Here is a 56531-nt window from a genome sequence, read left to right as displayed (position 1 = left end):
GTGCAGTTCGGCGATGGCCTCCTCGACCCGGGCCCGGGTGTCGGCGCGCACGTGCTGGTAGCCGTTGACGACGTTCGAGACGGTCTTCACCGACACGCCGGCCCGCTCCGCCACGTCCTTGAGCCTGTGCCGCACTGAACTTCCTCCCGCCGAGCACTCCGGGGCGCACTCTACCGCGTCACGACGTCGTAACGACCTCTTTACAGCACGGGTTACAACGTTGTAGAAACCAGGGACACGGTGATCGTGGTCACCGTTGAAGCGGCCCCGAGGGAAAGGTGGCATCCGTGCCGAACGCGCAGCTCACGGTCGACCCGGCGTTCCGGGTCGGCGAGGCCGACCGGCGGATCTTCGGCTCCTTCGTCGAGCACATGGGGCGATGCGTCTACGGCGGGATCTACGAACCCGGGCACCCCAACGCCGACCCGCGTGGCTTCCGCCGCGACGTGCTGGACCTGACCCGCGAGATGGGTGTCTCGGTGGTCCGCTACCCCGGCGGCAACTTCGTCTCCGGCTACCGCTGGGAGGACGGCGTCGGCCCGGTCGGCGACCGGCCCCGTCGGCTCGACCTGGCCTGGAAGACGATCGAGACCAACGCGTTCGGGCTGGACGAGTTCATGACCTGGGCCGCCGAGGCCGGCGTCGAGCCGATGATGGCGGTCAACCTCGGCACGCGCGGCATGCCCGAGGCCTGCGACCTGCTGGAGTACGCCAACCACCCGGGCGGCACCCGCCTCTCCGACCTGCGTCGCGAGCACGGCGCGAAGGAGCCCTACGGCGTGCGGCTGTGGTGCCTCGGCAACGAGATGGACGGGCCGTGGCAGGTCGGGCACAAGACCGCCGACGAGTACGGCCGGCTGGCCGCCGAGACCGCCCGCGCCATGAAGATGATCGACCCCTCGATCAGCCTGGTCGCCTGCGGCAGCTCCAACCGGGGCATGCCCACGTTCGCCGGGTGGGAGGCGACCGTGCTGGAGCACACCTACGAGCACGTCGACTACATCTCCGCCCACACCTACTACGACCCCTCCGACGGCGACCGGGCCAGCATCCTGGCCTCCGCGGTCGACATGGACGCCTTCATCACCGAGGTGACCGCCACCGCCGATCACGTGGGCGCCAAGCTGCGGCAGAAGCGCAAGCTGAAGGTCTCCTTCGACGAGTGGAACGTCTGGTACCAGTCCCGCCTCCAGGCCGACCTGGACCGGCGCGGCTGGGTCGAGGCGCCGGCGCTGATCGAGGACGACTACACCGCCGACGACGCGGTGGTGGTCGGCGACCTGCTGATCACCCTGCTGCGGCACGCCGACCGGGTCGGGGTGGCCTGCCAGGCGCAGCTCGCCAACGTGATCGCCCCGATCCGCACCCGCAACGGCGGTCCCGCCTGGCGGCAGAGCATCTTCCACCCGTTCGCCCTCACCGCCCGCCACGCGCGCGGCACCGTGCTGCGCACCGAGCCGGTCGGCCCGACGTACCCGACCAAGCGGTACGGCGACGTGCCGGTGCTGGATACCGTCGCCGTGCACGACGAGGAGACCGGCGGCCTCGCCGTCTTCGCGGTCAACCGGGGCCCCGACGACCTCCCGCTCGAGGTGGACCTGCGCGGCCTGCCCGGGCTGCGCGGCGAGGCGCACACCACCATCGCGGCCGGCGCCGACCCGGCCGCCATCAACACCGAGGCCGACCCCGAGCGGGTCACGCCCCGGGAGCTCACCACCCCCACCCTCGACGGCGGCCGCTGCACCGTGGCGCTCCCCGCCACCTCCTGGAACCTGCTGCGTTTCGTGCCTCAGCCGTGACCAGGCAATACTCCAATTCCGTCCCCCAAGGAGTTCGCATGATCCAGAACGAGATGAGCCGGCGACGCCTGCTCGGCCTCGGTGTCGGCCTCGGCGCGGCGGCCTCGATGACCCTGGCCGGGTGCGGTGGCGGCAGCAGCAGCCCCGACAAGGCCGGCTCGGCCGGCAACGGCGGCAAGGACTACACCGGCCCGAAGGTCGACCTGAAGCTGTGGAACGGCTTCACCGGCGGCGACGGCGACATCTTCAAGACGCTGGTGCAGCAGTTCAACAGCGAGCACCAGAACATCGCGGTCAGCGTGGTGACCTACCAGTGGGAGGACTACTACAGCAAGCTCCCCGGCGCGGTCTCCAGCGGCAACGGCCCGGACATCGCGGTCATGCACATGGACCAGCTCGCCACGTTCGCCGCCCGCGGCACGATCAGCGAGCTGGACGACGTGGCCAAGAACCTGGAACTCAGCGAGGGCGACTTCGCCCCCACGGTGTGGAAGGGCGGCCTGTACAACGAGAAGCGGTACGGCATCCCGCTGGACATGCACCCGCTGGGCTTCTACTACAACAAGGCCGTCATGCAGAAGGCCGGCCTGGACCCGAACAAGCCGCCGGCGACGAAGGACGAGTACACCGCCGCCCTGACCGAGCTGAAGAAGTCGGGCGTGCAGGGCTTCTGGGTCAGCCCGTTCCAGTTCACCGGCGGCATGACCTACTACAGCCTGCTGCACCAGTGGGGCGGGAAGCTCTTCGACGACGAGGTGGCGAAGGCAACCTTCAACTCCGACCCGGCGGTCGAGGCGTGCACCTGGCTGGTCGACCTGATCAAGCAGGGCCACTCGCCGGCCAACGTCGGCCAGGACGCCGACTACCTGGCGTTCAAGAGCGGCAAGAACGCCTTCAACTGGAACGGCATCTGGCAGATCAACGACCTGAAGAAGAGCGCGAACGTGGAGTGGGGCGTGGCCCCGCTGCCCCAGATCGGTAGCCAGCAGGCCGCCTGGGCGAACTCGCACAACTTCACCATCGTCAAGCAGCGCTCCGCCAACGAGAACAAGGTCTCCGGCGCGAAGGTCTTCATCAACTGGCTGAGCCAGCACTCGCTGGACTGGGCCAAGGGCGGCCAGGTGCCGGCCCGCAAGGCGGTCCGCGAGGGCGCCGACTTCAAGGCGCTCACCGAGGTCAACGCGCTCGCCCCGGAGCTGGAGTACGCGGCGTTCCCGCCGGCCACCCCGGGTCTCGGCGAGGTCATCCTGACGTTCTACAACGCCTTCAACGAGGCCGCGCTGAACAAGAAGTCGCCGAAGCAGGCGCTGGACGACGGCGTGGCCAAGGCGAACAAGCAGCTCGAGGACAACCGCAAGAAGTACGGGAACTGATCCGTCGTGGCGGACGTGATCGAGGCCGGGGCGGCGCGTGACAGCGCGCCGCCCCCGGCGGGGCCCACCCGTCGCCGGCGCGCGACGGAACGCGGCAACCGGGCGACGCCGTACCTCTTCCTCGCGCCGTACCTGATCCTGTTCGGCGTCTTCGGGCTGGCGCCGATCCTGTTCGGGGTCTGGATCAGCCTGCACCAGTGGGACCTGCAACTGCCCAACCGACCGTTCATCGGGTTCGACAACTACCAGGACCTGTTCTCCAGCGACTCGGCCATCTACGGCGACTGGTGGTCCAGCGTCCGGGCGACAGGCATCTTCACGCTGTTCTCGGTGCCGCTGCTGGTGGTCGTCCCGCTGGGGTTGGCGTTGCTGCTCAACCGTTCGTTCCCCGGCCGCACGTTCTTCCGGGCCGCGTTCTTCGCCCCGTACGTGCTGGGCGTGGCGGTGATCGGCCTGCTCTGGCGGTTCCTGCTGGACGCCAACCTGGGTCTGGTCAACCGGCTGCTCGGCGCGGTCGGCCTCCCCTCGGACACGCCGTGGGTCACCGACGTACCGTGGGCCTGGGTCTCCCTGGTCGGCGTGACCGTGTGGTGGACCTGCGGCTTCAACGCGGTGATCTACCTGGCCGGCCTCCAGGACATCCCGGCCGAGCTGTACGAGGCGGCGAAGGTCGACGGGGCCGGCGGGTGGGACCGGTTCCGCCACGTCACGATCCCCGGCCTGCGCCCGGTCATGCTCTTCGTCTTCACCACCACGATCCTCGCCTCGGCGAACGTCTTCGGGCAGGCCTTCCTGATCACCCAGGGCGCGCCGGGCGAGCAGACCCGGACCGTGGTGTGGCGGATCGTCGACGAGGGCCTGCGCGACTACGACGCCGGTCGGGCCGCCGCGATGAGCGTGTTCTTCGCGCTGATGCTGGCCGTGGTGAGCATCGTCAACTTCCGGCTGTTCCGCTACCGGGAAGACTGAGGGGCCGACCATGTCGAAAGTCCGTCCGGTGCTGCGCTACGGCGTACTGCTCCTGATCACCGCGATCTTCGTGACCCCGCTGGTGTGGATGCTGCTGACGTCGGTGAAGACCTACGACGCCGCGCAACAGGTGCCGCCGAGCTGGTTGCCGAACCCGTTCTCCACCTACGGCTACGACCAGATCCTGAACAGCACCGCCAACCCGGTGCTGCGGTGGTTCCTCAACAGCATGCTGGCGGCCACCCTGCACACGCTGCTGGTGCTGGTCACCGCGTCGATGGCCGCGTACGCCCTGGCCCGGATGCGGTTCCGCGGCCGCACGGTGCTGTTCGCGCTGATCGTGGGCACGCTCTTCCTGCCGCCCACCTCGCTGATCATCCCGAACTTCATCATCGCCGAGCGGATCAACTGGATCGACACGCTGACCGTGGTGATCGTGCCGGGCGCGGCGAGCGCGTTCGGGGTGTTCTTCCTGCGCCAGTTCTTCCTCTCCATCCCGGCGGAGCTGGAGGAGGCCGCGGTGTTGGACGGGGCGAACCAGTGGCAGATCTTCCGCCAGGTGCTGCTGCCGCTGTCCAAGCCGGCCCTGGCCACGCTGGCGGTGCTGTCGTTCCTGACCAACTGGAACGACTTCCTCTGGCCGGTGTACGTGCTGTTCAGCCCGGAGCGGCTGACCCTGCCGGCGGGCCTGGGCCTGCTCCAGGGCGCGTACGTCACCGACTATCCGGTGATCATGGCGGGGGCGATGCTGGCCAGCGTGCCGGTGCTGATCCTGTTCGTGTTCGCCCAGCGCCACGTCATCCAGGGCGTCTCCCGCAGCGGCCTGAAGGGATGACCGGCCGACGGTCCCGGCGCGGCGCGGCGGCCCTGGCCGCCGCGCTGCTCACCGCCGGTTGCGGCGGCGGGCCCACCACCGAATCGAGTACGCCGAAGGACGCGAACGTGTTCACCAACCCGGTCGTCCGGACCGACGCCCCCGACCCCCAGGCGATCCGGGTGGGCGACACCTGGTACCTGTTCCACACCAACGCCGGCGGCCGGAACGTCCCGGTGCTCACCTCGCCCGACCTGGTCGAGTGGACGCCGGCCGGTGACGCGCTGCCGGAGCTGCCGGACTGGGCGGACGCCGGCAAGACGTGGGCGCCGGAGGCGATCCAGCTCGCCCCGGACCGGTTCGTCCTCTACTACACGGTGGCCGACCGGGCCTCCGGCCGGCAGTGCCTGGGCCGGGCGGTGGCGAGCACGCCGTTGGGCCCGTACGCGGACGACTCCGACAAGCCGCTGGTCTGCCAGCCCGACCTGGGCGGCTCGATCGACGCCAGCCCGTTCCGGGACACCGACGGCAGCCTGTGGCTGCTCTGGAAGAACGACGGCAACGCGATCGGGGTGGACACCTGGCTCTGGTCGCAGCGCCTCTCGCCGGACGGGCTGACGCTGACCGGCCCGGCGACGAAGCTGCTCAAGCAGACCGAGCCGTGGGAGGGGACCCTGATCGAGGGGCCGTTCTTCCACCGGCACGACGGGAAGCTGTTCCTGTTCTTCGCCGCGAACGCCTACGACAAGGACACCTACGCCGAGGGCTACGCGGTCTGCGAGGGCCCGACCGGGCCGTGCGTGAAGGCGCCGGAGAACCCGATCCTGAAGAGCAACGACGTGGCCACCGGGCCGGGCCACGCCTCGATCGTCGAGCAGGACGGCCGCACCTGGCTGCTCTACCACGCCTGGCCGCCGGGGCAGGAGGGCACCACCGACCCGGGCCGCCAGGTGTGGCTGAACGAGCTGGTCTGGACCGACGGCGCCCCGTCCGTCCGCGGCCCGCTCCGCGAGGTCCAGCGGTAAGGCGGGGGCCCCGCTTAACGTTTCCGGTATAGGAAGGGGCCCCGCTTAACACCTGAGTGTTAAGCGGGGCCCCCGCCTATCATCTGGCCGGGGTCAGGGGGTGGGGGCGGGCTCGGGGGTGTCCTCGGCGTGCTCGCGGCGGGCCAGCCGGTTCTTGCGGTGCCCGTAGCCGAAGTAGATGATCGCGCCGAGCGCCATCCAGATCAGGAACCGCACCCAGGTCTCCACCGACAGGTTGAGGCTGAGGTAGAGGCAGGCCACCGCGGTGACGATCGGCAGCACCGGCGAGAACGGCACCTTGAACGGCCGCTCCAGGTCGGGGCGCCGCTTGCGCAGGATCGGCACCGCGATCGCGACCAGCATGAACGCGCAGAGCGCGCCGATGCTCACCAGGTCGGCCAGCGCGGACAGCGGCAGGAAGCCGGCGAGCAGCGCGACCGCCACCGTCATGATCGCGGCGATCCGGTAGGGCGTGCCCCAGCGCGGGTGCACCTTGGCGATGGACGGGGGGATGAGCCCGTCCCGGGCGATGGCGAAGCCGATCCGGCCCATCGCCACCAGGTCGACCAGGATCACGCTGGTCAGGCCGGCGACGGCCGCGATGGAGACGAGTGTCGCGGCCCAGCCGGCGCCGACCGCACGGAACGCGGACGCGATCGGCGCGCCCTCGTCGATCTCGGTGTACTTGACCATGCCGACCACGACCAGCGAGACGCCGATGTAGAGCACGGTGGAGATGACGAGCGTGCCGAGCAGGCCCAGCGGCAGGTCGCGCTTGGGCTTGCGGGTCTCCTCGCCCAGGTTCGCCACGGCCTCGAACCCGGTGTACGCGAAGAACACCACCGCGGCGGCGGTGAGCACCCCGACGAAGCCGAAGACGGAGGGCTCCAGGCCGAACAGCGCCTGGGTGACCGGCTGCTTGATGCCGTCGTCGCCGGCGCCGGCCGGCTCGCTGGACGGGATGAACGGGGTGAGGTTGGCCGCCTTCACGAAGAACAGCCCGGCGATGACCACGAAGGCACAGATCGCCACCTTCACCAGCACCAGCACGTTGGTGACCCGGGCGGACTCGCGGATGCCGACGATGGCGACCACGCCGAGCAGCAGCACGATGCCGATCGCGCCGAGGTTGACGATGCTGCCCTCCTCGGCGAACCAGGCGCTGGGCAGGCCGAACAGGTCGGCGAGGTAGCCGGACCAACCCCGGGCCACCACCGCCGCGCCGAGCGCGAACTCCAGCAGCAGGTCCCAGCCGATGATCCAGGCGACGATCTCACCCATGGTGGCGTACGCGTAGGTGTAGGCGCTGCCGGCGGTCGGCACGCTGGAGGCCAGCTCGGCGTAGCAGAGCGCGGCGAGCAGGGCGACCACGCCGGCGATGCCGAAGGAGATCACCACGCCGGGGCCGGCGCTGTTCTTGGCCTCGACGCCGGTCAGCGTGAAGATCCCGGTGCCGATCACGATCCCGATGCCGAAGCCCATCAGGTCGACCGGGCCGAGCCGGCGCCGAAGCCCCGGCTTGCCGTCGTCGCCGTCGGCGTCGCCCTGGGCGAGCACGTCCTTGATCGGCTTGGTCCGCAGGACTGACATGGATCACCTCCCCCAACGGTGTGACCACCGCGTTGGCGGTCCGTGGTCGGCCAAGCTACCCAGCCCCACCCCCACCCAACCCTGTACGGCGGGTGTCGGAATGGTCACGATGCGGGGTGTGGTCCGGGGGTCTTGCGCGGGATCGGGATTGATGAAAGTTTTCTACCGGTGCCATAATCATCGCGGCGAATCTTGCCGCGTCGCGCCACCGCCCGTCCCCCCGGACCCGACGAAGGGACCGCACCGCATGAAGGCAACTCCGCTCAGGGCCGCCACGCTGGCCGTGGCGCTGCTCGGCGCGCTGGTGGCCGGCGTTCCGGCGCAGGCCGCACCGAACGAGACGACAACCACCAACTCCACCGACTGCGTGACGAACCCGGCCACCCCCAAGCGGCAGTTCCGGGCCATGTGGATCGCCTCGGTGACGAACATCGACTGGCCCAGCAAGGACTCCTGGACCGCGCCGGACCAGGTCGCCAAGCAGAAGGCGGAGTACCTGGGCTGGCTCGACCTCGCCCAGAAGCTCAACCACAACGCCGTCGTGGTGCAGGTCCGCCCCACCGCCGACGCGTTCTGGCCCTCGCCGTACGAGCCGTGGTCGGAGTACCTGACCGGCGTGCGCGGCAAGAACCCCGGCTGGGACCCGCTGGCCTTCCTGGTCGCCGAGTCGCACCGGCGGAACCTGGAGTTCCACGCCTGGTTCAACCCGTACCGCGTCTCCATGCCGGCCCCCGGCGGCGCCGGCGCCGACCTGTCGCAGCTCGCGCCGGACAGCCCGGCCCGGGCGCACCCGGACTGGGTCTTCGCCTACCCGCCGGCCGGCGTCGCCGGCAGCCGGCTCTACTACAACCCCGGCATCCCGGCGGTCCGCGAGTTCGTCCAGACCGCGATGATGGACGCGGTCAAGCGGTACGACGTCGACGGCGTGCACTTCGACGACTACTTCTACCCGTACCCGAGCGGCACCTACCAGGTGCCCGACGACGCCACCTTCGCCGAGTACAACCGCGGCTTCACGGACAAGGCCGACTGGCGGCGGGACAACATCAACCTGCTGATGCAGGAGATGAACGCCAAGATCAAGGCGGCCAAGCCGTGGGTGAAGTTCGGGGCCAGCCCGTTCGGGATCTGGCGCAACGCCTCGGCCGACCCGAACGGCTCGGACACCACCGGCTCGCAGTCGTACGACATCATCTCCGCCGACACCCGTAAGTGGATCAAGGAGGAGTGGATCGACTACGTGGTGCCGCAGCTCTACTGGTACATCGGCCAGTACCCGGCCGCCGACTACGCGCGGCTCGTGCCGTGGTGGGCGGAGCAGGTGCGCGGCACGAACGTCCAGCTCTACATCGGCCAGGCCGACTACAAGAGCGGCGACCCGGCGTACGGGTCGTTCTGGATGAACCCGCAGGAGCTGTCGAACCACCTGACGTTGAACCGGTCGTACCCGGAGGTGCGCGGCAACGTGCACTTCTCGGCGGTGCAGGTACGGGCGAACCGGCTCGGCGCCACCGACATCTACGCGGCCGAGCACTACTCACGGCCGGCGCTGGTGCCGACCATGACGCACCTGCCGCACAAGCCGCTGCTCTTCCCGGTGGTCACCAAGGCCCAGCGGGAGGCGGACGGGGTGCGGCTGAGCTGGCGGCAGCCCGCCGACGGCAAGGGCCCGCTCGGCACCGCCACCTCGTACGCGATCTACCGGTTCGACGGCCTCGGCCTGGCCGGTCGCTGCGACTTCGCCGACGCGTCCCACCTGGTCGGCACCGTGCGGGCCACCGACGGCGCCACCCGGTCCTGGGTGGACACCACGGCGGTCGCCGGCAACCGTTACACCTACTACGTGACCGCGCTGGACCGCCTGGCGAACGAGAGCCCGGCGAGCCCGCCGCGCTTCGTCCGCTGACCGGTGACGCCCGGGGCTCCCGCCGTGGAGCCCCGGGCGTTCCCCGGCGATCAGCCGACCCGGGTCAGCCGGACCTCCAGGCCGATCCCCCCGTCCCGGTCCACCTCGGCGCCGCCGAACGCGCTCGCCCCGGCGAGCCGGGCGAAGGTGTCGGCGGTGACCGCCCGCCGGCGCAGCATCCGCAACGCCGAGCGGGTCCAGAGGGCGTCCAGCCGGCCCAGCCCCATCCCGGCCACCTCCCGCGCGATGTCCGCCGCCGAGATGTCGGACCGCAGGTCGTGGATCACCGCCCGGCCGCCCGGCCGCAGCACCCGGTGCATCTCGTCGAGCGCCCGCACCGGACGGACGAAATTCTTGAATGCCGCCTGGCAGACCACCAGGTCGAAAGTGTTCGCCGGGAACGGCAGGTCGTGGACGTCGCCCTGGCGGAAGTCCACCGCCACGCCCGCCCGCCGGGCGGCCTCGCCGGCCAGCGCCACGAACGTCCGGCTGACGTCCAACCCGGTGATCCGGTACGCCCCGAGCCGGGCCAGCTCGATCGCTAGGTAACCGGGGCCGGGCGCGACCTCCAGCACCCCCGCCCCGTCGGGCAGCCCCGCGGCCAGCCGCGCGGCCTGCCGGCGGTACTCCGCCAACTGCTCCGCCGAGCCACGGTTGCGGGCGTACCAGCGGGCGGTCGCCCCCTCCATCTCGGGCACCATCTTGCGCCTGGGCGCGCGCAGGTCCTTCGTACCCATCTCTCTCCTCCGTCTCGATTCGTGCGGACACGAACCGACCCGGGGACGGACGCCCGGTTATCGTTGCGGTTGCCACCTTGCGGCCGGGTTGCCGTCCCCGCGGTATCGGTTCGCAGGTCAGGGCCCCGGCGGCGGTGTTACCGCACCCCGCCGGGGTCCGTGGGTCAGTGCTCCTCGGTCCCCCTCTCCGCCGGTTCCGCCCACTCGGGCGGCATGGCGCCGGTCTCGTGCCAGGCCCGCCAGGCGGCCAGCCCGGGCAACGCGCCGGTGGTCAACTCGTCGAGCAGCCCGCGCACCCAGGTCGCCTCGGCCTCCCGGACGGTCAGGTCGTACTCGGCCTCGACGAGGAAGAGCCGGGGCACCTCGCGGGCGTGCCGGGCCAGCGCCGCCCGCTGCGCGTCGAGCTGCTCGGTCAGCCGGTCGAGGCGCCGCCGCAGCAGCTCGGTCGCCTCGGCCGGGTGGAGCGCGCCGAGCACGGACAGGCCGGCCTCGAAGCGGGGGTGTTCCCGCTCCGGCACGGCGACCAGCTCCCGGGTCCAGTCCACGAGCTCGGCCCGGCCGGCGTCGGTGATCCGGTAGACGGTCCGCTCCGGACGTCGCCCCTGCCGCCCGCTCGCCACGGCGGCGAGCAGGCCGTGCCGTTCCAGGTTCGCCACCACCGTGTAGAGCGAGCCCCACTTGATCGGCATGTCCTGGTCCTTGCCGCGCTCGCGGAGCACGGCGGCGATCTCGTACGGGTGACGCGGGCGCTCGACGAGCACGGAGAGCACGGCGAGCGCCAGCAGGTTGCCGACCCGGCGTCGCTTGGCCACGACCGAACTCCTCGCTGCCGATTACTCGTAGACGAGCATAGAAGGTTCGCTCCCCGAGGCCATTCGTCTGTTTGGGCGAATGTCAACAAGTGTCCGCCCGAGGCATCCCCCGACGTCGCCGCATTGATCGACAATCTTCGAAATCCGGAGATCCCGGAGCGCTCGATCCGACGCCGACCACGCGGAGGTCCCCCCGTGTCCCGACGCCTCGCCACCACCCTCGCCACCGGCCTGATCGCCCTGCTCACTGCGCTCGGCCTGGCCGCACCGGCCGCCGCCGCGGTGAGCACCGCCCAGAAACTGTCGGTGCTGTCCAGTTGGACCCAGACCAGCGCCAGCAGCTACAACGCCTGGAACAGCGCCCGGCTGAACAAGACGCCCTGGGCCGAGTACGGCTTCGACTGGTCCACCGACTACTGCTCGTCCAGCCCGGACAACCCGCTCGGCTTCTCGTTCAACCTCTCCTGCTACCGGCACGACTTCGGCTACCGCAACCACAAGGCCATGGGCATCTTCCCGGCCAACAAGTCCCGACTGGACAGCGCGTTCTACGAGGACCTGAAGCGGGTCTGCGCCACCTACAACGCGGTCGTCCGGCCCGCCTGCTACAGCCTCGCCTGGACCTACTACCAGGCGGTGAGCGTGTTCGGATCGGTCGCCGCGGTCAAGCAGGCCGACATCGACCGCGCCGCGCGGATGAAGGCCGACGCCGAGCGTCGCGCCGCGGCCCGGAGCTGACCGGGCCGCCCGGGGAGCCCGACCGCCGGGCTCCCCGGCACCCCGCCCGGGGACGCTCAGCCCGCCGTGCTGCGCGGCTCGGCCGCCGGCCGCGAGCTGGACGGGCCGAACCAGAACGAGTCGGCGGCCAGGTCCGGATGCTCGATGTGCAACGCCAACGCCGCCGCCTCGTCCAGCCGCAACCCGGCCCCCGCGCCGTACGCGGCGTCGAACGCCTCGTCGCCCAGGGCACGGCGCAGCTCCGCCTGGCGGGCCAGCCAGTACGGCTCGTAGATGCCCGGGGTGGCCCGGAGGCTCGCCCGGGTGGCCTGCGCCGCGCCGAAGAGCCGGGTCGCCGCCACCGCGTCCCCGGCCAGCGCGCAGCGCACCGCGATCGCGTTGATCGTGTCGCAGGCCCGACCCAGGTAGCCGTGGCTCATCCGCGACCGCAACGCCACCAGCAGGTGCTCGTGCGCCGCCACCAGGTCACCGCGGGCCAACGCCACCATGCCCAGCAGCATGTCCACCGACCGGCGCCCCCGCTCCACCGGGCGGGCCGCCTCCACCGGGCGGGCCGCACCGAGCACCTCGGCCGCCTCGTCCAGCGCGCCCCGCCGCCAGAGCAGCTCGGCCAGGTTGTAGACGGCGAGCAGCGCGTCGCCGACCACGTCCTGCGCGTACGCCCAGTCGAGCACCTCCCGGCAGACCCGCTCCGCCTCGGTGAACTGGCCCATGTCGACCAGCGGCGCGGCGCGCCCGGCCAGCACCCGGGCCAGCAGCCCCAGGTCACCGGCCTGCCGGGCGGCCGCCTCGGCCCGCTGCGAGTAGCGCAGCTCCTCGGCGAACTCCCCGTCGGCGCCCGCGTGCAGCGAATGCATGTGGTAGGCGGCGGCCAGCTCGGCCTCCGGGATCTCCTCGCCGGTCTCGGCGATCCGGCCGTAGAGCCGGAACAGCCACAACCGCCCCTCCCGGGCCAGCCCACGCTCGCGCCACCACTGGTCCAGCCCGCCGGCCAGGTAGAGCCCCGACCGGGCGCTGCCGCCGGTGGCGCACCACCGCAACGCGGCCCGCAACTCCCCGGCCAGCGGATCCAACGCGTAGAGGGAGAGCGTCACCGGCCGGCCGTCCGGGCCCAGGTGCGCCCGGTCCAACGCGTGCCGGGACCATGCCACGTGCCGGTCCCGGGCGGTCTGCTCCTCACCCGCGGAGACCAGCCGGCGGGCCGCGTACGCCCGGATCGGGTCCAGCATCCGGTAGGTGCTGCCCGAGGCGTGCGGCTCGGCCAGCACCATCGACTTGTCCACCAGCACCGACAGCGGATCCAGCGGATCCTCGTCGAGCAGCCACTGCACGGTCGGCAGGTCCACCGGGCCGGCGAAGACCGCCATCCAGCGCAGCAACCGCGACGAGCGGGCACCCAGCGTCCGATAGGACCAGGTCACCGTGGCCTGGATGGTCAGGTGCCGCTCACTGGCCGAGCGCTGCACCGCCCGGGTCGCCGGCGTCGGCGGCGCGGACCCGGTCGCGGCGGCCACCAGGTCCACCGTGTCCTGCTGGTTGCCGCTCCAGCCGGCCTCCACCGGCGGCGGCTCCGCGGAGTCCCGCCCCGCGTCCAGGGTGCCCAGCATGTCGTCGAGCCGCTCGGCCAACTGCCCGGCGGAGAGCACCCGCAGCCGCGCCGCGGCCAACTCGATGGCGAGCGGCAGGCCGTCCAGCCGGCGCACCACCCGGCGCAGGTCGTCCTGCTCGGTCTCCTCCGGCGGTCGCCCACCCCGGGCCGCGGCGGTGCGGTCCAGCAGCAGGGCCACCGCGTCGCTCCCGCCGACACCCGGGCCCTCGTCCACCGAGAGCGGCGGGATCCGCCACACCACCTCGCCCGGCACCCCGAACGACTCCCGGCTGGTCGCCAGCACCCGCACCCCCCGGCCACCGGCCAGCAGCCGGGAGATGACCTCGGCCGAGGCGGCCGGCTGGGCGTCGCAGGTGTCCAGCACCACCAGCATCCGGCGCGGCGCCGCGTACTCCACCAGGGTGTCGACCATCGGCCGGCCCGGCTCCGGGCGGAGGCCCAGCACGGCGGCGATCTCGAACGCGACCAGCCCCGGGTCGGTCACCGCGGCGATGTCGACGAACCACACCCCGTCCGGATAGTTCTCGACGATCCCGGAGGCCAGCTCCACGGCCAGCCGGGTCTTACCCGCGCCGCCCGCGCCCAGCACGGTCACCAGCCGGTACGCCTCCACCAGCCGACCCAGCTCGGCCCGCTCGAAGTGCCGCCCGACGAACGAGGTCACCTGGGTGGGCAGGTTGTGCGCCGCCGCGTCGGCGGTACGCGGACGGGGGAACCGTCGTTCCAGGCCGGGCGCGACGAGTTGGAACAGCCGCTCCCGGTCGTCGAAGCCGCGCAGCCGGTGCAGCCCGAGGTCGAGCAGGGAGGCGCCGTCGGGCAGCGGATCGGCGTGCCGCGCGGTGGTGGCCGAGCAGAGCACCTGACCACCGTGCGCCGCGGCCGCCACCCGGGCCGCCCGGTGCACCTCCGGGCTGGCGTACTCGCCGTCGCGCGGCTCGGCGTAACCGGTGTGCAGGCCCATCCGGACCCGGGGCGTCGCGTCGGGGTTCGGCCACTCGTGGGCCGCCAGCGCGCGTTGCGCCGTCAGGCAGGCGTGCACCGCGGCGGCCGCGTCCGGGAAGGCGAGGAAGAACGAGTCGCCCTCGGTCAGCAGCTCCGCCCCGTCGGTGCCGGTGAGCGTGTCGCGCAGCAGCCGGCGATGTTCCGTCAGCACCGGCCGGTAGACCGGGCCGAGCATGCGGGCCAGCCGCGTCGAACCCTCGATGTCGGTGAACACGAAGGTCACCCACCCGCTCGGGAGGTGGATCCGTTGCGACATACGTCGAACCTCCGCCCGCTGACGTCGGGTTCATGCTGCCCTATGATCGCGTCGTCACGCATCGTGAGAACGGTCGGGCAGATTCCGACCAAACGTTCCCACGAGCGACGTGGTCCCCGCCGCCCGGGTCAGCAGCCGCAGGCGCCGCCGCAGCAGCCACCACCGGCCGGGGCGGACGCCCCACCGACCGGCCCGGCGCCGCCGCCCCGACCGGTGAACGCCACCGTGGAGAGCAGCTTCACCGTGTCGGCGTGGCCCTGCGGGCAGGTCGCGGGCCGGCCGGCCTCGGCCATCGGACGGTTGACCTCGAAGGTGTCGCCGCAGGCGCGGCAACGGAACTCGTACCGGGGCATGGTGCCAGCGTACGGCCGGGCCTGACGCCGTCGCACGGATGGGTGATACTCGACGGGTGGTGGACGGCGAACGGCGATCGACGGTCCGGCCCCTGCGACCCGCCGCGCCGCCCGACGGCGGCGCCGGGCCGGTCCCCCGCCCCCGAGGCGGCGCGTCCACGCCCAAGTCCACTCCGGAGGCCGCGACCGCACCGAAGAGCGGGCCCGGAACCGGCGCGACCACCCCCGACGCCAGGCCGATCCCGGACGACCCCACCGCCGAGCCGGGGCCGGACGGCACGGACGGCGCCGCCGCCGAGCCGGGCCCCGCGACGGGCGACCGGGCCGGCGCGAAGCCGGACCCCGAGGCGGGCGACCGGGCCGGCGCGAAGCCGGACCCCGAGGCGGGCGACAGCGCCGGCGCGAAGCCGGACCCCGAGGCGGGCGACCGGGCCGGCGCGAAGCCGGACCCCGAGGCGGGCGACCGGGCCGGCGCGAAGCCGGACCCCGAGGCGGGCGACAGCGCCGGCGCGAAGCCGGACCCCGAGGCGGGCGACCGGGCCGGCGCGAAGCCGGACCCCGAGGCGGGCGACAGCGCCGCCACCGGGCCGGGCGACGACGACGCCGAGCCGAAACCGACGCCGCCCGGTCGGCGGCGGCGGGTGCCGTTCGCGCACGCCGGGCGGGTCCGCCCGCGGCAGCTCGCCGTCGGCGCCGCCCGGGCCACCCGCGCCTGGTCGCGCCGGCCGAGCGGACGCACCACGGTCCCCGCGCTGTTCCTGCTCGTCCTGGTCGGCGCCGCCGTCGCGGCCGGCGCGGTGCTGGTGCCGGCCGCCGTCCGCAAGCCGGAGCCGGTCGCGGTCGAGGCCACCAGCGCCGCGCCGATCCTGGGCGTGCCGCAGACCGGAGCCGTGCCGGGGCTGACCGGGGCGCCCGGCCCGACCGGCCAGCCGGGCCTGCCCGGCACGGTGGGCCCGACCGGCACGCCGCCGGCCGGTGGCGCCACCGCCGCCCCGGTGCCGCCGACCGGCCGCCCGGCCGACGCGCTGAGCGGTTGGGCGCAGCGCGTCGGCGCCACCACCGGGATCCCCGCGGTGGCGGTGCAGGCGTACGGCTACGCCGAGCTGGTGCTCGCGCAGACCCACCGCAGCTGCCAACTGAGCTGGACCACGCTCGCCGCGATCGGCTTCGTGGAGTCCCGGCACGGCTCGTTCGGCGGGGCGACCCTGCTGCCCAGCGGCCTCACCTCGAAGGAGATCCTCGGCTCGCCGCTGGACGGGCAGGGCGGCCGCTCCCGGATCCTCGACACCGACCAGGGCCGCCTCGACGGTGACACGACCTACGACCGGGCGCTCGGGCCGATGCAGTTCATCCCGAGCACCTGGCAGGAGATCGGCGCGGACGCCGACAACGACGGCGTGAAGAACCCGCACGACATCGACGACGCGGCGCTGGCCGCGGGCGAATACCTGTGCAAGGGCGGCCGGAACCTGACCATCCCGGGCGACTGGTGGGGCGCGATCCTCTCCTACAACGATGTGCGGCGCTACGCTCAGGAGGTCTTCACGAAGGCCGACGAGTACGGGCGCTCGAGCGGCACGTGATGTGACGACGCGCGCACATTCGCGGACTCAACCCTTCCCCCGAGCTGCGGTTGACGGCAAGCTAGACGGGTGATGGTGCGCGAGTGGGACCCTCGGACCGCGTCGTCCGCCGAGATCGCGTCGCTGTTGGACACGCTGAACGCGGTCCTGGCGGCTGATCTCCCGCAGGATCCGCCGTGGCGGGCGAACTCCCTTCGGGAATACCTGTCCGAGGTGATGCCCGGCGAACGACGGATCTCCTGGGTCGCCCAGGACGACCCGGCGCCCGACGGCACGCCCGGCGCGATCGTCGGGCACGTGCACGTGCTGCTGCTCGGCGGCATCGGCGTGCTCGAGGTGCTGACGCACCCGGCGCGTCGGCGCACCGGCATCGGCCGCGAGCTGGTGCGGGTGGCCGCCCGCCGGGTCTGGGACGAGGGCTTCCAGTCGATCGGCGTCGAGGTGGTCGGCGACACCCCGGCCGTCGGGTTCTACGAGGCGCTGGGCTTCACCCGCGACTACGTCGAGACCCGCAGCGTGCTCGACCTCGGCGCGGTGGACTGGCCGGCGCTGACCGAGATGGCCACCGAGGTCGGGGCGGGTTACCACGTCGAGTTCTGCCCGGGCGGGCCGCCGGACGAGCTCATCGAGGCGTACGCGCGGGCGAAGGCCGAGGTGCGCGAGGTGGACGACGTCGAGCTTCGCCCCAGCTCCTACGATCCCGACCGGCTCCGCGACAGCCTCGCCACCCTGCACCGGCGGGGCATGAAGCCGTACATCGTGCTGGCCCTGCACGAGCAGACCGGCGAGGTGGCCGGGTTGACCGAGGTGGTGGTGCCGGCGCAGCACCCGACCCGGGCCGACCAGTACGACACCATCGTGGTCCGCGAGCACCGCGGCTACGGCATCGACCGGGCCATCAAGGCGCGGATGCTGCTGGAGCTGCGCTCGGCCGAGCCCGAGGTGGCCGAGGTGCAGACCTGGAACGCGCAGGTCAACGAGTCGATGCTCAAGGTCAACGCCGAGCTGGGCTACCGGCCCGACCGCGACTGGTGCGAATACGGCGTGGACGTCGGCGAGTTGGTGCACCGGCTGGACAGCCATCGTTGACCCCTGTTCACCAAACGGCTGGCCGGGGGATGGACGACGGACGGCCGTGACCCTTAACGTGCGTTAGTTCCCGCCCACCCATCGTGGAGGCTCCATGCGCCCGCGCCGCACACTGGCCGCGCTCGCGACCACCGCCGCCGTCACCGTCACGGCGATCGGCGTCGCACCCCCCGCGGCCAGTGCCGCGCCCACCGACCTGCTCATCTCCGAGTACGTCGAGGGGTCGTCCAACAACAAGGCCGTCGAGCTGTTCAACGGCACCGGCGCCCCGGTCGACCTGGCCGCCGGCGGCTACCAGCTCCAGCTCTTCTTCAACGGCGCCACCACCTCGACCAACGTGGCGCTGAGCGGCACCGTCGCCGCCGGGGACGTGTTCGTCTTCGCCGCCGCGTCGGCCGCGCCGGCGATTCTCGCCCAGGCCGACCAGACGTACGGCGGCGCGCTGTTCAACGGCGACGACGCGATCGTGTTGCGCCGGGGCGAGACGGTGGTCGACTCCATCGGGCAGGTCGGCGTGGACCCGGGCACCGAGTGGGGCAGCGGGCTCACCAGCACGGCCGACAACACGCTGCGCCGGCTGCCCTCGGTGAGCGCCGGCGACACCGACCCGGCGGATGCGTTCGACCCGGCGGCCCAGTGGGCCGGCTTCGCCACCGACACGTTCGACGGGCTGGGCAGCCACACCGTCGACGGTGGCGGGCCGGTCGACCAGCCGCCCACGCTCACCTGCGGCGGCGCGCTGACGCTGGAGGCGGGCGCCACCGCGACCCGCGAGGTGACCGCGACCGACGCCGACGACACGATCACCGGCCTCGCGGTCACCTCGGTCGTCCCGACGCCGGCGAGCGGCTCGATCAGCCGTACCGCGTTCAGCCCGGCGACCGCGGCCGGCGGCACCGCCCGGGCGACGCTGACCGCGACCGGCCTGCCGGCCGGCGGTTACACCGTCACCGTGACCTCGACGGACGCCGACGGCGGCACCGCCACCTGCACGCTCGCCGTGCAGGCGACGAGCGTGCTCTCCGTCGGCGAGGTGCAGGGCCGCACCGGCGACGACGAGAGCGGCCGCACCGACCGGTCGCCGCTCGCGCCGGCGACCGGCAACGGCACCAGTTCGACGCTGTACGACGTGCGCGGTGTGATCACGAGCAAGTCGCTGACCCGCAGCTCCGCCGGAGCCGACCAGTGGGGCTTCTACCTGCAGAGCCGGCTCGGCAGCGAGGACGGCGACCCGCTCACCTCGGACGGCATCTTCGTCTTCACCGGCTCGTTCACCACGCTGATCGGCGGCTACGCCCCGACCGTCGGTGACGAGGTCGTGCTCCGCGGCCGGGTCTCGGAATACTTCAACCAGACCCAGCTCTCCAGCGCCTCGCTGGTCCGCAAGCTCGACTCCGGGCTCGACGTGGACACCGCGGTCCGCACCGACGACGCGGTGCCGCCGGCCGAGGCGGACGCCGCCGACCTGTTCTGGGAGCGGCACGAGGGTGAGCGGATGCGGGTCCGGGCCGGCAGCGGCGTCTCCGCGCCCCGGCACATCTACGCCTCGACGGCGGACTCCGAGATCTACGTGCTGGACCGCGAGGACCCGATCATGAAGCGGTCCGACCCGTACGCCCGCCGGGTGTTCCGGGACGCGCACCCGCTCGACGACATCCCCGGCACACTCTTCGACAACGGCAACAACCAGCGGATCCTGCTGGGGGCCGGCGGCGTGAAGGCGACCGCCGGCGACTCGGGCGCGCTGCTGCCCGAGGCGCGCACGTTCGACACGCTGACCGAGGACGCCTTCGGTTCCGTCTCGTATGCGTTCAGCAAGTACAGCGTGCAGCCCGAGCAGCTGACGCTGACCGGCGGCGCGGACCCGGCGGAGAACCACCCGCCGCTGCCGGCCGACCGCAACGGCGAGGTCGCGGTCGCCACCTACAACGTGGAGAACCTGTACGACTACCGGGACGACCCGTTCGACGGCTGCGACTTCGCCGGCAACAGCGGATGTCCCGGTGTCAGCCCGCCGTTCGACTACGTGCCGGCCAGCCCCGAGGCGTACGCGGCCAAGCTGGCCACGCAGGCGCGGCAGATCGTCAACTCGCTGCACAGCCCGGATCTGATCCTGGTGCAGGAGGCCGAGGACCAGGACATCTGCTCGGTGGTCGACGGCAGCCTCGCCTGCGGCGACACCAACGACGCCGACGGCGCGCCGGACACCGTGCAGGAGCTGGCGCTCGCCGTCGCGGCAGCCGGCGGCCCGGCCTACGCCGCCGCGTACGACCGGACCGGCGCGGACGCCCGGGGCATCGCCTCGGCGTTCCTCTACCGCACCGACCGGTTGACGCTGGCCCAGGCGACCGCCACCGACCCGCTGCTGGGCGCCACGCCGACAGTGGAATACCGCTCGGCCGCGTTGCCGTCCAACGGGGACGTGCAGAACCCGAAGGCGTTCAACGCGGTGCTGCCGGCCGACGTGGACCGGTCGACCGGTGTGGACGGCAGCAACGTCTACACCCGGGCGGCGCAGCTGGCCCGGTTCACCGTCAGGGCGGCCCCCGGATCGAGCGAGCAGTTCACGCTCTGGGCGGTGGCCAACCACTTCTCGTCCGGGCCGGACAGCCGGGTCGGGCAGCGCCGCGAGCAGGCCGCGTACGGTGCCGCGCTGGTGCGGGCGGTCGAGGCGACCGACCCGGACGCGCGGGTGGTCTACGGCGGCGACCTGAACGTCTTCCCGCGCCCCGACGACCCGATCGCCACCGGGCAGAACCCGACCCCGTCGGACCAGCTCGCGCCGCTCTACCAGGCCGGCCTGCACAACCTCTGGGACGACCTGGTCGCGGACGCCCCGGCGGCGGCCTACTCGTACACCTTCAGCGGGCAGGCGCAGACGCTGGACAACATGTTCGTCAACGACCCGATGCACGCGGACCTGGTGCAGGTGCGGACGGCGCACATCAACGCCGACTACCCCACCGACGCCCCGGAGCTGGGTGACCGGGGCGCCAGCGATCACGACCCGACGGTGGCCCGGTTCCGCTCCCGCGCCGCGCTGCGGGTGGCCGACACCTCGGTGACCGAGGGCGACAAGGGGACCACCACGATGACCTTCACGGTCACCGTGTCCCGGCCGCTGTCCGAGCCGGCCCTGCTCTGCGCGGCCACCTACGGCACCACGGCACAGGCCGGCTCCGACTACGACCCGTACGTGGGCTGCCGGGTGCTGGCCGCGGGCCGGACGTCGCTGGCCTTCCCGGTCACCGTGCGCGGAGACCGCAAGCGGGAGGCGGACGAGCGACTCACCCTGTACGTGGCCGGCGTGCCGGGGCTCCGCCTGGCCGACCCGTCCGGCGTCGGGACGATCCTGAACGACGACTGACCGGCGCACCGCCCCGCGGCCCGTCGCTCCGCTCACCAGCGGATCGGCGGGCCGCCGCGGTATCCGTCTCGTTGCGGATCGGGCGGCGGTGGCACGTTGCGATACTTGGCCACCCGGACCTCCCACTGGCTGCGCCGCCGCAGCGCGTCCCGCACGGCCCGGTCCCGGTAGAACGTCTCCGGGGGCCGGGCCAGACCGTAGATGTCGGCCCACCACTCCCCCGGCTGTGGATCGACGACGACGTCGAGGTGCGACGGGTATCGCCGCTCGGCGCCGTCGCGCAGGTCGGCCCGGTCCCGCATCGGCTTGAGCACCGTCCCGGACTCGTCGACGACGACGAGCCGGAAGCCGGCCGTGCCGACGAGGCGGGACAGCATGGTGAGACTGGGCGCCAGGGCGCCGGCCTCGATCCGCCCGACCGTGGTCGGGTGCACCCGGGCGAAGCGGGCCAGTTCCCGCTGGCTGGCATGGGCGCGGCGGCGGACCGCCCGGACGATCCCGGCGGCGGGAAACGGAACGTCGAGGGGCTCGGTGAGCAGCGCGGGCGATTCATCGTCCGCGACAGCGGTGGCACCACCGCACGGAGCGACGGCCTCCGGCGCGCGGGCCGGGGCGGTGGTCGCTTCGATCGCGGTGTCCTCAAAGGGGCCGGTCATCCCGTCACGCTCGCGCTTCCCCGCCTGGCCGGCAACCCCACCCGGCTCGGCTGTGGAAAACCCGGCGGTACGGTGGTCGCCCGCTTTGGCCGATCCGCTCCGCCGCCTCCAGAATCATCACAGAGCGTGACAATCACCATGCGTGATACCCACCGGGCCAACGGCACCCTTCCCCACCTTCCCATTGCTCATTTAATGGACATAACTCCCCCTCTTCCCCGCCGAGCCAGCACACCCGCCAGCGCCTTTGCTCTGCAGCCACGGAGGCATCGATGACGGAGCGTGCCCGCTGCGCCGGTGGCTGCAGAGCAAAGGCGACGAGGGGCGAAGGCGATGGCGAGCCGGAATGTGACGCTGCGCTACGAAGCTATGCCACCAGGTCTCCCGGCGCTGTGGCGTGCGGCCGGATTCCGGGCACGCGGGAGAGGGCCGGATCGAGTCCACGCCGGCCTCGGGCGGCGGGCGAGCGGCGAGGGCGACGAGAGGGCGGCGAGCGGGGGCGGCGAGGACGGCGAGCGGGGGGCGCGAGGGAGGGCGGTGGGCCAGAGTCGCCGGGCGACGGAGCGGACGAGCCGGCCGAGCCTCAGCCGTAGGTCACAGGTCGCAGAGGCGGCGGCCGGAGCGGATGTCTCCCAGCGCGGCGTGCAGTTCGGCGATGCGCCGGTCCGCCTCGGCGGTGAGCCGGTCGTGCAGTCGCTGCCAGTCGGTGAGGGCCGGCTCCGGCGGCAGGTCGGCGAGCAGGTCCCGGATCTCACCGACGCTGAGGCCGATCCGCTGCGCCACCCGGGCGACCCGCACCCGGCATGCCGCGTCCGGACCGAACCGGCGCTGGTTACCGCTGGTCCGGCTGGCCGTGATCAGGCCCTGCCGCTCGTAGAAACGGATCGCGGAGCCGCTGGCCCCCGCCTCCCGCGCCACCTCGCCCACCGTCAGCATGCCTACCCCCGCAACGGCTTGACTTCAACAATTGTTCAAGTCTTAGCGTCCATCCCATGACGACGCAAGAACCACCGCTCGCCCTCGCCGTGCTCGTCGGCAGCGTGCGCCGGCCCCGGATGGGCCGCCTGATCGCCGACTGGTTCGTCGACCACGCCGGCCGCCGCGACGACCTCCGCACCGACCTGGTCGACCTCGCCGAGGTGCCGCTCCCGCTCGCCGACACGCCTCCCGGCGGCAACCCGGCCAGCCCGATCGCCGGCCGGCTCGACGCCGCGGACGCCTTCGTGGTGGTCACGCCGGAGTACAACCACAGCTTCCCGGCGGCCCTGAAGAACGCCATCGACTGGCACCACCGGGAGTGGGTGGCCAAGCCGGTCGGCTTCGTCTCCTACGGCGCGGGCTCGGGCGGGATCCGCGCGGTCGAGCAACTGCGCCTGGTCTTCGCCGAGCTGCACGCCACCACCACCCGCAGCGGCGTGGTGCTCACCGCGCCGTGGGACCGCCTCGACCGGCAGGGCCGGCTGGTCGCCGACGGCCCGCTGGAGCGGGCCGCGGACGCGACGCTCGACGAGCTGAGCTGGTGGGGCGAGGCGCTGCGCGTCGCCCGCGAGCGACGGCCGTACGGTCAGTAGCGCTCGCGGAGCATCTGGGCCGCCTCGACCGCCCAGTAGGTGAGGATGATCTGGGCACCCGCCCGGCGGATCGAGGTGAGCGTCTCCAACATCGTCCGCTCCCGGTCGATCCAGCCGTTGGCGGCGGCGGCCTCGACCATGGCGTACTCCCCGGAGACCTGGTAGGCGGCGACCGGGACGTCCACCGCGGCCCGGACCGCCGACACCACGTCGAGGTAGGGCAGCGCCGGCTTGACCATCACCATGTCGGCGCCCTCGGCGACGTCCAGCTCGACCTCGCGCAGCGACTCCCGCAGGTTCGCCGGGTCCTGCTGGTAGGCGCGCCGGTCACCCTCCAGCGCCGACTCGACCGCGTCGCGGAACGGGCCGAAGAACGCGGAGGCGTACTTGGCGGCGTACGCGAGCACCGAGACGTCCTGGCGCCCGGCGGCGTCCAGCGCCTTGCGGACCACGCCGACCTGGCCGTCCATCATCCCGGACGGCCCGACCACGTGGACCCCGGCGTCGGCCTGGGCGACCGCCATCTGGGCGTACGCGGCGAGCGTGGCGTCGTTGTCCACGCCGCCGTCCGGGGTGAGCAGGCCGCAGTGCCCGTGCGAGGTGAACTCGTCCAGGCAGAGGTCGCTCATCACCACGGTCGCGTCACCGACCTCGGCGATCACGTCCCGGATGGCCACGTTGAGGATGCCGGCCGGGTCGAGGCCGCCGGAGCCGGTCTCGTCCCGTTCGGCCGGCACCCCGAAGAGCATGATCCCGCCGACCCCGGCCTGGACCGCCTCGACGGCCGCCTTGCGCAGCGAGTCCCGGGAGTGCTGGAGCACCCCCGGCAGCGACGCGACGGCCCGCGGCTCGGCCAGCCCCTCCTTGACGAACATCGGCACGACCAGCTCGGCCGGGGCGACGCGGGTCTCGGAGACCAGCCGCCGCACGGCCGCGTTGCGGCGCAGCCGGCGGGGCCGGATCTCGGGGTACGGCATGGGGGTGCCTCCTGTCAGCGGAACCTCAGGGCGGTCGGCCCCTGCACCTTCGAGCCGCGACGCTGCTTCGCCGGCATGGCGGCGAGCTTCTCGCGCAGCTCGACGGCGTAGGCGGCGAGCGCCTCCACCAGGTCGGGCACCGAGGCGTGCGGCGGCTGCACGTCGACCCGCAGGCCGAACTCCGTCGCGGTCTCCGCCGTCTTGGGCCCGATGACGGCAACAACGGTACGCGCGTGCGGCTTCCCGGCGATGCCGACCAGGTTCCGGACCGTGGAGGACGAGGTGAACAGCACCGCGTCGAACCCGCCCGACTTGATCGCGTCGCGGATCTCGGCCGGCGGCGGCGCCGCCCGCACGGTCCGGTAGGCCGTCACGTCGTCGACCTCCCAGCCGCGCTCGGTGAGGCCGGCGGCGAGCGTCTCGGTGGCGATGTCGGCGCGCGGCAGCAGCACCCGGCCGACCGGGTCGAGGATCTCGTCGTGCGGCGAGAACTCGGCGAGCAGGCCCTCCGAGGACTGCTCCCCGGCGGGGACCAGCTCCGGCTGGATACCGAACGCGCGGACCGCGTCCGCGGTCGCCTCGCCGATACAGGCGATCTTGACGCCGCCGAAGTGCCGGGCGTCCAGGCCGTGCTCGGCGAACTTCTCCCAGACCGCGCGGACCGCGTTCACCGAGGTGAAGATCACCCAGGCGTACCGGCCGTCGACCAGGCCCTTGACCGCCCGCTCCATCTGGGCCGGGGTGCGCGGCGGCTCGACCGCGATGGTCGGCACCTCGCACGGGATCGCCCCGTACGCGCGCAGGCGCGCGCTCATCGCGCCGGCCTGCTCCTTGGTGCGGGGAACCAGCACCTTCCAGCCGTACAGCGGGCGGTTCTCCCACCAGCTCAGCTTGTCGCGGTCGGTGACGCCCGCGCCGACGGTGAGCACGACGCGGCCGGTGAAGCCGAGCGCCGCCGCGACGAAGGAGTCCACGCTCGACGTGGTGGTGTACTGCGTCTCGCCGGTGCCGTCGCCGGTCACCCCGACCGCGGTGGTGCCGTCGACCCCGGCGGCCAGCAGCCCGTCCCGGACGGCGGCCAGGTCACCGGCGTCCACGGCGAGCGCCAGCGAGCCCCGGCCCACGGCCGCGGCGAGCGCGTCGAAGTCCAGCGTGGTGACGTCCTCGACGTCGGCGGCGGTGCGTACCCCGGAGAGCGGGACACCGGCGTAGGTGGCGACGCCCTCGGCCTGGCCGACGCCCGGCACCACCTCGAAGTGCGCGGCGGTGCGCGCCACCGCCTGCACCTCCTTGACCACCGAGTCGTGGCCGAACGGGTCGCCGGCCACCAGGTGCACGGCGTTCTGGCCGGAGCGGGCCGCGGAGATCAGCACCTTCGCCACGTCCCCCGGCACGCCCTCGGCGGGGCTGAACTCGGCGTCGGACCTGGCCTGGGCGCGGACGTGGGTGAGCAGCGACTCGGGGACTCCCCGGTCGTATACCACGTGGTCGGCCTCGACCAGGGCGTCGAGCGCCCGGCGGGTCAGCAGGCCCGGGTCGCCGGGGCCGGCCCCGACGAAAGCGATCCGGCCTACGGGCTTACGGGTGCGGGTCATTCTGTGCTCCCAAGTTGCTGGGTCCCCGGGCCGGCGTGTCCTTCTTGGCCGAGGATCGAGTCGGCGCCGAGTTCGAGGAGTTCGGCGGCGAGTGCCTTGCCGATCTCCGCCGCGTCGGCGGGCGTTCCGGTGCGGGACAGCCGGAGGTCACGGGAACCGTCCGGGCTGATCACCGCACCGCGCAGGTAGATCTCCTCACCGGTCTCACCCTCGGCGAGTTCGCCGTAGGCGGCCACCGGTGCGCTGCACCCGGCCTCCAGGGTGGCCAGCAGCGCCCGTTCCGCGGTGACCGCGGCGCGGGACGGTGCGTGATCGAGCCGCGCGAGCAGCTCGACCAGGTCGTGGTCGTCGGCCCGGCACTCGACCGCGAGCGCGCCCTGGGCGGGCGCGGGCAGCATGAGCATCGGGTCGAGCGTCTCGGTGATGACGTCGGCGCGGCCGATCCGGGTGAGCCCGGCCCGGGCCAGCACGACGGCGTCGAGGTCGGCGTCCGCACCGAGCACCCGGCCGAGCCGGGTGTCGATGTTGCCCCGGATCGGCGTGACCTCGAACTGCATGCCCAGCGCGTGCAGCTGGGCGATCCGGCGCAGCGCGCCGGTGCCGATCCGCGCGCCGGGCGGCAGCTCGGCGAGGGTACGGCCGCCGGTGGCGACAAGCGCGTCCCGCGGGTCCTGCCGGGGCGGCACGGCCGCGATGTGCAGGCCGGGCGCCGCCGCGGTCGGCAGGTCCTTGTACGAGTGGACGGCGAAGTCGATCTCACCGGCGGTCAGCGCGTCGCGCAGCGCGGAGACGAAGACACCGACGCCGAGCCGCTGCACCGGAGCGGTGGAGCGGTCGCCGGCGGTCACCACCTCGATCAGCTCGACCGGGCGGCCGGTGGCCGCGGTGAGGGCCTCGGCGACCTGGCCGGACTGGGCCAGCGCCAGGACGCTGCCCCGGGTGCCGAGGCGCAGGGGGGCGGTCATCGCGCACCTCCGGTGGACGGGACGTCGGCGGCGTCGAACGACGGCCGGCCGTCAGTGTCGGTGGCGACCACGTCGGGGACGGTGTCGACCGGGGACGTCTGCGGCACCTCCAGGTCGAACAGCTCGCGCAGCAGGGCCGCGTACTGGTCGCCGCCGGGTTCGGCGGCGAGTTGGCGGACCCGTACGGTCGGCTGGTGCAGCAGTCGCTGCACGACCCGGTGCACGGTGCGGGCGACCTCGGCGCGCTGGTCGTCGCTGAGGTCGGGGCGGCGCTGACCGAGCCGGCGCAGTTCGGCGGTCACCACGTCGTCGGCCCGGCCGCGCAGCGCGGCCACGGTCGGTGCCACGTCGGCGCCGCGCAGCCAGCTCAGGAACGCCTCGACCTCGCCGGCGACGATCCGGCCGACCTCGGCGGCGTCGGCCGCGGCCGGCCCGTCGGCGAGGACGGCGGCCATCCGGTCGATGTCGATCACCTCGACGCCGGGCAGCTCCGCGACGCCCGCCTCGACGTCGCGGGGGACGGCCAGGTCGAGCAGGACCAGCGGGCCCCGGCCGGCGTTCCGGCGGGCCAGCGCCCGGGTCACCACGTCACGGGTGAGCACGGCCTCGGTGGCGGCGGTGGCGGCGACCACGACGTCCACCGTGGAGAGCGCCTCGACCAGGTCGGCCATCGGCACGGCGGTCGCGCCGTACGACTCGGCGAGCCGGACGGCACGGGCGGCGCCCCGGTTGGTGACGGTGAGCGGGCCGGCACCGAGCCGGGACAGCGTCGCCACGCCCAGCGAGCCCATCGCCCCGGCACCGACCACCATGGCGGGTCGGCCGGCCAGGTCGCCGTGGAGCAGGTCGGCGGCGAGGTCGAGCGCGGCGGTGACCACGCTCTGCCCGGCCCGGTCGATGCCGGTCTCGGCGTGGGCGCGCTTGCCGACCCGCAGCGCCTGCTGCATCAGCTCGTGCAGGAGCCGGCCGGCCGAGTCGGCGCCGCCGGCCGAGTGGTAGGCATCACGGAGCTGACCGAGGATCTGCGCCTCGCCGACCACCATGGAGTCCAGCCCGGCGGCGACCCGGAAGACGTGGTCGACGGCGGCGGCGTCGTAGTGCACGTAGAGGTGACCGGCGAGCGCCGACGGCGGGCAGTCGGCCTGCTCGGCCAGGACCGCGCAGATGTCGCCGAGCCCACCGTGGAACCCGGAGACGGCGGCGTAGATCTCCACCCGGTTGCAGGTGGAGACGAGGACGGCCTCGGCGACGTACGGCTGGGCGACGAGCCGGTCCAGCGTGCGGGTCAGGTCCGCGGGCGGGACGGCCAGGCGTTCCAGGGCGGCGACCGGGGCGGTGCGGTAGGACGCGCCGACGACGAGCAGTTTCACGTGCCGATCGCCTCCTGGGTGTCGGGGGTCGCGAGCCCGCCGGGCAGGGCGGTGAGGGCGGACCCGCCGGTGGCGGGCAGCGCGATCAGCGACGCCTTGCGGTGCTCGTGGAAGGACAGGATCTGCAGCTCGATCGCGAGGTCGACCTTGCGCACGTCGACCCCGTCCGGAACCGAGAGTACGCACGGCGCGAAGTTGAGGATGCTCGTCACGCCGACGGCGACGAGCTGGTCGGCGACCGCCTGGGCGGCCGGCGCCGGGGTGGCGATCACGCCGATCGAGATCGACTCCTCGGCGACCACCCGGGGCAGCTCGTCGACGTGCCGGACGACCAGGCCGTGGATCTCCTCGCCGACCCGGGAGGGGTCGGCGTCGAGCAGCGCGGCGATCTGGAAGCCCCGGCTGGCGAAGCCGTCGTAGCCGGCCAGGGCGTGACCGAGATTACCCACGCCGACCAGCGCGACGGCCCGGCACTGGGTGAGCCCGAGCACCGACTCGATCTGGTCGATCAGCAGCGCGACGTCGTAGCCGACGCCCCGGGTCCCGTAGGAACCGAGGTGGGAGAGGTCCTTGCGGAGCTTGGCGGAGTTGACCCCGACGGCGCTGGCCAGGCCCTCGCTGGACACGGTCTCGTGCCCGGCGTCGGCGAGCGCGTGCAGCGCGCGCAGGTATTCCGGGAGCCGGGACACGGTCGCCTCGGGCAGGTCCGGAAGCGCCGGTACGGCACCGGTGCGGCCGGGCGCGCCAGAAGGACGGTGCTGACTCATGAGACTCCGTGCGGTGCGATCCTCGGCCGGCGACGGGGGCCGGCCGTTTCGGGACTCCCGCTGGCGACCGATGTTGCCGGCTGTGCTAGCAGGGCGCGTCGGAACTACAGAGTAGGCGCTTGTGAAGAGGTGCACAAATCGCGATCTTGATGACTCGCGACGCGGCTCCACCTGCCCCTCCATTCCCACAAGATCGATAAACCGCGCTTCTTCGGCGGCGCCTGGCGATTATTGCTCAATCCAGACTTCTCTGACCAATCGCGCGCGCTCGGTGGCGCTCCGTGATCGGCGCGGCGAGGCGCGGCTCACGTCCCGGAGTAGGGAGAACCCCACCCGGGAGAGACCGGCGAGCGGGATGGGCCGGGCGCCGCCGCGCCCATAGCCTCGAACCATGACCGCCGTACCCGCCCCCTCCTCGCCCGCCCGGGGGCTCCTCCGTCAGCTCGCCCGCGACACCGGCTACGTGCTCTTCAGCCTCCCGCTGGCGGTGGTCGGCTTCGTGCTCGCCGTGGCGGGGATCTCACTCACCGCCGGGCTGCTGGTCACCACGCTCGGCCTGCCGGTCCTGGCCGGGGTGCTCTACGCCGCCCGCGGACTGGCCGACCTGGAACGGCTCCGGCTCCCCGCCGTGCTCGGCCGGTCCCGGGTCCGCCCGGTCTACCTGACGCCCGAGCGTGGCGCCCGGTTCTGGCGGCGGGTGTTCACCCCGATGCGCGACCCGCAGTCGTGGCTCGACCTGCTGCACGCCTTCGTCCGGCTCGTGGTGGCGTTGCCCACGTTCGTGCTGATGCTGGTGTGGTGGGCGCTGGCGCTGACCGGCACGCTCTACGGCGTCTACGACGGCGCCATCCCGCGCGGCCCGGACGACCAGGATCTCAGCGAGCTGCTCGGGATGGGCGACGGGACCGGCGCGCGAATCGCGCTGAACACCGCGATCGGGCTGTTCGCCCTGTTCACCCTCCCCCTGGTGGCCCGGGCCCTGGCCCGGGTGCAGGCCGCGCTGGCGTACTCCCTGCTCACCGGCGTGGCCGAGATGCGGCAACGGATCACCACGCTGGAGGAGCAGAAGCGGGCCGCCGCCTCGGCGGAGGCGTCCGCGCTGCGCCGGCTGGAACGGGACATCCACGACGGGCCGCAGCAGCGCCTGGTCCGGCTCGCGATGGACCTGGGTCGGGCCCGCCAGCAGCTCGCCGCCGACCCGGAGGCGGCCCGGCGCACCCTGGACGAGGCGGTCGCCCAGACCCGGGAGACGCTCGACGAGCTGCGCGCCCTGTCCCGGGGCATCGCCCCGCCGATCCTGGTCGACCGGGGGTTGCCCAGCGCGCTCGCCGCGCTCGCCGCCCGGGCCCTGGTGCCGACCGAGCTGGTGGTCGACGACGAGCTGGGCCGCTCCGGCGGCCGGCTCGACCCGGGCCTGGAGAGCGCCGCCTACTTCGTGGTGGCCGAGGCGCTGACCAACGTGGCCAAGCACAGCCGGGCCGCCACCTGCCGGGTGGAGGTGGCCCGGAAGGTGGGCCGGCTGGAGATCACCGTCGGCGACGACGGGATCGGCGGCGCGCACCTGGCCAAGGGACACGGGCTCAGCGGAATCGCCGACCGGGTCCGGGCGGCCGGCGGCACGCTCGAGGTGACCAGCCCGGCCGGCGGGCCGACCCGGGTCCACGCCGAGCTGCCCCGGTGACGACGCCCGCCGGCACGCCGCCGTCCGACGCCGCGGACCGGGCCGGGGACGCCCCGCCCCGCATCGAGGCCGCGCGGTGGGACCCGGACGTGATAGACACCGGACCCATGCGGGTGGTGATCGCGGACGACGCCGTACTGCTCCGGGAGGGGCTGATCCGGCTGCTGACCGAGTCCGGGCACGAGGTGGTGGCGGCCGTCGCCGACGGGGACGCCCTGGTCGAGGCGGTGGTGACGCACCGGCCGGACATCTCGGTGGTGGACGTGCGGATGCCGCCGTCGCACACCGACGAGGGGCTGCGCGCGGCGGTGGAGGCCCGCCGCCGGGTGCCCGGCACGCCGATCCTGGTGCTGTCCCAGTACGTCGAGGTGTCGTACGCCGACGACCTGCTGGACACCGCGGGCGGTGCCGGCGGCGGCATCGGCTACCTGCTCAAGGACCGGGTGGCCGCGATCGACGAATTCCTGGACGGGCTGGCCCGGGTGGCGTCCGGCGGCACCGTGCTCGACCCGGAGGTGATCAGCCAGTTGCTGGTGCGGCGGCGGCGCGACGACCCGCTGGCGGCGCTGACCCCGCGCGAGCGTGAGGTGCTGGCGCTGATGGCCGAGGGCCGGTCCAATACCGCCATCGCCCGCCTGCTCGTGGTGAGCGACGGCGCGGTCGAGAAGCACGTCCGTAACATCTTCACCAAGCTCGACCTGCCGCCGGACGCCACCACCCACCACCGCCGGGTCCTGGCCGTCCTGGCCCACCTCCGCGCCTGAGCGACCGGCTCAGGGCAGGGCGCGGGCCAGGGTCACCGCCTCGGTCAGGGTGTCGGCCACCGGGTGGCCGCTGGCCCGCAGCCGGGCCGGGTCGGAGAGCCCGCCGGTGTAGAGCACGGCGGCGCCACCGACCGAGGTGGCCGCGTCCGCGTCGTCCAGCGAGTCGCCGATCAGCACCACGTCGGGCCCGTCGAGGCCCAGCTCGGCCAGGTGCTTCTCCAGCCACTCCGCCTTCGGGCCGCCGCCGACCGTGGCGCGCAGCCCGTCCACCCGGCGGAAGTGCGGGGTCAACCCGTAGGTGTGCACGGTGGGCACCAGCTCGTCGTGGAACCACATGGACAGCAGCGACTGGCTGCCCGGCCAGGCGGCGATGGCGGCGGTCGCGTCGGCGGCCAGGGCGCAACTCGTCAGCCCGGCCCGGTACGCGTCGTGGAAGATCCGGTCGAGCGCGCCGAACGCGTCGGCGTCGACCGCCCGGCCGAGCATCTCGGCGTAGTAGTCGGCGATCGGCCGGCGGAACCGCACCCGGTGCTCGTCGGCGCTGACCGCCGGGCCGCCGGCGCTGGCGAACGCCACGTTGGTGGCCCGTACCACCAGGTCGAGGTCGTCGAGCAGGGTACCGTTCCAGTCCCACACCAGGTGGCGCCGCGTCTCCGTCACCCGGACACGATAGCTAGAGCTGCGGCGTGGTCAGGTCCCGCAGCAGCCGGTCCTCCTCGACCCGCCAGTAGCCGTGCTCCTTGCCGTCGAGCAGCACCACCGGCAGCCGGTCGCCGTAGTCGCGTTCCAGCTCGACGTCGCCGGTCACGTCCTTCTCCACCCAGCGGTCGCCGGTCACCGCCACCACCCGGTCGAGCGCCGCCTTCGCGTCGTCGCAGAGGTGGCAGCCGGGCCGGGTGATCAGGATGAGCCGCGGGTCACTGGACATCGGATACCTCCGTGCGGTTCTCGGTCGACGGCGACGGCGACGGCACCACGGGCGCCGGGCGCAGCTCGGTCTTGCGGACCTTCCCGATCGCCGAGTACGGCAGGGCGTCGACGAACTCGACGGCGGTCGGGCACTTGAACCGGGCCAGGTTACGCGCGCAGTGGGCGAGCAGTTCCTCCGCCGACACCTCGGCCGCCCGCACCACGTACGCCCGGACAGTCTCGCCGGTCCGCGGGTGCGGCACCCCCAGGACGGCCGACTCGGCCACCCCGGGGTGCGCCTGGAGCACCAGCTCGACCTCGTGCGGGTAGACGTTGAAGCCGTTGACCAGGATCAGCTCGCCGAGCCGGTCGACCAGGAAGAGGTCGCCGTCGCCGTCGGCGTAGGCCACGTCGCCGGTGGCCCACCAGCCGTCCGGTTCCGGCCCGCCCCGCGCGTCCGGCCAGTAGCCGGCGAACAGGTTCGCCCCGCGCACCACGATCTGCCCGGGGTCGGTGCCGGCGGGGTCGTCGGAGAGGTCCATCCCGTCGTCCTCGGCCTCGACGGCGGGCACCCCGTCGCGCCACAGCTCGGCACCGTCGGCCCCGACCAGGCGCAGCTCGACGCCGGGCAGCGGGCGGCCGATCGAGCCGGGTTTCGGTTCGCCGCCGACGAGCGTGGAGGTGAGCACCGGCGCGGTCTCGGTGAGCCCGTAGCCGACGTGCACCGGGTGCCCGGTCAGCTCGGTGAAGCGCGCCCCGGCGGCCGGCGGCAGCGGCGCCGCGCCGCACACCGCGAGGCGCACGCCGGTCAGCGCCGCGGCCGGGTCGCCGTGCGCGCCGGCCCAGGTCAGGAACATCGACGGTACGCCGAGCAGCACGCTGACCCGGTGCCGGGCGATCTCGCCCAGCGCCCCGTCCGGGCCGGGCTCGTCGACCAGCACCCCGGTGGCGCCGTGGTGCACCACGGCCCCGAGCCCGGAGTTCAGCCCGTACGCGTGGAACAGCGGAAGTGCCAGCAGCACGGTGTCGTCGGGGCCGACCACCGGCGGTTCGATCCGGTCGACCTGGTGGTGGTTGGCGGCCAGCGCGCGGTGCGACAGCATGGCGCCCTTGGGCCGCCCCTCGGTGCCCGAGGTGTAGAGCAGGACGGCCAGGTCGTCGCCGCCGCGTTCCGGGAACCGGGTGGGGGCGCCGCCGTCGGCGACCGGCGGGGCGGTGTGCACCGCGCGCAGGGCGGGCAGCGCCGCGGGGTCCACCCGGGCGGTCACCTCGGCGGCGCCGACCAGCAGGGCGGCGCCCGAGTCGGCGAGCACGTGCCCCAGCTCGCGGCCGGTGAGCGTGGGGTTGACCGGCACCGCGACCAGGCCGGCCCGGAGCACGGCCAGGTAGGTGACCACGAAGTCGGGGGTGTTGCCGAACGCGACGGCCACCCGGGGCGGGTGCGGCGTGCCGTCGGGCGGCGGCGCGGCGGCGTGCAGCGCGCGGGCGGTGGCGGTGACCGCGGTGTCCAGGTCGGACCAGGAGAGCGTCCGGTCGCGCCAGTGCAGCGCGGCCCGGTCGCCGTGGTCGGCGGCCGCCCGGCGGAGCCGGTCGGCGAGGTTCGGCGCGGGGCTGTCGGCGGCGTCCTGCACGGTGGCTGAGTCTGGCACAGCCGCGTCCGCCGGACCATGCCCCGACCGGCGGCGCGGGTCCGCCGCACGGGACCGCAATTGGGATAGCGTGGGATTCCCGAGCGTGGGATCCAGATCTTCACCAGCTGGCGGAGGAGCCGCCGGACCGGACCGACCCGGTCGCCGCCGCGACACGCCGAGCGGAAAGAAAATCCGCTCCGACCTGGACTTCCATTCGCACCCAGGTTCCGGCGCGAAAGTCAACCACAGGCGACGGACAACGGGTCCGGCGATAGTGCGATCGCACGGGAAATACTTCCGCTCTGTGTAACGGACTTGCCACGCGCGGGTGACGTTGGGCCTATCATCACTCGGGTCGGCTCACCCCATTTGCCGTGAGTCGACACCCCTCAGCCCGAGGAGGCCCCCGTGCCCGTGAGCGCATTGGACCAGCACCTCAAGGGGATCTGCCGCCCGCCGGCACGTCCCGGACCGGCCGTGCCCGACCGGGTCGTACCCGGCCTCGCGGTCCCGGCGCGGTCGCTGTCCACCTGGATCGGGGAGGCACGGTGACCACCTTCGGTTACGCGGACCGGCCGGCCGGACTGACCGGCCCGACCCAGCGGAACCCGCTCAACGAGCGCGCCGACCCGGCCCCCCGCGCCGACGGCCTGCTCACCGCGCGCAGCGAGGCGGCCCGGCGGACGCGCAGCCGCACGCACCACGGCAACGAGGCGCCACTGCGCCCGGCGCTGCCGGGCACCAACGCGAAGCCGGCCGGCGGACGCCTCGGCGCACCGCCCCGCCTCACCCCACCGACCCAGGTCCGGCGGGGTGAGGCGGCGACCAGCGCGGAGCCGTCCGCCGCCGAGACCGCCGTGCTGCCGGCGGTGACCACCGGCGACACCGCGGTGCTGCCGGCCGTCCCGGCCGCCGCACCGGCCACCGGCTTCCCGAGCCGCCCCGACCCGTCCGACCCGGCCACCGAGGTCTGGGGGCTCGTCGAACGGGCGCAGGCCGGCGAGGCCGAGGCGTTCGGCCTGATCTACGACCGGTACGTCGACACCGTCTTCCGGTTCGTCTACTTCCGGGTCGGCAACCGCCAGCTCGCCGAGGACCTCACCTCCGACACGTTCCTGCGGGCGCTGAAGCGGATCGGCAGCTTCACCTGGCAGGGCCGCGACCTGGGCGCCTGGCTGGTGACCATCGCCCGCAACCTGGTCGCCGACCACTTCAAGTCCGGCCGCTACCGGCTGGAGGTGACCACCGGCGACGTCCTGGACGCCGACCGGGAGGACCGCGGGCCGGAGGGCAGCCCGGAAGCGGCGGTGGTCGAGCACATCACCAACGTGGCCCTGCTCACCGCCGTGAAGCAGCTCAACCCGGAGCAGCAGGAGTGCATCGTGCTGCGGTTCCTGCAGGGCTTCTCGGTGGCCGAGACGGCCCGCGCCATGGGCAAGAACGAGGGTGCCATCAAGGCGCTGCAGTACCGGGCGGTCCGGGCCCTGGCCCGGTTGCTGCCCGACGGCTTCCACGGCTGACCGACCCGACCCGTCCGCACCACCGGCGCAGTCGCCGGTGGTCGGCGTGTGTCCGGCATCCCTCGCGGCACCGATCACACCCGGTGATTTCGCCGCCGATCGGGCCGTAACCGGCGACCGGCGCGAACCGTTTCTCCGGGTGCGACCAGTGGTTGTCCCGGCGTCCCCCGGGCCACCCGGTCCGGCGGGTCAGGTCGGCCGTCCCGGGCGACCCTCGGCCGCACGCTGCCACGGGTCGCTGGTGACGATGACGGCCACCCGGCCGTGACCAGCGGAAGGGGGTGCCCGCGGTGGACAGCGACCTCTTCTCCGGTCGGCGAGCCGAGCGCTTCGCGCAACTCCTCGACGAGGCCAACGGCGGACGCCGACACCACGTCCGGTCCCGGGCCGACCACGAACTCACCGCACTCGTCGAGGTGGGCCGGCGGCTCACCGTCGAACGGCCCACCGTCGACGTCGACAGCGAGTTCCGCACCGGCCTGCGGGCGATGCTCGTGGCCACCGCCGAGCGCGAGGGCGTCACCGCCGCGGCCGGCTCCGGCAGCGGCCTGCGCGGCGCGTTGCTGCCGGCCATCACCGGCCGGCGGGCCCGGGCCCGGGGCGCGATCCTGGTCGGCGTGGCCGCCGGCGCCATCGCGCTCTCCGGCATCTCCGCCGCCAGCGAGAACGCGCTACCGGGTGACGCGCTGTACGGCATGAAGCGCTCCACCGAACGCGCCCAGCTCGCACTCGCCAACTCGGACATCAGCCGGGGTCAGCTCTTCCTCGACTTCGCCCGCACCCGGCTCGACGAGGCCGCCTCGGTCCGCCACGACCGGCTCGGCTTCAGCGCCGTCCTGGACGACATGGACGCGGACACCCGCCAGGGCGTACGCCTGCTGACCACGGTGGCCGCGCAGCGCTCCGACCCGACGGCGCTGGACGCGGTGGACACCTTCCTCGCCGGCCAGCGTCGGGTGGTCAGCGGCCTGCTCGACCGGCCCGACCACGCCGACCGGGACCGCACCCGTCGCTCGCTGGCGCTGCTCGACGCGGCCGGCCGGCGCGCCGACGCGCTGCGCGAGGCGATCGCCTGCGGGCTGCCCGCGCCGGCCGCCAGCGACACGCTCGGCCCCACGCCGAGCACCTGCCCCGGCGACCGCTGAGCCCACGGCCACACTTCTCCCGGCGGACACCCGACCGTCACGGCAGGCCGGATACGCTCGACGCGGAGCCCGTACGCCGCCGTCGAGGGAGGGGGTTGCCGTGACCGAGTCCCACAAGGTGACGGTCAGCACCGACGTCCACGGCCACACGGCCGGCTGGGCGGAGACCCCGGCGTCGCCGGCGACCACTGTCACGCCGGACCCGAACGCCGCCGCGTTCTTCGACGTGGACAACACGATGATGCAGGGCGCGTCGATCTACTGGTTCGCCCGCGGGCTGGCCGCCCGCAACTACTTCACCGCCGGTGACCTCGCCCGGTTCGCCTGGCAGCAGGCCCGGTTCCGGCTGCTCGCCACCGAGCACGTGGGCACCATGTCGCAGGCGAAGGAGGCCGCGCTCGCGTTCGTGCAGGGCTGGCGGGTCGACGACGTGGAACGCCTCACCGAGGAGATCTTCGACGAGCTGATGGCGCCGCGCATCTGGGCCGGCACCCGCCGGCTCGCCCAGCGTCACCTCGACGCGGGCGAGCGGGTCTGGCTGGTCAGCGCCGCCCCGGTGGAGATCGGCCGGGTGATCGCGGCCCGGCTCGGCCTGACCGGCGCGATCGGCACGGTGGCCGAGGTGGTCGACGGCGCCTACACCGGCCGGCTGGTCGGCGACCTGATGCACGGGCCGGCGAAGGCCGAGGCGGTCACCCAGCTCGCCGCGGTGGAGGGGCTGGACCTGGCCCGGTGCGCGGCCTACAGCGACTCCGCCAACGACCTGCCGATGCTGTCGGTCGTGGGCCGCGCGGTGGCGGTCAATCCCGACCCGGCGCTGTTGCGGCAGGCCCGCGAGCGGGGCTGGGACGTCCGTGACTTCCGCACCGGGCGCCGAGCCGTACGCATCGCGGTGCCCTCGACCGCCGCCGTCGGCCTGCTCGCCGGCGCGGTCACCGCCGGCCTGGCCCTGCACCGCCGCCGCCAGCGGGCCTGAGCCGCGCCGGTCAGGGGCCGAACGGGTCCGGACGGCGTTCGAGCAACTTGTGCAACGTCTGCTGGATGGTCTCCCGCACCTGGTCGGCGAGGTTGAACACGACGAGTGGGTCGTCCGCCGAGTCGCGCAGGTGCGCGGTCGGGATCGGCGGGCAGAACTCGATCAACCACTTGCTCGGCAGCGGCACCATGCCGAGCGGCCCCAGCCAGGGGAAGGTCGGCGTCACCGGGAAGTAGGGCAGCTTGAGCAGCCGGGCGAGCGGCTTGATGTCGGCGAGCATCGGGTAGATCTCCTCGCCCCCGACGATCGCCACCGGCACGATCGGGGTGCCGGTGCGCAGCGCGGCGGAGACGAAGCCGCCCCGGCCGAACCGCTGGAGCTTGTAGCGGTCGGCGTAGAGCTTGCCGACCCCCTTGAAGCCCTCCGGGAACACGCCGACCAGCTCGCCGTTGCCGAGCAGCCGTTCCGCGTCCGGGTTGCAGGCGACGGTGCCACCGGTCTTGCGGGCCAGCTCGGAGACGACCGGCATCCGGAAGACCAGGTCGGCGCCGAGCAGACGCAGGTAGCGGTGCGCCGGGTGCCGGTCGTGCACCGCGGTGGAGAGGATCAGCGCGTCCAGCGCCACGGTGCCGGAGTGGTTGCCCACCACCAGGCCGGCGCCGTCGGCCGGCACGTGCTCCAGGCCACCGACCTCGGTGCGGAACCAGTCCCGGTAGAGCAGCCGGACCAGCGGGTGGAAGACGGCGTCGGTGAGGTCGGGGTCGAAGCCGAACTCGTCCACCTCGTAGTCACCGGAGAGCCGGCGCCGCAGGAACGCGAGCCCCTGCGCGACGCGGCGGTCCCAGTGGTCCCCCGGCCGGTCGGCCACGGCCGGCCCGGCCGGCGCGGCGTCGTCGGGCGCGTGCCCGGTCACCGCCGGCCGGGGCGCGGCCTGGTCGACCGCCTTCTTGGCCACCGCCTTCTTGGCCACCGCCTTCTTGGCCACCGCCTTCTTGGCGACGGCCTTCTTCGCGACCGGCCGACCGGTGGTGGTGGCGCCCGAACCGTCGGTCACGCCGGGTGCCGCGTCGGCCGGCGCCGCCTGCTCGTCGGTCCGGGCGACCGGCCCGTGGGTCGAAGTGGCCGGCTCGTCGGTCCGGGCGACCGGCTCGTGGGTCGAAGTGGCGGGCTCGTCGGTCCGGGCGACCGGCTCGTGGGTCGAAGTGGCGGGCTCGTCGGCGGAGGTGTCCGGCTCGTCGGCCGGTGCGGGCGGGCGGGCGGCCGGCGCGGTGACCGGCCGGTGTCCGTTGCGCCGCGCCGGCTCCGCGTCCGGCCCGGGCCCGGCCGGGGGTACGTCGAACCGCGCGTCACGCCGCTCCGGCGAGCTGCTCACGGGCGCTCCCGGACGGTCGAGCGGACCTGGCGGATGCTCTCCAGCACCAGCTGCTCGGCGGCGGCGAGCTGGTCCCGGGTCACCACCACCCCGCCGTGGTGGGCGCGGACGAAGTCGTCGAAGGCGGCGGCGGTCGAGCGGGGGGTGAAGCCGAACTCGCGCTCCAGCCGGCTGGTGTCCACCACCCGACCGTGCACGAAGAGGTCGACCTGGTCCAGGCCGTACCGGCCGAAGCCCAGGGAGCGGGCGATCGCGGCCACCCCGGCGAGGCCCGGCTCCAGCACCGGCACGGCGACCCGGCCGGCGCGGCGGATGGCCTGCGACAGCGACAGCACCCCCGGCCCGGCCACGTTGAACGTGCCCGGGTGCTCCTCGGCGACCGCGCGGTGCAGCACCGTCAACGCGTCGTCGATGTGCAGGAACTGCAGGCGCGGGTCGCGGCCGAAGATGGTGGGCACGACCGGCTGCGCGAAGTAGCGGGTGAGCGTGGTGTCGGCGGTGTAACCGATGAACGGCGCGAAACGCAGCACGGTCGCGGTGACGTCGGGACGGCGGCGGCGGAAACCACGGACGTATCCCTCGATGTCGAGGATGTCGCGGCCGAACCCACCGCGCGGCACCTCGCGCGGCTCGGTCTCCTCGGTGAAGACGGCCGGGTCGCGGAACGACACCCCGTACGCGGCGGTCGAGGAGCGGACCACGAGCCGGCGCAGCCGGGGCGCGCGCTGGCAGGCGGCGAGCAGCTGCATGGTGCCGATGACGTTCTGCTCCTTCATCGCCGCCCGGCCGCCCTGCTGCTGGTCGGGGGCGGTGACGAGCGCCAGGTGCACCACGGCGTCGACGTCGAGGTCGATCAGCAGGCCGCCGAGCGAGTCGAGGTCGAGGCGGACCAGCTCGACGTCGGTGAGCAGGTCGGCCAGCTCGGGGTTGGGCGGGGCCGGGTCGACGCCGATGACGCGTTCGATGCGCGGGTCGGCGGCGAGCCGGGCGGCGACGTTGGCGCCGAGGAACCGGCCGACCCCGGTGACGACGACGACCCCCGGGGCACCTGGGGTGCCACCGGGGGTCATGTCGTGCGCCTTGCGCGGCAGGCACGATCGAGCCGGGACGTCCGCGGCCTGATCACCTGAGCCTCCGAGGGTCGACAGTTGGCAAGTGGTGCCGGTGCCGGGTCAGCGCCCGGCCCCGGTCACTTGCCGAGACGGCGACGCTGGACGCGGGTCTTGCGCAGCAGCTTGCGGTGCTTCTTCTTAGCCATGCGCTTGCGGCGCTTCTTGACCACCGAGCCCATACGACAGCCTTTCGATTGCAACGTGCGGGGCGGACCGGCAGGCACCACCGCACGGTGGCGCCGTGCCCGCTTGCGGACAACGGACCGGACCAGCGAGGTGGGCAGGGCACACCAGGGTGCGATCTCGGTCGGGCTCCAGGGTAGCCGGAGAGCGTCAGCAGGACCAACGCGCCCCCGTCGATGCCCCTTTTCGTCGCACTCGGCGGCGGGCCGCCGGGTGCGTCAGGCGGACTCCTGGAAGGCGCCTCGGAGGTATTCGTGCACGGCGTGCTCGGGCACCCGGAACGAGCGACCGACCCGCACCGCGGTCAGCTCACCGCTGTGCACGAGACGGTAGACCGTCATCTTGGAGACCCGCATGACCGTGGCCACCTCGGCGACGGTCAGGAACCTGACATCCGACAGCCGTGCGTCGGACTGCGACCCGGCCATGGCTCACCGACCCATTCCCGTGCCCGGCGCGTGCCACCGGGCAGGTGCTTCCGCCTCGACGAGCGACGCGCGTGTAACCAGTACGGTAGCGGGACGGCTGTGACCTGCGCGATCCCTTCCCACCTTTGATCATGGCGGGACACCCGTTCACCCCGTGTCCACCAGGGCTTTTTCGCCCGGACGGGTGGCTCGTCCCGTTCCCGCCGACCGGTACGCCTACTCGGCGCGCAACGCGACCACCGGATCGAGCCGCCCCGCCCGCTGCGCCGGCACCACCCCGAAGACGATGCCGACCGCCGCCGACACACCGAAGGCGAGCGCCAGCGACCACCAGGTGATCGCGGCGGGGATCGGCGAGAACGCGTCGACCAGCAGCGCGGTGCCCACGCCGAGCGCCATCCCGGTCAGGCCGCCGATCGAGGTGAGCAGCACCGCCTCCAGCAGGAACTGCACCCCGATGTCCCGGGGTCGGGCGCCGACCGCCTTGCGTAGGCCGATCTCCCGGGTCCGCTCACGCACCGACACCAGCATGATGTTGGAGACGCCGACACCGCCGACCAGCAGCGAGATGCCGGCGATGGCGGCCAGCACGCCGGTGAGCACACCCAGGATGTCGCCGAGCACGCCGAGGATCTGCTGCTGGGTGACGGCGCTGAACTCGGTGTCCGGGTGCCGGCGGGACAACTCCGCCACGATGCGCTCGCCGAGCTGGTCGATCCGCTCCCGGTCGGGGGCCTTGACCGCGATGCCGTCGATCCGCTGGGTGCCCCACAGCCGCTGCGCGGCGGTCACCGGGACGTGCACCTCGTCGTCCCGGTCCACGCCGAGGCTCTGCCCGAGCGGGGCGAAGACCCCGATCACCCGGAACCGCACCCCGGCCAGCGTGACCTGCTGGCCGAGCGGATCCCGGTCGGGAAAGAGCGCCCGGGCCACCGAGGCGCCGAGCACCGCCACCCGCCGGCTGGTGTCGACGTCGGCCCCGGTCAGGTAGCGGCCGCGTTGCAGCGACCGGGTGAACACCGACGGGGTGGTCTCCAGCACGCCCTGCACGGTGGTGAAGTCGGACCGGTTGCCGGCTCGCGCGGTCGCGCCGGACGCCACCGTCACGGCCACCCGGGAGGGGTCGCCGACCACCCGGGAGACGGCGTCGACGTCCTTGAGGTCCAGCGGGGACACCACCGGCGCGGTGCCCACCTCGATCTTGCCCGGCACCACCAGGAGCAGGTTCGAGCCGAGCCCCTCGACCTGCTGCTCCACCTGCTGCTTGGTGCCGGTGCCGATGGCCACCAGGATGACCACCGAAGCGACCCCGATGATCACGCCGAGCATGGTCAGCACGCTGCGCATCCGGTTGGCCCGCAACGCGTCCAGCGCCACCCGCCAGGCCTCGGCCACCCTCATCCGGCGCCGCCCGCGGCGTGCGGAAGGCGTCCGGTGGCTCCGGTGGCGCCACCGGAGCCACCGGACGGGCGCCCCGGGCCGCTTCCGGACGCGGACCGGGGCTCCGCGCTGGGAGCGGGATCCAGTGTCGCAGGTTCGCCGGCGCCGGCCGACCCCGGTCGATCATGAACGGTGTCGGATCGGATCAGCCCGTCCCGCACCGCGATCCGCCGGCGCGCGCGGGCCGCCACCTCCTGGTCGTGCGTCACCATCACCAACGCCACCCCGGACTCGGCGTTCAGGCGCTCCAGCAGCTCCAGCACCGCCTCGCCGGTGACGCTGTCCAGGTTGCCGGTGGGTTCGTCGGCGAGCAGCACCGCCGGCTCGGTGACCAGCGCCCGGGCGATCGCCACCCGCTGCTGTTCACCGCCGGAGAGCTGGTTGGGCCGGTGGTGCAGGCGGTGCCCCAGCCCGACCCGGCCGAGCATCGCCGCCGCCCGCTCCCGCCGCTGCCGCGCCCCGACGCCGCGATAGACCAGCGGCAACGCGACGTTGTCCACGGCGGACGTGCGGGCCAGCAGGTGGAACGCCTGGAAGACGAAGCCGATGGTCTCGTTGCGCAGCGTCGCCAACTCCGGTGCGGTCAGCGAGGCCACGTCCCGGCCGCCGATCACCAGCCGGCCGCCGCTGGGCCGGTCCAGCCCACCCAGCAGGTGCATCAGCGTGGACTTGCCCGACCCGGAGGGGCCGATCACCGCCACGTACTCACCCTGGTCGATGGTGAGCGACACGCCGCGCAGCGCGGACACCGACACCCCGTCCAGCTCGTACGTGCGGGACACGTCGACCGCCTCGATCGCGGCGACGGTCACGGGAGTTCCTGGCCGTCGGTGACCTGGTCGGCGCCGCGCACCACGACCCGGTCCCCGGCCCGCACCCCGTCGACGATCTGCACCAGGTCCTGCCCCTGCACGCCGACGGTCACCGGGACCCGGTCCGCCCGGCCGTCGCGCGACACCCAGACCGCGTCCCGCCCGTCGGCGGAGAAGACCGCCGACGCCGGTACGGCCACCGCGTCGGACGCCTCCCGCACCCGCAGCCGGACCACCGCGTTCATGCCGGGGCGGGGCGCCGGGGCGGCTTCCCCCTCGCCGAGCCGGCCCGCGCCCAGGTCCAGCCGGACCCGGTAGGTGACGCCGCCCCGCGCCGAGCTGGTGGGCAGCACGTCGACCGAGCGCACCGTGGCGTCGTACGTCGCGCCGGTCACCGCGTCCAGCTCGACCGAGGCGGGCACCCCGGCGCGGACCAGCAGCACGTCGGTCTCGTCGACCTCGGCGAGCAGGCCGAGCCGGCCGGTGTCCACCACGGTGAGCACCGGCGTGCCGGCGGTGACCCGACCACCGGCCGGCACCGCGTCGTCCACCCCGGCCGGCGGGCCGCCCGAACCGGCCCCGCCCAACGCCGACGGGTCGAGCCCGGGCGGCACCTGACCACCGGCCGCGCCGAACAGGCCGGCCAGGTCGGTCGGCGCCGCCGCCCGGGTGCCGCCCGGCTGCACCACACCCGCGATCGGGGCGCGCAACGTCAACGCGTCGACGGTCGCCTTCGCCAGGTCGTACGCCTGCTGCGCCTGGAGGCGTTGCGCGGCCGACAGCGCGCCGACGGCGCTGTTCAGGCCCGCCACGCCGCGCTGCACGGCGGTGACCGCGCGGTCGGCGGCGCGGGCGGCCGACGCGTACTGCTTCTGCGCCGACTCGACTTGGAGCAGCAGCGCGGCGCGCGCCTGCGGATCACCGACCTTGCCGGCGGCGGCCCGGGCGGCGGCGAACGCCTCGTCGGCGGCCCGGTCGGTGCCGCGGCGGTTGCCGCCGAGGTCACCGACGCCGACGCCGCGACCGGCCCGCTTCGCCGCGCGCAGCGCGTCGCGCGCCTGGGCCAGCCGGTCCCGCGCGGACGGCGACTCGACCACCGCGAGCACCTGCCCCTTGGCGACCCGCTGTCCGGGTTGGACACGCAGGGCGGCCAGGGTGCCGTCGGCGGGAGCGGTGAGGGTGGCCGCGGCCCGGGCGGTCACCGTGGCCGGCGCGTCGATGACCTCGCTGACCGGTGCGCGGCCGACCGGGGCGACGGTGACCGACGGGGCGTCGTCGCCGCAGCTGGCGGCCGTGGTGCCGGTCAGCGCGACGGCGGCGAGGAGGGCGGTGAGCAGGCGGGGCCGCGTGGCTGGGCGCAGCCGCGGCGAGGGAGTGCGGGCCACCCGGCCCATGCTACGACCCGTCGACGGGCCTCGACGCCGTCGGCGCGTCGCGGGTGGCGCTCAGCCGACGGCCGACCGGACATAGGCGACGCAGTCGTCGTGCAGCATCGACCACGGGTCGCCGAACACCTCGTCGGCGGCCTCGGCCGGGGACCGCCGCTGGTGCACCACGGCCCGGAAGAAGTCCAGCACCCGCTGCTCTCCGTACCGGTCGACCAGGTGCCGCACGGCCAGGTACCCGACGCCGTAGGCGCCGCCGACCCGGTCGTCGGTGGCGTCGTCGGCCGGCGCCACCGTGTCGAGCCGCCCGGCCCAGTCACCGCGGACCAGCTTGCGCACCTCGGCCAGCCCGTCGTAGCGGTCCACCGGCTGGCCGTCCGTGCCGGCGTACTCGGCCAGCCCCTCCACCAGCCACCAGTCCGCGTGGTCCGCGTAGCCCTGGTCGGGCAGCGAGGAGGCGTGGGTCAGCTCGTGCCGCAGCAGGTCGTCGACGCCGCCCGGGGCGAGGCTCTGCGCGTTGAGCACCACGTCGTGGCGGCCACCACCGACCCCGACCGCGTACCCCGCGGTCCACTTCGGCCGGCCACCGCCGTACCAGCGCTGCCACTCGGCCCGGCCGGCGTAGTAGACCAGGTACCGGTCCGGCGGCGAGCCCACCGCGTACCGGTCGGCGACCCGGGCGGCGGCCTCGGCCTGGGCGAGCAGGCCGGGCAGCTTGGCCCGGTGGGCCGGCGTGGTGGCCACCAGCGCCCGCTTCCCGACCGCCACGGCCAGGTCGTTCACCGCCCAGGGACGGACCCCGGTCGGATCCGTCCGGGACGGCTCCACCGCGAGCAGCAGCGGCTGCTCCCCCACCAGCCGCCAGCGGGTGCCCAGCCCCGTCGTGCTCGGCGCGCAACCTGGTACCACGAAGCAGTAGCCCACCGTCACCGGCAGCCGCCACTCCCCGGGCCGCCCGTCGACCGCCACCGGCACCCCGTCGGCGGCGGGCCGCCAGACGGTGACCCGGAGCGCCCGCAGGGCCGTGTACCGCTTGGTCAGCGCCGGCCGCGCGGCCGGTTCCGCGACCGCGAGGAAGCCGGTCCGGTCGCCGCCGAGGAGCGCGGCGGCCTGCCGGTCGAGCTGCCCGACCATCCGCTCGGCGAGCTGCCGCTCGGCCGCCGTCCCCCGCTCGGCCGCGCCCGCCGCCGGCCGTCCGGCCGCGTCCGGTGCCAGCTCCCGCAGGAGTACGCCGGGAACCGCGCCCACCACCAGGCCGAGCGCGAGCCCGAGCGCGGTCCAGAGTGGCCACCGCCGCTTCCGCGCCGGCGCGACGGGTGCGGGCGCCCACGGTACGCCGGCAACCGGCAGCCCGGTCGGAGCCGGCGGAACGGGCGCCGGCCACGCGGCGGGAGTCGGCGTACCCGGAACGGACGCCCGAGCCACGGCGGGAGTCGGTGACGTGCTCGGGTCCGGGATGGAGGCGGTCGTGCTCGGCTCCGGGTGGGCCGTCGCGCTTCCCTCGCCGCCGTGCGGCAACCGGGTGGGGGTCGCCTCGGCCGACGTGGTTGCCGCCGGGGCCGGGGCGGGACCGTCGGCGTCGACTCCGCCGGCGGCAGTGCTCGTCTCGGCAGCCGGCGCGTCCCGGCGGCGGGAGTGCTCGTCCGTTCCGGAGTCGCCGGACGGAGGCACCTCGGGACGATCGACAGGGCCTGGCTCGGGCGCTGCCGCACGCGGTTCGGCCGGAGGCGCACCCGCTCCGGTCACGACCGAATCCGACTCGGGTACTGCCGCGGCAGGCTCGGGCGCTGCCGCACCTGGCGCGGGGGCGGCCGGATGCGGCTCGGGCTGAGCCGGACCCGGCTCGGGCAGGGTCGGCCCCGGCTCGGGTGCTGCCGCACTCGCCGCAGGGGCGGGCGGGCGCGGCTCGGGCGGGGCGGGGCGGGACTCGGACTCGGACTCGGTCGAACCTGGCTCGGGCGCAAGGATCCCCGGCTCGGGCGCGACCGAAGCCGGCTCAGGTGCCTCGCGGCTCGACTCGGCCGGGCCCGCCTGGTTCGCGGTCGGCGGCCCGTCGGAGGCGGCCGGTCGGGGGGTGACCAGTCCAGGCTTCGGAGACCGGTCACCCGTCGAGGCGGGAGGCGGTGTCACCACGTCGGCACGGGGCTGCTGCCCGTCGCCGTCACTCCCGGTGGATGGCTCGTCGCCGTCGGCTGCCCGGCCGGGAGGCTCCTCGTCGCCGTCGGTCACCGGCGAAGGGTACGACCAATCGGGCGTTCCGGGAAAGAGCCCTGCGAGTAATCCCTTCTGTCCCGCCTCGACATACGCCACCCGCCGATCTTGGACTTGTGGCACCTCCGATAACCGACAAGGCGGGCATCACAGGCGCCACAACTCCAAGATCGGCCAGGCGAGGCGGGGCGGGGCGGGGCGGGAGGGGTCAGGCCGGGTCGCCGGAGTGGAGCAGGAGGGCCTTGTCGGCGGTCCAGGCGATCACCAGGGCCACGCCGGGCAGGGGGTGGCCGGCCAGGGCCAGCAGGACGCCGCCGACCAGAAAACACGCGGCCTGGACGGCGAGCTTGGCCGGGGCGGGCAGCGCCACGGCGGCCCGGGGCGAGCAGAACAGGCCCCAGGCCACGGCGAGCGCCAGCGGCGCGCCCAGGCCGGCGAGCAGCCGCACCGGCCAGCCGGCGTCGAGCGTGAAGCCCCAGAAGCCGGCGGCGGTCAGCAGCGCCAACTCCAGCAGGAAGATGAGTCCCCGCAGCGTGCCCCTCATCGGGAACCCCAGCCGCGGTACGCGACGTCGAGCCCGTCGATCATGCGGTCGAACGAGCGGTCGACGTCGCGGGGCAGCCCGAACCCGCCGGCCGCCTCCAGGGTGACGAAGCCGTGCACGGTGGCCCGGAACATCCGGGTGGCGTCGACGGCGGCGTCGCCCTGGACGCCGTACCCGCGCAGGATGGCGACGATCGCACCGACCGCGCGCTCGGCGGCGGCCAGGTGTTCCGGGTCGGTGGGGTCGGGCGCCCGCTGGGTGGCCGGGTAGCGGCCGGGGTGCCGGTGGGCGTACCCCCGGTAGGCGACGGCGACGGCGCGCAACGCGTCGCCGCCGGCCCGGCCCGCGGCGGCACTGGTCAGCACGTCGGCGATCTCGGCGGTGGCCAGGACGGCGAGCTTCTGGTGCAGCGCGTCCACGCCGCGCACGTGCTTGTAGAGGCTGGGCAGCGCGACGCCGAGCCGGCCGGCGAGCGCGGCCAGGGTCAGCCGGTCGTGCCCGACCTCGTCGGCGAGCACGGCGGCCTCCCGGACCACCGTCACCGGGGTCAGGCCGGCCCTAGGCACGCGCGGTCACCGTCAGGAACTCGACCAGGTCGGCGGCGGTGGCGTCGGGCTGGTCGGCGTGCGGGTAGTGGCCGGAATCGGCGATCATCCGCGCCTCGGCGACGGCGAACTGCCGGCGGGCGGCCCGGGCCTCGGCGCCCGGGTCGGGGAAGTCGGGGTCCTTCGTGCCCATCAGCACCAGCACCGGTTGCCGCACCTGGGCGGCCCGCGCGGTCCAGTGCGGGTCGACCGGCGCGATCACGCCGCGCACCGCGTCCATCCGGCCGCGTAGCTTGGCGACCAGCTCCTTCCGGTACGCGGCGTCGTCGGTCGGCCGCCCGCAGGGAAAGAGTGTGCGGTGGAACTGCCCGAACAGCCGGGGGCTGCGCAGCACGGCGGCCTGGAGCGCCCGCATCACCGGGTTCGGCTTGGGCGGGGTGGTGAACGGGCTGATCTGCACGATGCCGCTGACCAGCTCGGGCGCCTCGGCGGCGGCGAAGACCACGCCCGCCCCGCTGGACGAGCTGCCGACCAGCGTGGCCGGTCCGCCGCCGAGCGCCCGCACCACGGCGAGCAGGTCGCCGCCGACCTCGGCCGGGGCGTAGGTGGGCCAGTGCGGGCTGGAGTCGCCGTGCCCGCGTACGTCGGTCGAGGCGACCCGGTAGCCGGCCGCCACCAGCAGCGGCGTCAGGTGCCGGAAGGCCGCCCGGTTCTCCCCCATGCCGTGCGCGAGCACCACCAGGGGCCCCGAGCCGTGCACCTCGTACGCGATGGTCCCGCCGTCCCGCGCCACCTGGCTAACTGTCATAGCCATTAAGCTAAGCCTATTAGCTTCGACCGTCAAGGGTTGACCTCAACCCGACCTGAGGTCGCACGATCAGCGACATGCCGATCTCCGCCGACACCCACGTACGCCTCGCCCGGCCCAGCCGCGACCTGGCCGCCGCCGAGCGGTTCTACGCCGCCGGCCTGGGCCTGGAGGTGCTCTACCGGGGCGCGCCCGACGGGCCGGGCGAATACGACCTGGTCATGCTCGGCCTCCCCGGCGCCGGCTGGCACCTGGAGCTGTTCGGCGGCGCGGCGCTGACCGTCGACCCGCGGCCCGCCGAGGAGGACCTGTTCGTGCTCTACCTGGACGGGCCGGTCGAGGACGAGTTGGTGACCGGACTCGAACGGGCCGGCGGGACCAGGGTCTCCGCCGGCCCGTACTGGGACAGGTGGGGGATCGCGTTCGCCGACCCGGACGGCTACCGCCTCGTGCTCTCCACCCGGACCTGGTCGAACGACTGACTCACTTCTTCGACATCACCGCGCGGCCGAAGAACGCCAGGTTGGCCGGGCGCTCGGCGAGCCGGCGCATCAGGTAGCCGTACCACTGGTCGCCGTAGGGGACGTAGGTGCGCACGGTGTAGCCCTCGCCGACCAGGCGCGTCTGCTCCTCCGGGCGGATGCCGTAGAGCATCTGGAACTCGAACCGGCCCGGTTCGCGGTCGAACCAGCGCGCCCGGTCCTCGCCGATGGCGATCAGGCGCGGGTCGTGGGTGGCCAGCATCGGGTAGCCGTCGCCAGCCATCAGCACGTTCATGCAGCGCACGTACGACTTGTCCACCTCGCGGGCGGACTGGTAGGCCACCGACTCGGGCTCCTTGTAGGCGCCCTTGCACAGCCGCACCCGCGACCCGGCGGCGGACAGCTCGCGGCAGTCCGACTCGGTGCGCCGCAGGTACGCCTGGAGCACCGCACCGGTCGACGGGTGGTCCTTGCGCAGCTTGGCCAGGATGTCGAGCGTCGAGTCGGTGGTGGTGTGGTCCTCCATGTCCAGGGTGACAGTGGTGCCCACCGCGTCGGCCGCCGCGCAGATCTGCCGCGCGTTGTCGTACGCGAACTGCTCGTCGAACGCCTGGCCGAGCGCGGACAGCTTCACGCTGACCTCGGCGGCCGGGGTGAGCCCGGCGGCGCCGAGCAGGCGCAGCAGTGTGAGGTATTCGTCCCGGGTGGCGGTCGCCTGCTCACCGGTGGTGGTGTCCTCGCCCAGATAGTCGAGGGTGACCGCTTGGCCGTCGGCGACGAGTGCGCGGGTCGCGCGCAGCGCGTCGTCGGTGGCGGCGCCGGCGACGAACCGGCGGACGACGTCCCGGGTGAACGGGGCCGTCGCGACGAGCCGCTCCACCTGGGATGACCGGGAGGCGGCGAGGATGACGGAACGGAGCATGAGCCGAGCGTAACGCCCACCCCCGACCCCCCGCCGGGCAGCCGAAGTAGCGACGATCGGCTACAACGTTCACGTGGAAGGACACCCCCGACGCCGGCTCCGCTCGGCCACCGTGCAGCTCGGCGCGCTCACCGCGCTGGCCCTCGCGCTCTCCGGCTGCAACAACGGCTACGACGACGACGATGACGACTGCGCGCTCGGCCCGGCGGGCGGGGGCGGCGACACCGTCGCGGTGGCCCTGCGGGTCCCCGCGCCGGTCACGGCCGCGCGCGGCGACGCCGCCCCGGCAGCCGCCGCGTTGCCCGAGCGCGGCGGCTTCGGCTCCCACCTCGCCTCCTGCGGCGGCTGACGTGCGCCGCGAGGCGAGCACGCCGCGCCCCGGCTGGGACGACACCATCCGGTCCCAGGGCCTGGTGTACGTCGACACCGAGCTGCCCGACGGCGAGATCATGTCGTACTGGGACGAGACGGCCGCGTACGCCTTCACGCTCGACGAGGTGCTCCGGCTGGAGGAGGCGACCGAGGAGCTGCACCGGATGTCGGTGGCCGCCGCCGAGCACGTGGTGGCCCGCCGCCGCCACGCCGAGTTCGGCATCCCGGAGTGGGCCGCCGAGGCGGTCGCCCGCTCGCTGCGGGAGGGCCCGCCGACGCTCTACGGCCGCTTCGACCTCGCCTACGACGGCAGTTGGCCGCCGAAGATGCTGGAATACAACGCGGACACCCCGACCGCGCTGGTCGAGGCGAGCATCGTGCAGTGGTACTGGCTGGAGCACACCCGCCCGGAGGCGGACCAGTGGAACAGCCTGCACGAGCGGCTGGTCGGCGCGTGGGCCAAGATCGGCGCCGGGCTGCACGAGCCCCGGGCGCACGTGGTCTGGTCGAACGAGGAGGAGTCGGGCGAGGACCAGATCACCGCCGGCTACCTGGCCGAGACGGCCCGCCAGGCCGGGCTCGACGTGACGCTCATGCCGATCCAGCGGGTCGGCTGGGACGGGCGGCGTTTCGTCGACGCCGACGACCGGCCGATCACCACCTGCTTCAAGCTCTACCCGTGGGAGTGGATGCTCGCCGAGCCGTACGGGCCGCCGGCGCTGGACCCGGGCACCCCGACCACCTGGATCGAGCCGGCCTGGAAGTTGCTGCTGTCGAACAAGGCGCTGCTGGCCGTGCTCTGGGAGCTGTATCCCGGGCACGAGTTCCTGCTGCCGGCCTACCTCGACTCGCCGCGCGGGATGACCGAGTACGTGGCCAAGCCGCTGCTCGGCCGCGAGGGCGGGTCGGTACGCATCGTGACCGGCGACTCCGAGATCACCAATCCCGGGATCTATGGCGACGAGGGTTTCTGCTTCCAGGAGTTCCGGGCGTTGCCCCAGTTCGCTGGCAACCACACGGTGCTCGGGAGCTGGATCGTCGATGGCGAGTCGGCCGGTGCCGGCGTCCGCGAGAGCGAGAGCCTCATCACGGACGGTTACGCGCGGTTTCTGCCCCACTACATCGACGCGCCACGCCCGGCCTGAGTCGTCTACCGTTGGTGTCGTGAACTTCGACGCGTACGCCCGGACCGGGGTCGAGCTCGTCAACGCCCGGCTGGACGACCTCGACGGCCTGCGGGCCCTCTTCCCGGACGAGAACGCCTGGATGCGCGACGAGGTCGCGGAACGGGACCTGGGGATCTTCCGTCGGGCGCAGAAGCGCCTGCGGGACGTCTTCGAGTACGGCACCTCGGGCCGGGACGCCGACGCGGTGACCGAGCTGAACGCGCTGTTGGAGGCGTTCCCGGTGCAGCCGCGCATCTCCGGCCACGACTCCTCCGACTGGCACATGCACGTGACCAGCCGGGGCGCCTCCGTCTCCGCCGAATACCTGGCCGGCGCCGTCTGGGGCCTGTCCGTGTGGCTCTGCGAGTACGGCAGCGCCCGGTTCGGCGTGTGCGCGGACGAGCGCTGCGGCAACGTCTACCTGGACACCTCGTCCAACTGCTGCCGGCGGTTCTGCTCGGAGCGCTGCGCCACCCGCTCCCACGTGGCCGCGCACCGGGCCCGTAAGCGGGCCGCGGTCGGCGAGCAGGCCGTCCCGGCCCAGCCGCTGGCCCCGGTGAGCTGACCTTCGGCCGCCGGCCGGGCTCCGGGGCACCCGACGCGGCACGGCATCCGGCGCGGCCACGGCGAGTGCCGGGGCAGTCTCGACCGGTCAGGCGTCGACCGGGGAGGGCGCGGTCAGGTTCGCGCGGGCGAACTCCAGCGACTCGCGCAGGTCCGCCTCGCGGACCGCGCGGCTCTTCGCGCCCCGGGTGGTCACCTCCACCGCGACCGAGCCGGTGAAGCCGCGCCCGGCCAGCGACCGGAGCAGCTCCGCGCAGGGCTGACCGCCCCGACCGGGCACCAGGTGCTCGTCGCGCCCCTCGCCGGTGCCGTCGCCCAGGTGCACGTGCGCCAGCCCGGCGCCCATCCGGTCGGCCATCGCGAGCGCGTCGGTGTGCGAGGCCGCGCAGTGCGACAGGTCGAGCGTGTAGGAGGCGTAGCCGGTGTCGGTCGGGTCCCAGCCCGGCACGTAGGGCACGAACTGCCGGCCGGCCATCCGCACCGGGAACATGTTCTCCACCGCGAAACGCAGACCGCCGAACTGCCCGCCGATGGTGTCCAGCCCGTCGGCGAACGTGCGCGCGTAGTCACGCTGCCAGGTGAACGGCGGATGCACCACCACGGTGGGTGCCTCCAGTGTCTCGGCCAGCTCGGCGGCCCGCCGCAGCCGCTCCCACGGGTCGGGGCTCCACACCCGCTGGGTGACCAGCAGACAGGGCGCGTGCACCGAGAGCACCGGCACGTCGTAGTGCTCGGAGAGCCCGCGCAGCGCGCCCGCGTCCTGGCTCACCGGGTCGGTCCAGACCATCACCTCGACGCCGTCGTACCCGAGCGCGGCGGCGAGCTGGAACGCCGCCGCGGTCCGTTCGGGGAAGACCGAGGACGTGGACAGGAGCACCGGGACGCGGGAAGTCACACCCCTCAGGGTAGCCGCACCCGTGGGGAAGCATCGGGACGAGCAGCCGCAAAGCGCCCAGAGCGGCCGCGTGGATCACATCGGCGCGAGCTGATCCAACCGGCGCAGGATGACCCCCTCGCGCAGCGCCCAGGGGCAGATGTCGAGGCACTCCACGTCCAGCCGGCGCATCACCGCCTCGGCCACCACCGCGCCCGCCAGGAGCTGGTGCGCCCGCTGCGCGCTGACCCCCTCCAGTTCGGGCAGGTGGGCCGGCGGGATGTGCCGGACGAAGCCCAGCACCTGCCGCAGCCCGGTGCGGGTCAGGCTGCGCCGGGCCCACAGACCCGCGCCGGACGGCGCGGCCCCGGCCAGCCGGGCCAGCGTGCGGAACGTCTTCGAGGTCGCCACCGGACGCTCCCAGCCCACCTCGGTCAGCTGCTTCACCACCGGGTCGAGCTGCGCGTCCACGTACTCCCGGAGGTCCTCCACGGCCTCGGCGGGCGGCGGCATCAGGCCGGCCGGGTCGACCGCCAGCCGCTCCCGGCTGAGCCGGCCCGCGCCGAGCGGCAGCGAGACCGCGACGTCCGGATGCTCGTCGATGCCGGCGGCCAGCTCCAGCGAGCCGCCGCCGATGTCGAGCGCCAGCAGCCGGCCCGCGGACCAGCCGAACCACCGCCGCACCGCGAGGAACGTCATCCGCGCCTCGTCCGCGCCGGAGAGCACCTCCAGGCGTACGCCGGTCTCGTCGCGGACCCGGGCCAGCACCTCGGCGGCGTTGGTGGCGTCCCGGACCGCGCTGGTGGCGAACGCCAGCAGGTCCTCGGCGCCCAGCCCGTCGGCCGCCGCCCGGGCCATGCCGACGGCCTTGACCAGCCCGTCCGCGCCGGCGTCGGTCAACGCGCCGTCCGGGCCGATCTGCTCGGCCAGCCGCAGCACCACCTTCTCCGAGTGCGCCGGCCAGGGATGCGCGCCGTGGTGGGCGTCGACCACCAGCAGATGCACCGTGTTGGAACCGACGTCGAGGACACCCAGTCGCATGGCAAGAACCCTAGGCGCAACACGTTTCGTCGGCTCGCCGGCCGGCCGGGGCGACCGCGCGTACGCTGGTCCGGGTGACAGGGCAGATCGAGCTTCACGTGCTGGTGGACGACCCGGCCGACCCGCGCAGCCGCGAGGTCGGGCTGGACTTTCCGCGGGAGTGGATCGAGTTCGCCGACCCGGCCGACCCGAAGCACGTCGTCCGGGCCGACCTGACCTGGCTGCTCTCCCGCTGGACGTGCATCTTCGGCTCGGGTTGCCACGGCATCGTGAAGGGCCGGGCGGCCGACGGGTGCTGCTCGCACGGCGCCTTCTTCACCGACTCCGACGACGAGAAGCGGGTCCGCGCGGCGGTCAAGCGGCTCACGCCGGAGACCTGGCAGCACTTCCGCCGCGGCTTCAAGAACTGGACCGAGAACGACACGGTCGACGGCAAGACGCCGGCCCGGCGCACGGCCACCCGTGACGTGGACGCGCCCTGCGTGTTCCTCAACGACGCCGACTTCCCCGCCGGGGGCGGCTGCGCGCTGCACGCCCAGGCGCTGCGCGACGGGGTGCACCCGCTGGAATACAAGCCCGACGTCTGCTGGCAGCTGCCGGTCCGCCGGGACCAGGAGTGGCACAAGCGGCCGGACAACACCAAGGTGCTGATCTCCACGCTCGCCGAGTTCGACAGGCGCGGCTGGGGCGCCGGCGGTCACGACCTGGACTGGTGGTGCACCTCCTCCACCGACGCGCACGTCGGCGCCGACCCGATGTACGTCTCCTACGGGCCGGAGCTGACCGCGCTGATCGGCGCGCCCGCGTACGCGAAGCTGGCCGAGCTCTGCGCCGCCCGCCAGCGCCAGGGCCAGATCGCCCCCCACCCCGCCAGCGAGTAAGGAAGGGCCCCTTCTTAACGCCTGCGGTAGAGGAGGGGGCCCCGCTTAACGCTTCGGCAACGCCGCGTCGACCAGGGCGCGGGCGGTGCTGCGGGCCGCCTCGGCGATCGCCGGGTCGCCGTCGAGCACCCCGCCGGCCAGGCCACCGTCGAGCAGCAGGGTGAGCTGCCGGGCCAGCAGCTCCGGCTCGGCCGCCCCGGCCTGCCGGGCCAGGTCGGTCACCCAGGCCCGCACCGCGTTCTTGTGCGCGACCGTACGGGTGTGCACCGGGCTGCCGGCGGGCGACTCGGCGGCGGTGTTGATGAACGCGCAGCCGTGGTAACCCTCCCGGCGACACGCGCCGGTGAGCGCGTCGAACATCCCGACGAGCTGCGCACGCGGATCGTCACCGGCGGCCCGCGCGGCGGTGTGCAACGCGCCGGACCAGGCCCGGTCGACCTTGTCCAGGTACGCCAGGACCAGGTCGTCCTTGCTCGGGAAGTGCTTGTAGAGCGTGGCCTTGGCGACGCCCGACTCGGCGATCACCGTGTCGACGCCGACGCCGCGCGGCCCGTACGCGTAGAAGAGCCGGAACGCGGTGTCCAGGATGCGATCCCGGGCGGTGCCGGCGGGGGTACGGGCCATGGGTCCTCCGTGTCGTGGTCCGCCGAAGTCTACAGACAGGTACGTCTTCTTCGGCCTTCTAGTAGACAGACCTGTCTGTTAGTCTCGGCGGTACGACGCGGGCGCACCGGCGCCCCGCGATTCCCGGAGGACGGATCCGACATGCGCATCGCAGTACTGGGCACCGGCATGGTCGGTCGCGCCATCGCCGGCCGCGCCGCCGAACTGGGGCATCAGGTGGTCGTCGGCACCCGCGACGTCGACGCCACCCGCGACGGGGAGTGGGGCGAGTGGGCCGCCGACCACCCCGGCATCACCCTCGCCGGCCACGCCGACGCCACCGCGGAAGCCGACCTGGTGGTGAACGCGACGAACGGCGACGGTTCCCTCCCCGCCCTCGACGCCGCGGGCGCGGAGAACCTGGCCGGCAAGGTCCTGCTCGACATCGCCAACCCGCTCGACTTCAGCCAGGGCTTTCCACCCACCCTGTCGGTGGTCAACGACGACTCGCTCGGCGAGCGGATCCAGCGCGCGTTCCCGCGTACCCGGGTGGTGAAGGCGCTCAACACGCTCACCGCCGACCTGATGGTCCACCCTCGGCAACTCGCCGACGGGGACCACAGCGTCTTCGTGTCCGGCGACGACGCCGACGCGAAGAGGGCGGTCACCGAGCTGCTGACCAGCTTCGGCCACACCGACGTGATCGACCTGGGCGACATCACCACGGCGCGGGGCACCGAGATGCTGCTGCCGATCTGGCTGCGCCTCTACGGCCGGCTGGGCACGGCCCTGTTCAACGTCAAGGTCGTGCGCTGAAGGCCGGCACCCGTTCTCGGGTGCCGGCCCTCGCATGTCTTACTTGGTCCAGTGCTGGTTGACCAGGTCGGTGGCCTGCTTCTCCCACTGGGCGTAGGCGTCCGGGTAGGCCGAGACCTGCACGGTCTGGGCGGCCTTGGTCAGCGGCATGTCCTGCCAGCCGTCGACCTGCTTCAACCCCTTGAGGAACGCCAGCGTGGAGTACTCGGGGTCGGTGATCTGCTCCGGGCTGCCCCAACCGCTGGAGGGGCGCTGCTGGAACAGGCCCAGCGAGTCGTGGTCATTGCGGTCGCCGAGGTGGCCCAGGTTCTCCAGCTTCGACTCCTGCAGGGCGGTGGCGATCGAGACGACCGCGGCGCGCTCGGGCAGGCCGGCCTTCTTCGTCGCGGCGATGATCGCCTTGACGTTGGCGGTCTGCTCG

54 protein-coding genes (1 of these 54 running past the window's edge) are annotated in these 56531 nt (G+C 73.9%); 22 read left to right on the top strand and 32 right to left on the bottom strand.

Translation table 11 applies throughout. The annotated features are described in order from the left end of the window. A protein-coding gene (locus tag GA0070213_RS18075) for a LacI family DNA-binding transcriptional regulator (protein WP_091065468.1) crosses the window boundary here: on the bottom strand, positions 1–135 show its 5' end (the start). 873 nt of this gene lie to the left of the window's left edge; 135 of the gene's 1008 nt are visible here — the first part of the coding sequence; its start codon is at positions 133–135; the stop codon falls past the left edge of the window. A 152-nt stretch (positions 136–287) separates the two neighbouring features. On the opposite strand from GA0070213_RS18075, the gene arfA reads away from it, so the two are divergent. Genes arfA through GA0070213_RS18050 form a run of 5 tightly spaced genes read left to right on the top strand, consistent with a single transcriptional unit; the run spans position 288 to position 5980 of the window. After that, positions 288–1799 (top strand): arabinosylfuranosidase ArfA, encoded by a 1512-nt coding sequence (gene arfA, locus GA0070213_RS18070; RefSeq protein WP_091065463.1) that lies wholly within the window; start codon positions 288–290, stop codon positions 1797–1799. 38 nt (positions 1800–1837) lie between these two features. Continuing rightward, positions 1838–3172, top strand: a complete 1335-nt coding sequence (locus tag GA0070213_RS18065) for an ABC transporter substrate-binding protein (RefSeq protein ID WP_091065460.1) — start codon at positions 1838–1840, stop codon at positions 3170–3172. A 6-nt stretch (positions 3173–3178) separates the two neighbouring features. Continuing rightward, the gene (locus GA0070213_RS18060) at positions 3179–4141 is read left to right on the top strand and encodes a carbohydrate ABC transporter permease (RefSeq protein WP_091065456.1); all 963 of its coding nucleotides are present in this window, start codon (positions 3179–3181) and stop codon (positions 4139–4141) included. Between the two features lie 10 nt (positions 4142–4151). Further along, a complete protein-coding gene (locus tag GA0070213_RS18055; protein ID WP_091065452.1) occupies positions 4152–4976 on the top strand; it encodes a carbohydrate ABC transporter permease in 825 nt (274 codons plus the stop codon). Then, entirely contained in the window at positions 4973–5980 is a 1008-nt protein-coding gene (locus tag GA0070213_RS18050; protein ID WP_091065448.1) for a glycoside hydrolase family 43 protein, read from the top strand. The genes GA0070213_RS18055 and GA0070213_RS18050 overlap by 4 nt, the downstream gene beginning before the upstream one ends. Before the next feature lie 93 nt (positions 5981–6073). Here GA0070213_RS18050 and GA0070213_RS18045 read toward each other — a convergent pair whose 3' ends face one another. Continuing rightward, positions 6074–7570, bottom strand: a complete 1497-nt coding sequence (locus tag GA0070213_RS18045; protein WP_091065443.1) for an APC family permease — start codon at positions 7568–7570, stop codon at positions 6074–6076. 247 nt (positions 7571–7817) lie between these two features. On the opposite strand from GA0070213_RS18045, the gene GA0070213_RS18040 reads away from it, so the two are divergent. After that, positions 7818–9476, top strand: coding sequence for a glycoside hydrolase family 10-like protein (locus GA0070213_RS18040; RefSeq protein WP_091065439.1), 1659 nt, complete (start codon positions 7818–7820; stop codon positions 9474–9476). Positions 9477–9526: 50 nt separating this feature from the next. Here GA0070213_RS18040 and GA0070213_RS18035 read toward each other — a convergent pair whose 3' ends face one another. Both GA0070213_RS18035 and GA0070213_RS18030 read right to left on the bottom strand, forming a co-directional pair. After that, positions 9527–10213 (bottom strand): class I SAM-dependent methyltransferase, encoded by a 687-nt coding sequence (locus GA0070213_RS18035; RefSeq protein WP_175441393.1) that lies wholly within the window; start codon positions 10211–10213, stop codon positions 9527–9529. A 164-nt stretch (positions 10214–10377) separates the two neighbouring features. After that, the gene (locus GA0070213_RS18030) at positions 10378–11025 is read right to left on the bottom strand and encodes a PadR family transcriptional regulator (protein ID WP_091065435.1); all 648 of its coding nucleotides are present in this window, start codon (positions 11023–11025) and stop codon (positions 10378–10380) included. 195 nt (positions 11026–11220) lie between these two features. On the opposite strand from GA0070213_RS18030, the gene GA0070213_RS18025 reads away from it, so the two are divergent. Further along, positions 11221–11763: a phospholipase gene (locus GA0070213_RS18025; RefSeq protein ID WP_091065432.1), complete on the top strand. Its 543-nt coding sequence runs from the start codon at positions 11221–11223 to the stop codon at positions 11761–11763. A gap of 56 nt (positions 11764–11819) precedes the next feature. On the opposite strand, the gene GA0070213_RS18020 is transcribed toward GA0070213_RS18025, so the two are convergent. Both GA0070213_RS18020 and GA0070213_RS18015 read right to left on the bottom strand, forming a co-directional pair. After that, positions 11820–14630, bottom strand: a complete 2811-nt coding sequence (locus GA0070213_RS18020) for an ATP-binding protein (protein WP_091065428.1) — start codon at positions 14628–14630, stop codon at positions 11820–11822. A 128-nt stretch (positions 14631–14758) separates the two neighbouring features. Continuing rightward, positions 14759–14983, bottom strand: a complete 225-nt coding sequence (locus tag GA0070213_RS18015) for an FmdB family zinc ribbon protein (RefSeq protein ID WP_091066098.1) — start codon at positions 14981–14983, stop codon at positions 14759–14761. Between the two features lie 239 nt (positions 14984–15222). Between GA0070213_RS18015 and GA0070213_RS31600 the strand changes: the two genes are divergently transcribed. The 3 genes from GA0070213_RS31600 (at position 15223) to GA0070213_RS18000 (ending at position 21022) form a co-directional block, all read left to right on the top strand. Continuing rightward, the gene (locus GA0070213_RS31600) at positions 15223–16566 is read left to right on the top strand and encodes a lytic transglycosylase domain-containing protein (protein WP_425412844.1); all 1344 of its coding nucleotides are present in this window, start codon (positions 15223–15225) and stop codon (positions 16564–16566) included. A gap of 72 nt (positions 16567–16638) precedes the next feature. Further along, positions 16639–17655 carry a GNAT family N-acetyltransferase gene (locus tag GA0070213_RS18005; protein WP_091065420.1) on the top strand — a complete coding sequence of 339 codons (1017 nt, stop codon included), beginning with the start codon at positions 16639–16641 and terminating at the stop codon, positions 17653–17655. Positions 17656–17749: 94 nt separating this feature from the next. Further along, complete coding sequence (locus GA0070213_RS18000) at positions 17750–21022, top strand: lamin tail domain-containing protein (protein ID WP_091065417.1); 3273 nt, start codon at positions 17750–17752, stop codon at positions 21020–21022. Between the two features lie 32 nt (positions 21023–21054). On the opposite strand, the gene GA0070213_RS17995 is transcribed toward GA0070213_RS18000, so the two are convergent. Beyond that, positions 21055–21678: a helix-turn-helix transcriptional regulator gene (locus tag GA0070213_RS17995; protein WP_091065413.1), complete on the bottom strand. Its 624-nt coding sequence runs from the start codon at positions 21676–21678 to the stop codon at positions 21055–21057. 594 nt (positions 21679–22272) lie between these two features. Next, complete coding sequence (locus GA0070213_RS17990; RefSeq protein ID WP_091065410.1) at positions 22273–22614, bottom strand: MerR family transcriptional regulator; 342 nt, start codon at positions 22612–22614, stop codon at positions 22273–22275. Positions 22615–22670: 56 nt separating this feature from the next. Between GA0070213_RS17990 and GA0070213_RS17985 the strand changes: the two genes are divergently transcribed. Beyond that, entirely contained in the window at positions 22671–23249 is a 579-nt protein-coding gene (locus GA0070213_RS17985) for an NADPH-dependent FMN reductase (RefSeq protein WP_091065407.1), read from the top strand. On the opposite strand, the gene hemB is transcribed toward GA0070213_RS17985, so the two are convergent. Genes hemB through GA0070213_RS17960 form a run of 5 tightly spaced genes read right to left on the bottom strand, consistent with a single transcriptional unit; the run spans position 23243 to position 28923 of the window. Then, entirely contained in the window at positions 23243–24226 is a 984-nt protein-coding gene (gene hemB, locus GA0070213_RS17980) for a porphobilinogen synthase (protein WP_091065403.1), read from the bottom strand. The genes GA0070213_RS17985 and hemB overlap by 7 nt on opposite strands. A gap of 14 nt (positions 24227–24240) precedes the next feature. After that, positions 24241–25821, bottom strand: a complete 1581-nt coding sequence (locus tag GA0070213_RS17975) for a bifunctional uroporphyrinogen-III C-methyltransferase/uroporphyrinogen-III synthase (protein ID WP_091065399.1) — start codon at positions 25819–25821, stop codon at positions 24241–24243. Further along, positions 25818–26786, bottom strand: coding sequence for a hydroxymethylbilane synthase (hemC, locus tag GA0070213_RS17970; RefSeq protein ID WP_091065395.1), 969 nt, complete (start codon positions 26784–26786; stop codon positions 25818–25820). The genes GA0070213_RS17975 and hemC overlap by 4 nt, the downstream gene beginning before the upstream one ends. Further along, entirely contained in the window at positions 26783–28156 is a 1374-nt protein-coding gene (locus GA0070213_RS17965; protein WP_091065390.1) for a glutamyl-tRNA reductase, read from the bottom strand. Before GA0070213_RS17965 ends, hemC begins: the two co-directional genes overlap by 4 nt. After that, positions 28153–28923 (bottom strand): redox-sensing transcriptional repressor Rex, encoded by a 771-nt coding sequence (locus tag GA0070213_RS17960; RefSeq protein WP_091065386.1) that lies wholly within the window; start codon positions 28921–28923, stop codon positions 28153–28155. Before GA0070213_RS17960 ends, GA0070213_RS17965 begins: the two co-directional genes overlap by 4 nt. 391 nt (positions 28924–29314) lie before the next feature. Between GA0070213_RS17960 and GA0070213_RS17955 the strand changes: the two genes are divergently transcribed. Both GA0070213_RS17955 and GA0070213_RS17950 read left to right on the top strand, forming a co-directional pair. Continuing rightward, a complete protein-coding gene (locus GA0070213_RS17955) occupies positions 29315–30604 on the top strand; it encodes a sensor histidine kinase (protein WP_091065383.1) in 1290 nt (429 codons plus the stop codon). A 107-nt stretch (positions 30605–30711) separates the two neighbouring features. Continuing rightward, a complete protein-coding gene (locus GA0070213_RS17950; RefSeq protein ID WP_091066093.1) occupies positions 30712–31368 on the top strand; it encodes a response regulator in 657 nt (218 codons plus the stop codon). A 9-nt stretch (positions 31369–31377) separates the two neighbouring features. On the opposite strand, the gene GA0070213_RS17945 is transcribed toward GA0070213_RS17950, so the two are convergent. From GA0070213_RS17945 to GA0070213_RS17935, 3 genes are read right to left on the bottom strand one after another with little or no spacing between them, the layout of a single operon-like run. Next, positions 31378–32028, bottom strand: a complete 651-nt coding sequence (locus GA0070213_RS17945) for an HAD family hydrolase (protein WP_091065380.1) — start codon at positions 32026–32028, stop codon at positions 31378–31380. A gap of 13 nt (positions 32029–32041) precedes the next feature. Beyond that, positions 32042–32296: a glutaredoxin family protein gene (locus GA0070213_RS17940; RefSeq protein WP_091065377.1), complete on the bottom strand. Its 255-nt coding sequence runs from the start codon at positions 32294–32296 to the stop codon at positions 32042–32044. Next, entirely contained in the window at positions 32286–33926 is a 1641-nt protein-coding gene (locus GA0070213_RS17935) for an AMP-binding protein (protein ID WP_245716449.1), read from the bottom strand. Before GA0070213_RS17935 ends, GA0070213_RS17940 begins: the two co-directional genes overlap by 11 nt. Before the next feature lie 530 nt (positions 33927–34456). Between GA0070213_RS17935 and GA0070213_RS17930 the strand changes: the two genes are divergently transcribed. The 3 genes from GA0070213_RS17930 to GA0070213_RS17920 all read left to right on the top strand — a co-directional run bounded on the left by GA0070213_RS17930 (position 34457) and on the right by GA0070213_RS17920 (position 37549). Continuing rightward, a complete protein-coding gene (locus GA0070213_RS17930) occupies positions 34457–35428 on the top strand; it encodes an ECF subfamily RNA polymerase sigma factor, BldN family (protein WP_091065369.1) in 972 nt (323 codons plus the stop codon). Between the two features lie 290 nt (positions 35429–35718). Next, positions 35719–36573 carry a DUF5667 domain-containing protein gene (locus GA0070213_RS17925; protein WP_091066088.1) on the top strand — a complete coding sequence of 285 codons (855 nt, stop codon included), beginning with the start codon at positions 35719–35721 and terminating at the stop codon, positions 36571–36573. A gap of 100 nt (positions 36574–36673) precedes the next feature. Beyond that, positions 36674–37549 (top strand): HAD family hydrolase, encoded by an 876-nt coding sequence (locus tag GA0070213_RS17920; protein ID WP_091065366.1) that lies wholly within the window; start codon positions 36674–36676, stop codon positions 37547–37549. Positions 37550–37559: 10 nt separating this feature from the next. On the opposite strand, the gene GA0070213_RS17915 is transcribed toward GA0070213_RS17920, so the two are convergent. From GA0070213_RS17915 to GA0070213_RS17865, 11 genes are all read right to left on the bottom strand, one after another. Beyond that, the gene (locus GA0070213_RS17915) at positions 37560–38462 is read right to left on the bottom strand and encodes a lysophospholipid acyltransferase family protein (protein WP_091066085.1); all 903 of its coding nucleotides are present in this window, start codon (positions 38460–38462) and stop codon (positions 37560–37562) included. A 455-nt stretch (positions 38463–38917) separates the two neighbouring features. Then, positions 38918–39991: an NAD-dependent epimerase/dehydratase family protein gene (locus tag GA0070213_RS17910; RefSeq protein ID WP_091065363.1), complete on the bottom strand. Its 1074-nt coding sequence runs from the start codon at positions 39989–39991 to the stop codon at positions 38918–38920. Between the two features lie 119 nt (positions 39992–40110). Beyond that, on the bottom strand, positions 40111–40212 hold the full coding sequence (locus GA0070213_RS17905) for a 30S ribosomal protein bS22 (RefSeq protein WP_007465623.1): 102 nt from the start codon (positions 40210–40212) through the stop codon (positions 40111–40113). Positions 40213–40434: 222 nt separating this feature from the next. Next, positions 40435–40644 carry a helix-turn-helix domain-containing protein gene (locus tag GA0070213_RS17900; protein WP_013288759.1) on the bottom strand — a complete coding sequence of 70 codons (210 nt, stop codon included), beginning with the start codon at positions 40642–40644 and terminating at the stop codon, positions 40435–40437. Positions 40645–40860: 216 nt separating this feature from the next. Next, positions 40861–42045, bottom strand: a complete 1185-nt coding sequence (locus GA0070213_RS17895; protein WP_091065359.1) for an ABC transporter permease — start codon at positions 42043–42045, stop codon at positions 40861–40863. Next, on the bottom strand, positions 42042–42896 hold the full coding sequence (locus tag GA0070213_RS17890; RefSeq protein ID WP_091065356.1) for an ABC transporter ATP-binding protein: 855 nt from the start codon (positions 42894–42896) through the stop codon (positions 42042–42044). Before GA0070213_RS17890 ends, GA0070213_RS17895 begins: the two co-directional genes overlap by 4 nt. Beyond that, positions 42893–44290 carry an efflux RND transporter periplasmic adaptor subunit gene (locus tag GA0070213_RS17885; RefSeq protein WP_091065353.1) on the bottom strand — a complete coding sequence of 466 codons (1398 nt, stop codon included), beginning with the start codon at positions 44288–44290 and terminating at the stop codon, positions 42893–42895. The genes GA0070213_RS17890 and GA0070213_RS17885 overlap by 4 nt, the downstream gene beginning before the upstream one ends. Before the next feature lie 51 nt (positions 44291–44341). After that, complete coding sequence (locus tag GA0070213_RS17880) at positions 44342–45952, bottom strand: hypothetical protein (protein WP_245716448.1); 1611 nt, start codon at positions 45950–45952, stop codon at positions 44342–44344. Between the two features lie 748 nt (positions 45953–46700). Further along, positions 46701–47036 (bottom strand): YrdB family protein, encoded by a 336-nt coding sequence (locus tag GA0070213_RS17875; protein WP_091065349.1) that lies wholly within the window; start codon positions 47034–47036, stop codon positions 46701–46703. After that, complete coding sequence (locus GA0070213_RS17870; protein WP_091065344.1) at positions 47033–47602, bottom strand: TetR/AcrR family transcriptional regulator; 570 nt, start codon at positions 47600–47602, stop codon at positions 47033–47035. The genes GA0070213_RS17875 and GA0070213_RS17870 overlap by 4 nt, the downstream gene beginning before the upstream one ends. Then, a complete protein-coding gene (locus GA0070213_RS17865) occupies positions 47595–48389 on the bottom strand; it encodes an alpha/beta fold hydrolase (protein WP_091065341.1) in 795 nt (264 codons plus the stop codon). Before GA0070213_RS17865 ends, GA0070213_RS17870 begins: the two co-directional genes overlap by 8 nt. A 77-nt stretch (positions 48390–48466) precedes the next feature. Between GA0070213_RS17865 and GA0070213_RS17860 the strand changes: the two genes are divergently transcribed. Continuing rightward, on the top strand, positions 48467–48871 hold the full coding sequence (locus tag GA0070213_RS17860; RefSeq protein ID WP_091065338.1) for a VOC family protein: 405 nt from the start codon (positions 48467–48469) through the stop codon (positions 48869–48871). Position 48872: 1 nt separating this feature from the next. Here GA0070213_RS17860 and GA0070213_RS17855 read toward each other — a convergent pair whose 3' ends face one another. After that, positions 48873–49793, bottom strand: a complete 921-nt coding sequence (locus GA0070213_RS17855) for a proline dehydrogenase family protein (RefSeq protein ID WP_091065335.1) — start codon at positions 49791–49793, stop codon at positions 48873–48875. A gap of 73 nt (positions 49794–49866) precedes the next feature. On the opposite strand from GA0070213_RS17855, the gene GA0070213_RS17850 reads away from it, so the two are divergent. Genes GA0070213_RS17850 through GA0070213_RS17840 form a run of 3 tightly spaced genes read left to right on the top strand, consistent with a single transcriptional unit; the run spans position 49867 to position 51896 of the window. Further along, positions 49867–50142, top strand: a complete 276-nt coding sequence (locus GA0070213_RS17850; RefSeq protein ID WP_245716447.1) for a hypothetical protein — start codon at positions 49867–49869, stop codon at positions 50140–50142. A 1-nt stretch (position 50143) separates the two neighbouring features. Further along, positions 50144–51310 (top strand): glutathionylspermidine synthase family protein, encoded by a 1167-nt coding sequence (locus tag GA0070213_RS17845; protein WP_091065326.1) that lies wholly within the window; start codon positions 50144–50146, stop codon positions 51308–51310. 19 nt (positions 51311–51329) lie between these two features. Beyond that, complete coding sequence (locus GA0070213_RS17840; RefSeq protein ID WP_091065323.1) at positions 51330–51896, top strand: CGNR zinc finger domain-containing protein; 567 nt, start codon at positions 51330–51332, stop codon at positions 51894–51896. Positions 51897–51983: 87 nt separating this feature from the next. Here GA0070213_RS17840 and GA0070213_RS17835 read toward each other — a convergent pair whose 3' ends face one another. Further along, complete coding sequence (locus tag GA0070213_RS17835) at positions 51984–52790, bottom strand: sugar phosphate isomerase/epimerase family protein (RefSeq protein ID WP_175441392.1); 807 nt, start codon at positions 52788–52790, stop codon at positions 51984–51986. Positions 52791–52865: 75 nt separating this feature from the next. Beyond that, on the bottom strand, positions 52866–53810 hold the full coding sequence (locus tag GA0070213_RS17830; protein WP_091065321.1) for a Ppx/GppA phosphatase family protein: 945 nt from the start codon (positions 53808–53810) through the stop codon (positions 52866–52868). A 74-nt stretch (positions 53811–53884) separates the two neighbouring features. On the opposite strand from GA0070213_RS17830, the gene GA0070213_RS17825 reads away from it, so the two are divergent. After that, positions 53885–54691 (top strand): DUF3109 family protein, encoded by an 807-nt coding sequence (locus GA0070213_RS17825; RefSeq protein WP_091065318.1) that lies wholly within the window; start codon positions 53885–53887, stop codon positions 54689–54691. Between the two features lie 45 nt (positions 54692–54736). Here GA0070213_RS17825 and GA0070213_RS17820 read toward each other — a convergent pair whose 3' ends face one another. After that, on the bottom strand, positions 54737–55315 hold the full coding sequence (locus GA0070213_RS17820; protein WP_091065315.1) for a TetR/AcrR family transcriptional regulator: 579 nt from the start codon (positions 55313–55315) through the stop codon (positions 54737–54739). A 141-nt stretch (positions 55316–55456) separates the two neighbouring features. Here GA0070213_RS17820 and GA0070213_RS17815 point away from each other — a divergent pair, with 141 nt between their 5' ends. Then, positions 55457–56110: an NADPH-dependent F420 reductase gene (locus GA0070213_RS17815; RefSeq protein WP_091065311.1), complete on the top strand. Its 654-nt coding sequence runs from the start codon at positions 55457–55459 to the stop codon at positions 56108–56110. Between the two features lie 39 nt (positions 56111–56149). Here the strand turns inward: GA0070213_RS17815 and GA0070213_RS17810 are convergent. Further along, positions 56150–56531: hypothetical protein (locus GA0070213_RS17810; protein WP_091065307.1), on the bottom strand; the 382-nt coding region annotated here is incomplete at its 5' end.

Origin of the sequence: Micromonospora humi (genome assembly GCF_900090105.1) — a bacterium.
GTDB classification, from domain to species: domain Bacteria; phylum Actinomycetota; class Actinomycetes; order Mycobacteriales; family Micromonosporaceae; genus Micromonospora; species Micromonospora humi.
Note: the sequence above shows the minus strand (reverse complement) of the source record. Positions and strands in the feature narration are given on the sequence as shown.

Coding starts and splice junctions, on each gene's coding strand:
- GA0070213_RS18065 (WP_091065460.1), top strand. CDS start 1,838: ATGATCCAGAACGAGATGAGCCGGCGACGCCTGCTCGGCCTCGGTGTC.
- GA0070213_RS18055 (WP_091065452.1), top strand. CDS start 4,152: ATGTCGAAAGTCCGTCCGGTGCTGCGCTACGGCGTACTGCTCCTGATC.
- GA0070213_RS18050 (WP_091065448.1), top strand. CDS start 4,973: ATGACCGGCCGACGGTCCCGGCGCGGCGCGGCGGCCCTGGCCGCCGCG.
- GA0070213_RS18045 (WP_091065443.1), bottom strand. CDS start 7,570: ATGTCAGTCCTGCGGACCAAGCCGATCAAGGACGTGCTCGCCCAGGGC.
- GA0070213_RS18040 (WP_091065439.1), top strand. CDS start 7,818: ATGAAGGCAACTCCGCTCAGGGCCGCCACGCTGGCCGTGGCGCTGCTC.
- GA0070213_RS18035 (WP_175441393.1), bottom strand. CDS start 10,213: ATGGGTACGAAGGACCTGCGCGCGCCCAGGCGCAAGATGGTGCCCGAG.
- GA0070213_RS18020 (WP_091065428.1), bottom strand. CDS start 14,630: ATGTCGCAACGGATCCACCTCCCGAGCGGGTGGGTGACCTTCGTGTTC.
- GA0070213_RS18015 (WP_091066098.1), bottom strand. CDS start 14,983: ATGCCCCGGTACGAGTTCCGTTGCCGCGCCTGCGGCGACACCTTCGAG.
- GA0070213_RS18005 (WP_091065420.1), top strand. CDS start 16,639: ATGGTGCGCGAGTGGGACCCTCGGACCGCGTCGTCCGCCGAGATCGCG.
- GA0070213_RS18000 (WP_091065417.1), top strand. CDS start 17,750: ATGCGCCCGCGCCGCACACTGGCCGCGCTCGCGACCACCGCCGCCGTC.
- GA0070213_RS17995 (WP_091065413.1), bottom strand. CDS start 21,678: ATGACCGGCCCCTTTGAGGACACCGCGATCGAAGCGACCACCGCCCCG.
- GA0070213_RS17990 (WP_091065410.1), bottom strand. CDS start 22,614: ATGCTGACGGTGGGCGAGGTGGCGCGGGAGGCGGGGGCCAGCGGCTCC.
- GA0070213_RS17985 (WP_091065407.1), top strand. CDS start 22,671: ATGACGACGCAAGAACCACCGCTCGCCCTCGCCGTGCTCGTCGGCAGC.
- hemB (WP_091065403.1), bottom strand. CDS start 24,226: ATGCCGTACCCCGAGATCCGGCCCCGCCGGCTGCGCCGCAACGCGGCC.
- GA0070213_RS17975 (WP_091065399.1), bottom strand. CDS start 25,821: ATGACCCGCACCCGTAAGCCCGTAGGCCGGATCGCTTTCGTCGGGGCC.
- hemC (WP_091065395.1), bottom strand. CDS start 26,786: ATGACCGCCCCCCTGCGCCTCGGCACCCGGGGCAGCGTCCTGGCGCTG.
- GA0070213_RS17960 (WP_091065386.1), bottom strand. CDS start 28,923: ATGAGTCAGCACCGTCCTTCTGGCGCGCCCGGCCGCACCGGTGCCGTA.
- GA0070213_RS17955 (WP_091065383.1), top strand. CDS start 29,315: ATGACCGCCGTACCCGCCCCCTCCTCGCCCGCCCGGGGGCTCCTCCGT.
- GA0070213_RS17950 (WP_091066093.1), top strand. CDS start 30,712: ATGCGGGTGGTGATCGCGGACGACGCCGTACTGCTCCGGGAGGGGCTG.
- GA0070213_RS17940 (WP_091065377.1), bottom strand. CDS start 32,296: ATGTCCAGTGACCCGCGGCTCATCCTGATCACCCGGCCCGGCTGCCAC.
- GA0070213_RS17910 (WP_091065363.1), bottom strand. CDS start 39,991: ATGACCCCCGGTGGCACCCCAGGTGCCCCGGGGGTCGTCGTCGTCACC.
- GA0070213_RS17905 (WP_007465623.1), bottom strand. CDS start 40,212: ATGGGCTCGGTGGTCAAGAAGCGCCGCAAGCGCATGGCTAAGAAGAAG.
- GA0070213_RS17900 (WP_013288759.1), bottom strand. CDS start 40,644: ATGGCCGGGTCGCAGTCCGACGCACGGCTGTCGGATGTCAGGTTCCTG.
- GA0070213_RS17895 (WP_091065359.1), bottom strand. CDS start 42,045: ATGAGGGTGGCCGAGGCCTGGCGGGTGGCGCTGGACGCGTTGCGGGCC.
- GA0070213_RS17885 (WP_091065353.1), bottom strand. CDS start 44,290: ATGGGCCGGGTGGCCCGCACTCCCTCGCCGCGGCTGCGCCCAGCCACG.
- GA0070213_RS17875 (WP_091065349.1), bottom strand. CDS start 47,036: ATGAGGGGCACGCTGCGGGGACTCATCTTCCTGCTGGAGTTGGCGCTG.
- GA0070213_RS17865 (WP_091065341.1), bottom strand. CDS start 48,389: ATGACAGTTAGCCAGGTGGCGCGGGACGGCGGGACCATCGCGTACGAG.
- GA0070213_RS17860 (WP_091065338.1), top strand. CDS start 48,467: ATGCCGATCTCCGCCGACACCCACGTACGCCTCGCCCGGCCCAGCCGC.
- GA0070213_RS17855 (WP_091065335.1), bottom strand. CDS start 49,793: ATGCTCCGTTCCGTCATCCTCGCCGCCTCCCGGTCATCCCAGGTGGAG.
- GA0070213_RS17830 (WP_091065321.1), bottom strand. CDS start 53,810: ATGCGACTGGGTGTCCTCGACGTCGGTTCCAACACGGTGCATCTGCTG.
- GA0070213_RS17820 (WP_091065315.1), bottom strand. CDS start 55,315: ATGGCCCGTACCCCCGCCGGCACCGCCCGGGATCGCATCCTGGACACC.
- GA0070213_RS17815 (WP_091065311.1), top strand. CDS start 55,457: ATGCGCATCGCAGTACTGGGCACCGGCATGGTCGGTCGCGCCATCGCC.